Origin of the sequence: Flavobacterium litorale, from assembly GCF_019613795.1 — a bacterium.
In the GTDB taxonomy this organism is placed as follows: Bacteria; Bacteroidota; Bacteroidia; order Flavobacteriales; family Flavobacteriaceae; genus Flavobacterium; species Flavobacterium litorale.
The window spans coordinates 1488602-1545279 of sequence record NZ_CP080429.1 but is presented as its reverse complement, the minus strand read 5'-3'; the positions used below and the strand labels follow the sequence as shown (position 1 = coordinate 1545279).

Genomic DNA, 56678 nt, shown 5'->3' with positions numbered 1-56678 from the left:
TTTAAATTTCTTTTCCACTACATCTTTATTTAACTAAGCCAACTAATTTAGAAAATATTGATAAATATATAAATTTTTAACACAAACAGGTTAAGTATTAAAAGAAAGATATTATGGCTTCCTTTATACGTGCCCTGTCCTCATCTGTTAAATTTGAACCTGATGGTAAGCATAAACCATCTTCAAATAACTTTTCGGATATGTTATTTCCGTAAAACGGATATTTTTCAAAAACAGGTTGCATATGCATTGGTTTCCAAAGAGGTCTTGACTCTATGTTTTTTGCATCTAAAGCTAAACGTAAATCTTCTCTTGTACGACCGTTTGTCTTATCAGAATCTATCAGTATACTAGTTAGCCAGTGATTAGAAAAATAATCATCCGCTGGTTCTTCAAATATAGTTACAGCATCATTATCTGCAAACAAATTAGCATAAAAAGCATGCATATCTCTTCTTTTTGCAATATGAGCATCTAATACTTCCATTTGCCCTCTGCCTATACCTGCACATATATTGCTCATTCTGTAATTATACCCTACTTCACTATGCTGGTAATGTGGTGCATTATCTCTTGCTTGTGTTGATAGAAAAACGGCTTTATCTCGCCATTCCTTTTTGGACGTTACAAGTGCTCCGCCACCAGAGGTAGTTATAATCTTGTTACCGTTAAATGAAAGCACTCCTATATCGCCAAAAGTACCGCACTTCTGTCCCTTATAAGTGCTACCTAACGCTTCTGCACTATCCTCTAAAACGGGGATTTCATATTTCTGAGAAATAGCTACAATCTCATCTGCCTTAAATGGCATACCATATAAATGTACAGCAACTATAGCTTTTGGTTTTTTTCCTTTGGCAATCCTATCTTTAATTGCATCTTCAAGTGCATTCGGACAAATATTCCAAGTATCAGCTTCGCTATCTACAAAAATAGGTGTAGCGCCTAGGTACAGAATTGGATTTGCCGATGCCGAAAAAGTCATACTCTGACAAAGTACCTCGTCGCCCGCCTGTACTCCCATTAAAATCAAGCCTATGTGCAAAGCAGCAGTACCAGAGCTTAAAGCTCCAACATAAACAGGTTCTTTAAGGTAGGTTTCAATATCTTTCTCAAAACCGTTAACATTTGGTCCTAGTGGTGCTACCCAGTTGGTATCAAACGCTTCTTTTACGTACTCTTGTTCTTTACCTCCCATGTGTGGAGATGAAAGCCATATTTTACTTAATTCCATTTTATAATGTAATTATTTTCTTTACAAATGTAGTCTAAACTTTAATGGTATTAACAAGTATCTATTTTAACAATTCGTCAATATATACCGTTAAACTATATTATTTTTTGCTATTAGTATAACAACTAAGCTTTTGGTATTGCTAACACCTTTTCTTTAAATCTATGAAAATAGGTAGTATCGTTATCAATATTGCGTTCTACAATCATGCCCGCAGCAATTTTATTTCTATCTCCTATTGTAATTTGTGGTATTGATGCCGAATTGATACCGAACAAATTTTCGTTACCAATAGTGGTAAAACCAGAAAAACAAACGTTGGGACTAATAAAATTAAAATCGCCTACTTTACTATCGTGCCCCATACTGGCACGCGAATTAATTAATGTAAAATTACCAATAACTACGTTAGGCCCTACATTTACATACGGTGCAATTACTACACCTTGCCCTATAGTTGCCGAAGGGGAAACATAGGCTAACGGGTGCACAAATGTTGCAAAAGCAGCTCCTTTAACAATAAAATCTTCTATTATAATTTTTCGAAATTTTAGGTTTGCAATACCCATTACGTAATGGCAATTACTATTTATTTCGTGGTTTTTTATAGCTCCTAAATAAGGTGCCGAAAATTTATAGGCATTGTAACTAGCAGCATTATCATCAATAAGACCAACCAGTTTATATTTAACTTTATTATTAAGTGTATTAGCGTGTGCCAAATATTCATCTATTTCGGCAGCATGCCCCCCAGCACCTATAATTATTATTTGTTCCATTATTATATTAATTGGCGTATGTTTTAATTTTATTTAGCGGTATACCCACCATCTATCTTTAAATCTACCCCTGTTATCCAACGCGAAGCATCAGATAGCAGAAATGTTGTGGCTTGCGCTATATCTTGTGGCATACCTAAACCTAATGGATGTAGTTTGGTAACAAAATCCAATTTTTCAGGATGTTTACTGTATTCTGAAGACATTGACATTGGCGTTATTACAACACCTGGAGAGATGGTATTAAAGCGTATATTTTTTGATGCGTACTCTATAGCCATCGATTTTGCTCCTGCTATAAGTGCACCTTTACTCATACCGTATAATGATTTGCCTACTTCGCCTACGCTACCCATTACAGACGCTATAAAAACAACGCTTCCACCTTGGCCAACCATATTGGCAGGTTTGCAAACGAGTTTTGTAAGATTCATGGCTGCAATTACATTGGTAGCAAAAACCTCTTCCATTTTGGCGTTAGATGTGGTGCGAAAAGGCATGGTTGGAGAAACGCCTGCACAGTTAACTAAACCGTGTAGTTTTCCGTTTTTTGCTACTGCATCTTTAATTATACTACTGGCAGCATCATAATTATTAATATCAATTTCGTACGTTAGATGATTATTAGGCTCGTGCAGCATAGAGCGTGTTTCGTTTAAACGCTCGGTATTACGCCCAAGCAATACTAGTGACGCCCCCAGCCTACTACATAAAATGGCTATTTGCCTACCTATGCCTGAGGTAGCACCTGTAACAACAAGATTTTTGTCTTGTAGTGCAAAAGCGTTTATTTCTGACTCAATCATACCTCTACCAAATCACTAACGTGACAATCTTGTGTTTTTAAAATAGCCGAAGCCCATGACATCCCTACACCAAACCCGCAAAGAAATAGCTCTTTGCTACCATTTAGTTTACCTTGTAGCTCTGAAACAATGGTTAATGGTATGGATACTGACGATGTGTTTCCGAATTTTGAAACGGAAGCCGGAACTTTTTCGTTTTCTAGCTTTAATTTTTTCTGCAAATAATCATTCATGTATTTATTTGCCTGATGGAACACAAAAAAGTCAGGATCTGCCGTAGTTTTTTCTGCAAACTTAAATGTTTTCTTAATGTCCTTTGGAATTTCTGCCAATACAAAATTAAAAACATCAGCACCATTCATGTAACCATGTTCGTCGGTACGAATATTTCCATAATCGTCTACAACTTTTTCTTTTAATGTTTCTGGAGTACTTGGGTTTCGATATCCTCCTGCATCCATTTTTATTAGGGATGACCTGGCACCATCTGAATTTAATGAGAACCAGCTTTGCCCGTAAGCCTCGTCTTTATCTATAATGGCAGCTACACCGCCATCACCAAACAAAAATGCTGTTTTTCTGTCTTTCGGACTGTATACTCTGGAACGTGTTTCGCCATCCAATAGTAATGCTTTTCGTAAACCTGCCTGCTGCATAAAGTTGTATACTATAGAGAGTCCGTACACAAAACCAGAGCAGCCTAAGTTTACATCAAATGCAATTGTATTTTTGTTAAGCCCTAATCTGTCTTGTAAAATTATAGCGGTTGCGGGCATACGATAATCTCCTGTTTGCGATACAAATACCAAAACATCTATTTCGGATTTATCTATCTCTAAATCAGAAATTAGTTTTTCGGCAGCATGATAGCACAAATCAGAGGCACAGGTAGCATCATCAGCAAACCTACGCTCGTATATACCTACTTTATCTACAATATCTTTTACATCTTCTGCTGGAAAATGTTCGGTATATTCGTAGTTATTAATAACTGTTTTAGGCACTGCTCCAGCAATACCTCTTATACCTATATTTTTAAACTCCAGTAAGGCCATAATGTTTTATTTGTTTGCAACTACAGCTTCATACAAATCTTTAACTGTAATTAGTTTCTCAAATTTTTCGTCTTCAATCTGCACGTCAAATTCTTCATCTAAAACTGCAATGAGTGAAAGACGGCTAAGTGAATCCCAAGTATCGTAATCTCTGAAGTTATCCTCAAAGTTAATTTCCTGATTTTCCATCTCTAGTGCTTCTTGTAGTGCTTCAATAAATTTATTTTCCATTGTATGATTCTTTTTGAGGTTTGTTATGATTCTTCTGTTCCTGTAAACGGTATTGTAGTGGCAACACCATCTGTATTTATATCACTTCGTTTAATTACTTTAAGTACGGTTAAATATATAATTTTAATATCTAAACCCAAAGAAAGATTGTCTACGTAATATACATCGAGTTCAAATTTTTGTTCCCACGATATAGCATTTCTCCCATTTACTTGCGCCCACCCTGTAATTCCAGGCCGTACCTCATGCCGCCTAGCTTGTTTGGTATTGTATAGTGGTAGGTATTTTACCAACAACGGTCTTGGTCCTACCAAACTCATATCTCCTTTTACAACATTAATAAGTTGCGGGAGTTCGTCTAACGATGTTGTACGTACAAACTTACCAACTTTAGTGAGACGAACGGCATCGGGCAGTAACTTTCCGTCGGCATCTTTTCTATCGTTCATTGTCTTAAACTTGATAACCTTAAATATTTTACCGTTTTTACCTGGTCGTTCTTGAAAAAAGAAAACACTCCCTTTATTAAAAATCCCTAATAACACTATAAGCAATAGTAGTATGGGTGATAATAAAAGTAGTACAACAAAAGCTATCAGGAAATCTGACAACGGTTTTAAAAATCCTGAATATACCATTATAGAAACTTTTTATAAATTGAACTCATAACAGCAAGAGAATTCGTTATCTCAAAATTTTCGGCTATTGCTATAGATTCTTTACCAAAATCTTTTCTAAGCTTCTCGTTATTATAAAGTTCTTTTAAATACTTAATAAACTCTGATTCGTTTTGCTGTGCAAATAAATATCCGTTCACATCGTGTCTTATAATTTCCTTGTGCCCCCTATCAACAGTGGCTAAGATAGGTAATTCGCACATCATTTCTTCTACAAGATTAAGTCCTAACCCTTCTTGTCTGCTCGAAGAAATCCCTATATCAGCCATTTTAAATATTTCGTCAATATCATTCCTGAATCCCATAAATAAAACAACAGACTCTAAATTCTTTTCGCGCACCAATGCTTCCATCTTATCTTTTAAAACCCCTCTTCCGCAAAAAAGCAGTTTCAAATTTGGAAATTCTTCTTTGTGTTTTGAAATAGCTTCAATTAAAAACTGGTGGTTTTTTCTATGTATAAACTCAGCAGCATAAACTGCTATAATATCTTCGGGTTTGAACCCTTTGCTTTCTCTTAATTTTATTTTCTCATCATGGCTAACAGGAAAAAACTTACTCTTAGCAACACCAATTCCTGGAATAAGGAAATATTCTGTTTTCTTACTTCCTTTTTCTTTTATTCTATTATAATCCTCGCTATTAATCGTTACAACAGCATCAGCTTGTGCACTTGCAAGAACTTCTACAGGATAGTATGTAAGCCAGTTTATCAAAGAAGCACCATTATAAAAATGGAAACCATGTGCGGTATATAAAACCTTTGTTCCTTTTTTTCTGGCATCTTTTACTGCTAATCGGGTAACAATACTTGCCATGGGTGTATGGCAGTGAACCATGACGTATTGTTCACTATCAATTATTCCTTTTAATACTTTATATGCCTTTATATGCCCTGCTGAAAAAGGGCTTCTGATAAAAGGAACATTCCATTGTTTATCAACATACGGTATATTTTCATCACCTTCGCAAGCTACATGAGTTTCATATCCTTGATTTTGAAACCACTGCAAATAAGGTAAATGAAATCTGAGCAAGTGTTTTGCTATAGATGCCGTAAAAAGCACTTTCTTTTTCATCAAATTATATTAGTTTAGAGTCGTTTTTAAACTCTTTGTAAAAAGATTTCCTTCTTTTATCAATTATTTCAAACTGGTATTCTTTTGCTTTCTCAAAGTTCTCTTTTGCAACTTTTCGTTGTAAATCCTTATTTGATATCCTTTTAATTACTTCGGCTATCTCAGTAGTTGACTCTGAGTTAAAAAGTAGCTCTTGTTGAATTAATTCTGGAATACCTCCAACTCTTGACCCTATTGAAGGACATCCTCTACTTAGAGCTTCTATTACCGCTCTTGGTAATCCTTCGGTTTTACTTGGCTGTACATAAACATCTACTCCATCAATAAATTCAAACACCTTATCATGTTTTACAGGACCAACAATATCTACCAAATCTTCAACTCCACACGTTTGTATGATATTATTTAATCTTTCTGGATTTCCTTGACCAACTATTTTATATTTAACAAATATGTTTTGTTTCTTCAATATCGAAACTGCCTTTATTACTTCGGCTTGGCCCTTATATTTTACATCAATTGCAGCAACGGTACAAAGAGTCATTATTTCATCTGACGGCTTATTATCAATTTTAGCTAATCTTTTTTCTAAAACCGAGTCCTCTGTATAATTAACAACTACATTAGAGCAGTTAACCGATTTACTGGGAGATGGGTACTTTTGTTGTAAATATTTATCAGTTACATATATTACGTGGTTAGCTTTTTGTAATGTTTTTTTGTATTGTAACATTTTCAATTTAGCCATTAACTTACCTCTCCAGTCATAATAGTATAAAGAATCATGAACACAAGCCACTAATTCTACCAAAATTGGCTTATTAATTTTTTTTGCATAATTAAACGCTATATAGCCTGTTGCACTGGGTAGCCTTACTACAATTATATCATGATTATCTACTTCTCGTTTTATAATTTCGGCAGCCTTTTTTCTGTTTGAAAGTTTAGAAATTGAAAGAAAGTTAGGCACTTCAACGAATGAAAATTTTTCTTTTTTTATTAAACTGTATTTACTTCTTTCAGCATCAGAAATCATTTTCAATCTCATCATATAGGTTATACTATCCCCTAAGCTCAGATATCTTTGCCTTTGTGTGTCTCCAGCCTGTACTCCATAATAATTATCATCACTATCTCTTCTCAAGGGACCATCGTGAACAAACAATACTTTTTCCACTATTACCTATATTATATTTTTAATTAAATTCCTTTTAATTCTGAAATCTTTTAGAAATTGCAATTTCTTCATCAATATCAAATATGCGTTCAATACCTGATTTTATAAATTTTGCAGGCATTCCGCCAATAATACTAAATTTCTCAAGATTAGAAAAATTTGAATTACATATACTGTTAGAGGTAACAATTGTATTGTTACCTAAAACAGTTCCTTTTTGAACGGTACTTCTGTTTCCAACCCAAACAAAATCGCCAATTATAATATTACCTACTCTATCTTTTATTTCTCCATTTTCAACATTTCGCAAATAGTGAAAGTTGGTATCAATAACCTGCGATTCCCAAGCGATTCTTACTGTATTACCAATTTTAACATATTTAGAACAAATTATTTTAACAGAATGTCCAGTTGTTAGATTATCACCGATTTCTAAAACCCCGTTTTTATCAACTCTTATTATACTACCTACTCCTAAATTCGCTTTACCTTTAAAAATTATTTTCCCGTCGAGTTTGAAAAAAAACTTTTTACCTGGGTAAATTGTATCATCTCCACTAAAACCAATGGTTACTAAACCTGATTTAGGCGCAGTCTCTAAAACTATTTCTCCTTTTAAAGAGTGAAAAGATACGTGCCTACTAACAATTATAGGAAATAAAATTGCTTGTTTAAATGGCAGCATTTTAAAGTTTAGAAATATGGTTTTTAAGAACCCTATCCTTAACAATCTCCTTAAATTCAACTGCTTAAACTTACTACTAATCATATAATATTATGCTATTAAGTATCTACTGTTCTTTACTCTTAAATAATAAATCTTTAAATAATTTAAACTGCTTTACGGAGTCAAAATTTTCTATCGCATGTTGTTGAAATACATATTTACCAAGTTCCGTTTTAGCATTAATCAGCTTTATAACGGTACTTTCAACATCATATGGGTCTATTAAGCTAAATGATACTTCCTGCGGCATACATTCTCTAATTGGCGGAATATCTGATGCTATAACAGGGAGTCCCGAAATCATAGCCTCTATAAGTGCATTGGGTTGACCTTCTGTAACAGAAGGAAAGAAATACATATCAAAAGCCTTTAAATATTCTGGTATATTACTCTTATAGCCTAATATTAAAACATTGTTTACTATACCTAATTGTTCTACGAGGAGCATCAGTTTATCAGTATCATTACCAATAAGTACAAAAAGTACAGAATCATCCTGCGATATAATTCCCTTTGCCACATTGAGTAAAAAATGATGATTTTTAGCCTCGGCATAGCGTCCTGTATGTCCAATAATAAATTTATCTGATGGAAGCCCAAGCTTTTTTCTTAACCCATTTTTATCAACATTCTCTGATGATACAAAATCATTAATATCAACACCGTTTTTAATTACTTTGAAACGCTTATCCTGTGGATATTCATTTTGAAAAAAGAATTTTAATCCTGCTTCAGAATTAGCATAGATTGCCGTACTGTGTTTATATACAAGCCTGTTAACAAAGTTAGTATATGCTACTCTAAATTTAGTTTTACTGAAATGATGACTACTTTGCCTATAGAAAGTTATTCGGTTTCTTATGCCTGTTAATTTACTTAAGAATATAGGAATACCCGCAAAATTTGCATTAAAATCGCATATAACATTAAATTTTCCTTTCTTGAAAAAACGATAGTACCAAAACATGTTAGGCAGATTGAAATATCCTAAAGGCCTAAAAACTATTTTAGCACCTGTAGCTTTATACGCCTCATACAGTTCTCCTTTACTATTGCTTCTAACTAATACCGTAACATTCGCATCTCCGTCAAGATACTTCAAAAACCTTAATAAATAGGTCTCTATTCCTCCAGATTTTACCGAAGGTATAAGGAAGCATGTTTTTTTCTTACTGTCCATCAACATATAAATAATCGGCTAACTGATCTGAAGTCATAAAAACCACATCAGGCCATTTTTTAAGAATTTGTGCTAATAACTCATCCAACATAACAAGATTACGGTTTCTATTTTCAGGCGATATAACCCCTATAAAATTGAGACGGTGACTAGTTATTATTGCAGGCTTTTTAAATAAAAAAGCATTTTCTATATCTTTTATACAATTTTTCACATTATTGAATGACGCAGGCATTTGTGAAGGTTCAAAAATACAATTCCGAACCATATATACTTGCTTCAGTTCATTTTTTCTTCCTGTGTATGCAGGGTAAAGATCTACAGTAGTTCCATTTTGGGTAGGTATTTTTTGGTATTTCATCCCCTGAAAACCTATTACACCATTTTCTTTAAGCGTTTGATGAAGCTTAGGAGACCATGTATAGTTATTAGCTATAAATGTTTTGGATTTGAACTTAAATATACTCTCAAACAAATTAAGCCCCTCTTTAATAGCGTTTTTATAATAGGCAATATCCTGTTCTTCTGCCGAACCGTATGCTGCCTGCACATTAAAGATGTTTTCATCATATAAATTTTTGGGTAGTCCCCAAAAACCCATTTCAAAAGCATCAATAAAAACTTTGTTATTACTGCGCAATATTTCGAGCCACAAAGGTACATTTAAATGCTCCCTACCATGATATTGGGGTATAAATACTTTTTTCGCCATCCCTTCTTCCCACATAGCATATACATCATCTCCAGGATAATATTCTTTTAACGTAGTGGTAAAAGGTTTATAACTGTACTCCGTAAATCCCGATGCTTTTATTGCTTCAAAATCGGGGTTGCCAACTACTGTATTTGCTGTTATAGAAGGATGACTACCTTCTTTATCTTTATATTTAAGTAACACTGCAAAAAGCCTTTTTAAGTCTTCAGAGTCTGCGAGAGTATCGTACTTACAATAAGGGTTACTCATGATGTTGTACCCTTTTTCCTGAAAAGCATCTCTTGTAGCCTTATCAGGCATCCTTATCCCTCCCCAGTCATCACTTTCTATAACTACAATACGCTTATTAGTTCGCCATCCCTTAGCATTGGTAAGCGTCCTACTGAGTGTACTCTTAAGATTGCTGAACATTTGTTTAGTTGTGTTTTGTAATTATATCTCCAAGCTCTGACGAAGTCATAAACTCCGCATCTGGCCATCTTTTCATTATTGTAGTAAGCAGTTCTTTAAGCTGTTTTAAATTGTTATCGCGGTTAGCACTATCCAAACTGCCTATATAATTAACTCTATGAGAACTTATAACTGCTGGTTTCTTCCATTTAAAAGCCAACTCTATCTCTGCAAGACATCTGTTAACTTCATTTCTTGATGAACCCGAAGGTTCAAAAAAGGCATTACGGGTTATATAAGTTTGCTTATGCTTATTTTGTTTTCCTACGTGTCTGAAATGCTTTTTAGTATTCCCTTCTCCAAGCGGCTCATTCTGTATTTTAGGAGATGACATATATACTATACCTCCATCGGCTGCCACCTTTTCAAGCTGATTGTTTAAAGGACCGTTAGGCGGAACAAAAAACTTGGCTTTACGACCATGTAGTTCTTCAAAGAGCCTTAACCCGTCTTTAACAATTTCTTTTTGTTCCTCCAAATCTTTAGCATACTCTAAATCAAAAGCCGCCTGAAAGCCAATCCCTGATTTTCTGTTGTAGCCCCATATACCGTGTTCAAAGGCTAGTAAAGCTTCTTTATCTCCAGCTTGCAACGCCCTTAGCCATGCTTGTATATTTAAATGCTCACGCCCGTGAAATTCTGGCACAAAAATATTAGAGTTATAGCCTTCACTCCAAAGCGGGAATGTATTTTCTCTGTTATATTTTTCTAAAGTTTTGGTAAATGGTTCATAGTAATAATTCTCGAAACCACTCTCTTTTATTTTATCAAAATCAGGATTTGCCGATAGGCTAACCGCAGTTATTTTTGCTGCATTATTATTTTTATCTTTAACATTCTTCAATGTTTCAAATAAAAAAGATAAGTCTTCTCGAGAAGCAAGCGTATCATATTGATTGTATCTTGCTCCTGCTCCTTTACCAAGTGTAACACCTGCACTAACCAAATCTTGGTAAGATTTTGAAGACGACATTCTGATACTTCCCCAGTCATCACTCTCTATTACAACAATTTTCCTGTTACTGCGCCAACCTGGCAAGTTCGAAAGGTTTTTTACTAATTTTGCTAACATCTAATTTATATTTTTAAAATATTTCACCCAAAAATTCACGTATCGATATATTAAGATCTTCACTTACCCATCCTACAAAAGGCATCCCTAATATAAATACGCTTGTAAATACTAAAAAATCTGCAATAAAAAACACCATTTTAGGTAAAAAAATGAGTACGCATATCCATTGAAAAAATTTTGTTAGTTGTGGGCTTAGCATTGTATTTTGCTGAAATGCCCCTCTTGCCGTCATTAAGGCAACAGTAGCAAGTATATAGATAACCGCATTTGCCATAGTACGACTATAAAAGGCATACGAAAACGTACCGAAATTGGCTAAAGTGGCTGTTAATAAACCTGCTGTTAGCAAGCCTGCTTCAACGGGTGTCATCCGCTTTCGGTAAAATCCTCCTAGTATCAAAAAAAGGGCAAAGGCATGACCTCCATAGTATACAGCATCTGTTTTACCATAACGGGCATACCATACTGCATTGGATTTTTCTCGCCTTTCCAAAATAGGATCTATAGATTCGCCGTACTCATTCTGCCTGTAATATGCTCCTACTTTCTCTTCCGCCAGAGAATTGTCTTTAGATACATCTAAAATTCCACCTGGATTTAAAGTTGTGAAAAACGAGAGTATATATAGTCCTATTACTGCAAAACTGGGTATTTTTTTATAGTATAATGATGCAAATATTGGCAGAGAAATTACTAAATAGGCAAAGTGTACTAAAGGTGCAGCAAGCATTAAAAACAGATATTTTTTGTTTTTTGTTTGATGGTAGCCTAAAACCCCATTAAATAATATCCACATTCCAGTCCACGTCCTAACGGTTTGAAAGCTAGTAACACTACGGTGTATGATAAATAAAAAAGCAACTGATAATAATAATAATGTAACCTTTCGGGTACTGTCCCATTTTAAAATTTTGGACATTGCCATTACATAAAAGTAACCATAAATTCCAGCTACTATAGGGAAAAATATAGCCTTAGTTCCAACTATACCCGCAGAGAAAAAAGCTAAACAGTGTACGTAAACATCATTGGGTGAATTTGGCAAAGGGTCGAGCATTAAGATATGCTTTAACCAGATGAAAAACTCCGAAAAGGACATATTGGAATAATTGTCCAATAATGCCATGTATACTGCAGCATCAGATTCTGCTCCGTATTTTAGTAATGATCCGTATAATATAAAAAACAGAATTATGATTAATTTTCTGTTTTGCCATGATAAATATTTAACACCACAAAACAATCCCATTAACGGGGAAATGAACAATAATAATATCGATAATCCTTTGGTCTGGCTCTGCTTCATTATTATAAGGTGCCTGCTTGAGTTTTATTTACCCAACAAATACTTAACAAGATATTGTAAATTATTAATAATCAGTTTAAATCTGTTTACTTTCTTTTTGGTAACGTACGCGTAAGCAACATTGTATTTGGGCAATATACCCTCTGTACCAAAATTTTCTTTAAAAATTGTTAGTGTTGTAGCTCTTGCTTGCTCGTATTTATCTTTATTATCAATAAGTTCCTTAACGTTTGATAAATTCTCTTTTAATGATTTATCGCTTGCTATATTACGCTCTGAAAAGTTATTTTTAAAGAAATCTTTAAAATTGTCTTCGTTTATTAGTATTGGCTGGTCTGCATTAGATGCTGGTGCTAATGATGGTACTCCTAACGAAGTTGCTTCCATAAAACTTCTACCTGTACCTACTACAAAATCGGCTAAATATAAAAAGTCCGAACCTTTAGCAGCTCTCTCATCTGTAATAAACTTTACTGGTAGTTTACGTGTTTCGGCTTCTTCTTTAAGTTTCGCAAACCTATTTTTATCTTGTATCCTGCCTACTACTATAAGCTCTACAGGATAGTGTTTACCTAACTCTTCTACCAAGTTATAGGCTGATTTTAAAGTGTGCTCGTAAGCACCTCCTAAACGACTTACCCTTACAAGCGTAATTTTGTCTTTAGCTTTAGTTTCTTTTCTTTGAGATTCTTCTAATAGTTCAAGCTTTCTTACTCGGTTAGCTATCAAAAATATATCATCATTATTATAGTTAGCACTGTTAAAAAACCATTCTTGGTTCTCGGTACTAAATACAACAATAGCATCTGCGTGCTGATAGTTTGCTTTTAGCGGATTTCTACCGCCACATTTATTTAATACTATTGGCACTTTGTATAGTGCCGATAATGTAATTACCCTGTTTAGTGAGTTTGTATCAAAACAATGTATAACGTCTGGCATGAATGTTTTTTTCATTGCCTTAAGTTCTGCATTAAAACCTGAAAGACCTTTTAGCCCTTTGCTGATTTTTATATGTTTTTCGAAATAGGGGTTGCTTGCAATAACGGGGCTAGTGGCAGAACCTAATGTAAGTATTTTAACATTATGTTCTCTTGCCATTTCGCGGCTAACTTGATTTAAAGAGTTATAGTGTCCTCCAACTCCATTTCCACCATCATTAGATATTAGGAAGAGTATATTCATAGCTATTTAAATAATTCGTTGTTCAATTTCAAGATCCACACCATATCGTTCTTTAACCTTTGCTTGTACATGTTTTACTATATTAATAATATCCATACCTGTGGCATTATCAATATTTACAATAAAGCCTCCGTGCTTTTTAGAGACTTCTGCTCCACCTATTCTGTAGCCTTTTAGTTGCAATTCGTCAATCATTGGTCCTACATAATGCCCTGGTGGTCTTTTAAACACACTACCTGCATTTGGGTATTCTTTTGGTTGCTTTGCCCATCTTGCTTCTTTAATGGTTTCCATTTTACTTCGTATATCCGCAGCATTACCAGGCTCCAATCGTAACCAGGCTTTTAAAACAATTTTATTTGTTTCGCGCTGAAATAAACTATTTCGGTACTGATAACCAATATCTTCTTTATATATTTCCTTAACCGTCATATCCTCTAAGTCAAGGTATCTAACTTTTACTAAAATATCTTTTATTTCTTCGCCACTTGCTCCAGCATTCATAACTACAGCACCTCCTAAGGAGCTAGGAATGTCGTAAAATATTTCAACACCTGATAAAGAGTTCGCTAATGCAAACTCACTAAGATCTTTAGTATTTGCGCCTGATTCGCAAACAATTATATTATCTTCTTCTAGCTTTATACCTGAATAGCTTTCACCTACAATAACAAAATCTAAATCGTAGTTTTCTTTAGCAAAAATGATGTTGTATCCGCCTCCAATAATTATTTTAGATTCGGGTGTATCACTAAAAACTTCTATAAAATCCTTTTCATCACTAGGAAAAAAAGCACGTTTACAAATTGCTTTAATACGGTAGCTATTATAATTTGTCAGGTCAAAGTTATGCTCTACTTTCAATGTATTAATTTTTAGGTTAGGTTAATATGCTATTGATTTGCCGTTTTTGATTTAAAATCTTCCTTTACTTTTTCAAAGAAAATAATATCTTCCTTTAATTCTTCTTCTAACATTTTTCTAGTATCATCTTTCATCTTAGGAGGACGAACCTGCTCTCTAAACAGGTTAACAATCCTTCTACCAACAGGTACTAAACCTATTTTTTGCAGAAAAGCAGAAAACAGTACTACGGTATGGTTTGTTGGTATTTTTGCTGGATTTCTAGGTAATTCGGAAAAGTTTAATTCCTCTACGTTATTTATTTTATTTAAGCCTAAAAACTCTAACACAACATTTACGGTTGGTTTGGTATTTTTTACTAACGATTCAAAATCCAGAATTAAAAGATTTTCAGCAGGAACTAACTCTGTTATTTCTTTAAATTGTGCATTATACCTGCTACGCTCCATGTAAGAGTAGTGTTTTAAGTGGTGGTATGACTTTTTAATAAGTTCTGGCTCTTTGGCAATTGCTTGCTCAAATTTTCTAAATTCTCGTCCCATACCATATTGGTGCCAGTATAATGAGTACGCTCTGTCTATGGGGTGACGTAATATGAATATTAATTTTGTATCTGGGTTGTGCTCCATTATCCTCTTTACACTACCTGGATTAAAATTACAATCGGCAGAGGTTTGACCAATTAGCTTACCTGCCTTTTTATCTGCCATTGCACCATCAAAAAGACTAAGGTACCACTCTTTGCCACGTTCAAAAATTCTATCGTCATCAAAATAGGCATGATCCATATTTCGATCGATGATTTTTACTTGTGGATGATTTTGGAGTAAATTATGTAAAAATGTTGTGCCACTTTTCATAACTCCGCCTAATATAAAATCTGGAACCATATATTATTTTGTTTTTGCTGGAATACCTATTGCTGTTGCGTTATCTGGAACATCTTTGAGTACTAATGAGAATGCGCCTACTTTTGCGTTCTCTCCTATAGTTACACCTCCTATGATTTGTGCCGAACTGAAAATTTTTACGTTTGACTTTACATTTGGATATGACATTGTTGCCTCTCCTTTACTACCAAAGGTTACATGCTGCCATATCTTAACATTATCTCCTATAACAGTTCCTACTCCTATAACAATACCTATAGGGTGCGGAAAACTAATATTTTTGCCTATTATTGCCTGGTATGATATATCACACCCGTATTTTACTAACTGTCTTTTTTTAAGGTACAGTAATATAATATTTACAATAAAGTTTCTTCTTTTAGCCAAATAATAGCCTAACCTGTAATTTAATGTAAGCCTAAAAGATACATTGAAAAGGAATGTTAATGCCTTACGGTGGATACTTCTTGATCCACAATGATGTAAGTCGCTATTTATCTGCTTTAAGAGTCCCAAGATGCTGTTATTTTAAATTTTTTAATTTTTCTTCCAGGTTTTCGTAACCTCTGTATATTTGCCAGTCATCCTCAATAATAACCTCTTCATCAGTAGTCATACCAGCTAATAATAGTGCTATACCTGCGCGCAAATCGAGCGCACGAACTGTACCGCCATGTAATGGGTTACCTCCATTTATTACAAGCATATCTCCCACTACTTTTGAGTCTACACCTAGTTTTGCTAACTCTTCAGCATATGCATATCTGCCTGGGAAACGTAAATCTACAATCTTAGTTTCTCCTTTTGACATTGCCCCGTACACTGCAAACAAAGGTTGCATATCTGAGTTTATACCAGGGTAAGGTCCTGTACTAATTTCTACTGGATAGGCTGTTCCGCCTTTAACAATAAGGCTGGTTTCACCACGGTAAAACTTCATACCGCTTTCTCTTAAATATACCAATGGTACTTCTAGGTGCTCGTAAGGGAAATTTTCTATCTCTACCTCGCCATTGGTAATAACAGAACCTATTGCCCATGTTAATGCCTCCATATTATCTGGGATAACAGCATGCTTGGTTCCTGATAGATAATCTACACCCTCAATTTCTATTGAACGTTGACCGAATACGGTTATTTTAGCTCCCATTTTATTCAACATCTCAATCAAATCCATAATTTCAGGTCTGATATGCGGGTTGTATAAAACTGTTTTACCTTTTGCTAGGGACGATGCTATAATGGTATTTTCTGTTGCACCTGTAGAGCGCATTGGTAAATGTATCTCATTACCTATTAACCTGCCTCCTTTTGCTTTAGCACAAAGGTAGTCGCCCTCTTCCCATACTTCTGCTCCAAGCTTTTCAAGTAACATAACATGTAGGTCGTACTTTCTTTCGCCAAGTTTACAACCTCCTGGCAATGGTACTTTACCTTCGCCGTAACGTGCTGTAAGAGCTCCTAATATTAAAAGTGTATTTCGTATAGAACGCTCATCCCAAATAAGCTGTGTTTTTATATTTTCTTGCCCTTTGGCTATAGATACGGTATCGTTAGCCGATACTACTACCTTGCCCAATGCCTCTAGCATTTTTAGGTGTACTTGCACATCCAAAAGTCCGTTAGGAAAATTAGTCAAGTAAAGGGTATCCTCTGTTAACAGGGATGCTGCTAATAAACGAAGTGAACTATTTTTTGCGCCACTAACCTTAACAAGGCCATTTAACTTAGTTCTTGATATAGATAATGCCATAATTTATTATCGTTTAAATTTTGATATTTTTTGGGTTACTGATTTTAAAGTACTCTGAATAACAGAATAGCTTTCATGTTTTATTAATTTTAAGAAAAGTACGTCACATAATAAAAATAGTGTTGCATATATCCATACATTAACATACTCTCCGAATAAATGAAAAATAAGAATAAATACGCCAAAAATTAAATTCGGTATAAGTATACTTTTCATTTGCTTTGCAAAATTCAAATCTAATCTTTTGTGTACCACAAATGAGTATACAAAAAATACTGCTGTTGATGCGCCTACAACGGCTATAGCAAACTCCACTACACCAAACCATATACCAAATACTATTGGTGTAAGTTTTAGGAAACGCTGTATGAGTCCTATTTGAAATTTTAGTTTGGAATGGCCTTTTGCTAAAACAGCTTGCGCCATCATACCAACATGAGGGCTTGTAAGGGCAGCGAAAAGTAATATTTGAAAAAATATAATACTTGGTCGCCATTTATCTCCTAAAAGTCCTATTATAATTTGTTCTGACAGGAAGTATATAGGTCCTACTAAAAGTACTATAACGCCTGTTACAATATTGAATGCTTTGTAATATGCTCTTTTAAATCCCTCTGGGTCATCTTGCAACGCACTTAAAGCAGGAAACATTACTTTACGTAAACTATTAGAGGTATATGTATCTATTTGTGCTTTTAACGATTCTGCCCTAGTGTAAAAACCTAACGTAGCAGCTGAGAAATACTTACCTATAAAGATAGTATCAATTTTATTGAATACTTTTCGGAGTGCTTGGTCAAAAAACACAAAGCTGGAATAGCCTAGTAACGATTTTACTTCTGTACCAGAAAACTCAAGTTTGGGTCGCCAACCTGTTGCAAACCATAACAAAACAGTAGATGTAAGAACAGTAAATATTTGGAGCAGTACTAAACTATAAACTCCCATACCTGTTAAGGCTCCTATTATTCCTGCTATACCACCAACTATAGTTGAAACAACACCCCTAATTGATAGACTTTTAAAGTCCATCTTTTTAGTTAGTATGGCAGATTGTACTCTGCCAAACGCTGCTATAATTGGTATTAATGCAAGATATTCTAATATTAGAGCAACTTTGGGTTCTTCATAAAAATCGCCTATATATGGTGCTGCTAATACCATTAATAAGGCTAGTACGACACTTATACCTAGGTTTACATAAAAAATGGACGAATAAACGATATCTTTTACTTCTTTCCGTTGTATTAGTGCACTGGTAAAGCCTACATCTATAAATACCTCTGTGATACTCACAAAAACGAGTGACATACCGACTATACCAAATTCTTCTGGTGAAAGAAGCCTTGCTAATATTATTGAAACAAAAAAGGCTGCGAACTGCCTGAAAAAACTTCCAGCCAAATCCCAAAAAAGTCCTTTCTTCGTTTTATTTTCGACTCCTTTACTCATAACTACCCGACAATCATGCCGGCTGCTACTGTTTCGTTAGTACCCTCGTCAATAAGGATAATACTACCTGTATTACGGTTATCACGATAAGGGTCTACCATAATACTTTGCGCAGAGCGTATTTTAATTCTGCCAATATCATTCATTGCAAGGTCTTTGTTCTCCGTATCTCTTTCGTAAGTATTAATATCTATTTTATAAACAACTTCTTTTATTATAGCACGTTGTTCATTGGATGTGTGCATTAGGGTGTACTTAGCACCTGGACGCGCAGGATTATTGTGTAACCAACATAGCATTACATCAAATTCTTGAATCATTTCTGGCTGATTGTTTTTCTTAACAATCATATTACCTCTACTAGCATCAATATCATCTTCTAAGGTTATTGCTACCGACATTGGGGCATATGCCTCATCAATATCGTCCTCTCCTGCATTTATTGATTTAATTCTTGAGGTAAATCCTGATGGAAGTACTACTATCTCGTCTCCTACTCTGTATATCCCACTACTAATTCTACCAGCATAACCTCTATAGTCAATAAATCCTTCACGTTGTGGCCGTATCACTGTTTGTATTGCAAAACGAGCATCTATTTTATTAATATCACTACTAATATGCAACGTTTCTAGAGCGTGTAGTAGTGGCGAACCATTAAACCAGTCCATTAATTCTGAGCGATTAACAACGTTATCGCCGTTTAATGCACTAATAGGAATAAAGCGAACATCTTTTACGTTAAGTTTAGATGAAAACTCTTCGAATTGTGTTACAATTTTATTATATATTTTCTCATCGTAATCTACAAGATCCATTTTGTTTACACACACTATAATATGTGGTATTTGTAACAACGAAGCGATAAAAGCATGGCGCTTTGTTTGCTCTATTACACCATGCCTAGCATCAATTAATATAATTGCTGCATTGGCTGTAGATGCACCAGTAACCATATTTCGGGTGTACTGAATGTGTCCTGGAGTATCTGCAATAATAAATTTTCGCTTGGGTGTTGTAAAGTAACGGTAGGCTACATCAATAGTAATTCCTTGCTCACGCTCATCTCTAAGTCCATCAGTAAAAAGAGCCAAGTCTACCTTACCTAAACCTTTTCGCTTACTTGTTGCTTCAATAGCTTCTAGTTGGTCTTCAAATATAGATTTAGAATCATACAGTAAACGTCCTATAAGTGTACTTTTACCATCATCAACACTTCCTGCTGTAGTAAATCGTAATAATTGATTGTTATTGATTTGCATTCGTATATTCGTTTAATTCGTTAGTAGTTATAAATTTGATACTAAATAGGTATAAGGGTAATTTGATTAAAAATAACCTTCTCTTTTTCTGTCTTCCATTGCAGATTCTGAGCGTTTATCATCAGAGCGGTTGCCTCTTTCTGTGTGGCGCATTGTAGCTACTTCGTCTACAATTTTTGCCAAGGTGTCCGCATCCGATTCAATACCTCCTGTTATGGTAATATCTCCTAAAGTTCTAAAACGAATCTTTTTGGTAACAATCTCCTCGCTACCATCGAGTTTTAAAAACTCTGATTTTGGTATCCAAGAATCATTACGCCATACTACTTCGCGCTCGTGTGCAAAGTATAATGATGGTATGGCAATATTTTCTCTTTTTATATAATTCCAAACGTCCATTTCAGTCCAGTTACTTATTGGAAAAGCTCTGAAATGTTCTCCTTGAAAATGTTTTCCGTTTAATAAATTCCATAATTCTGGACGTTGGTTTTTAGGATCCCATTGTCCAAATTCATCTCTATGTGAAAAGAAACGTTCTTTTGCTCGTGCTTTTTCTTCATCACGACGCCCTCCTCCAATAGCACAATCTACTTTGTTGTTTTCTATTGCATCTAGCAGCGTTGTAATTTGTAGTGTGTTACGAGTTGCATTTTTACCTTTTTCCTCTGCTACCCTACCCGTATCAATAGCTTCCTGTACAGAACCTACAAGAAGCTGAACTCCCATATCTCTTACTAGGTCATCACGAAACTTTATGGTTTCAGGAAAATTATGTCCTGTATCAACGTGCATTAGTGCAAAAGGAATTTTTGCAGGATGAAAAGCCTTTTTAGCTAAGTGTGTAACCACAATTGAATCTTTACCTCCAGAAAATAGTATTACTGGATTTTGGAATTGCGCCCATACTTCTCTTAATATAAAGATTGCTTCAGACTCTAATTCATCTAAATAATTTAGATAATACTTACTCATAACTTTAAAGTTCTAATTTATGCTTTACAAATGTAACTACTTTTTTTACTGCCGCCGCTACACTTTCTTTTTCTGTTTCTATTAAAACATTGGGTTGTGTCGGTGCTTCGTAAGGTGCATCAATGCCTGTGAAATTTTTTATCTCGCCAGCACGTGCTTTTTTGTATAACCCTTTAACATCTCTTTTTTCACATTCCTCAAGGCTTGTATCTACAAAAACTTCTACAAAATTGTTTGCCCCAATAATGCTTTTAACCAATTCTCTATCTTTTTGCAAAGGCGACACAAATGCGGCTACTGTAACTACGCCTGCATCTACAAAAAGTTTCCCAACTTCTGCAATTCGTCTCAAATTTTCATGACGGTCATCTTCACTAAAACCTAAGCCTTTGTTTATACCCATACGGATATTATCTCCATCTAAGGTATAGGTTTTTATACCTATTTCAAACAAAGCTTCTTCAACTTTATTGGCTATGGTTGATTTTCCTGAGCCTGAAAGTCCTGTAAACCAAATTACAAATGAGTTATGGTTGTTTTTTTGGTTGCGTTTCTCTCGAGAAACGATATAATCGTGTGCTATTATGTTATTACTCATTTCTTTTGTCGTTCAGATAAACCAAAATTTGTTCTATACCAAATACGTTCGTGTATATAATACAATCCCATTTTTGTAATTACTTCCGCAAAACCAATTTTCATACCTGTTAATGGGTTTCCAGATATAATCCATGCCAATAGCATTGTATCCATTGTGCCAAAAAAACGCCATGTTACAGCTTTGGCAATATGTCGTTTACGACTTTCTAAAACCCGACCTCCTTTTGAGAGGTTTACTTTAAACCACACACGCTCATGTATGTAGTATAAAATCATCTTTGTAACTACCTCGGCAAAACCAACCTGTAAACCAATCATTGGGTCTCCAGAAATAAGCCATGCCAACAACATGGTATCTATAGTGCCTATTATACGCCATGTAATAGTTTTGGCAATATGTCGTTTGCGCGAGTTGTCTCTCATAAAGAAACCAAAAAGTAAGGGTTTAACAAGTTTTCTTTGTTATATACCATTTCTTGTTTAGTAGTATTATCTATTACAGATAAGCCTACTGCTTTGCAAATTGCCTGACCCGCCGCTGTATCCCATTCCATTGTTGGTGCAAACCTAGGGTAAACATCTGCTTTCCCTTCTGCTACAAGGCAAAATTTAAGCGAACTTCCTTTTGATACTATCTCTATACTTTTATCTGTTTTAGTTTTAAGGCTATCAACAAAGTCTTGTGTATCTTGACTCATGTGTGAGCGACTTCCTACTACTCTTAATATATCTTCATCTGGAGTAGGCTTAATTTCTTTGGCATAGGCTATAATAGTTTCAACACTATCATCTACATTATTAAGTACCGCTCTGTATGATTTTCCTGTAGCAATATCGCCATAGTACAGCGTTTTTACAGCAGGTACATATATAACACCAAACTGTGGTGCACCATTGGTAACCAATGCAATATTTACAGTAAATTCTCCGTTTTTCTTTATGAACTCTTTGGTACCATCTAGCGGGTCTACAATCCAACAAGAAGTCCAATCTTTACGTTCGTTGTAAGGTAGTTGCTTATTTTCTTCGCTTATTACAGGAACATCTGTAGAAGATAAATAACGCATTATTACGGTGTTAGCCGCACTATCTGCCGCTGTAAGTGGCGAAGCGTCTTCCTTATAGGCAACTTCAAAATCTTTTTCATAGATTTTCATTATTGCTTCTCCTGCTTCAATACTTGCTTGTATTGCTGTATTGTATATCTGCTTCATATAAGGACTGCTTTTTGTATGTTATTTAATTATGAACGAATTTTGGATGCTCATTTATGCCGTACTTCGCAAAAAATTAAGCTGCAAATATAAAACATCCAACAGAATAGTTTTGTACTATTTATCTAAAACAAGTTTAACAAAACATTAATAAGTACTTTTTATACTAGTTTTGTATGTTGTAATAGGTTTTATACCAATCTACAAATCTTTTAACTCCTACGTCTATTCCCGTAGAGGGCTTATAATTGAACGATTTTTCAAGTCCACTAGTATCTGCCCATGTTTTCTCTACATCTCCTGGTTGCATTGGCAAATAATTTTTAGCTACTGTTTTATTGGTAACTTTTTCTATCTCCGAGATAAAATCCATTAGTTTAACTGGCTGGCTATTGCCTATATTGTATAGTTCGTATAATGGTGCATTAGCATCTCCCTCTTCAAGCAGTGTTGCTACAACCCCTTGTACAATATCATCTATATAGGTAAAATCACGCGATAGGTTGCCTTCGTTAAACACCTTTATTGGTTTGTTGTTAAATACTGCATCTGTAAATAAAAACATTGCCATATCTGGTCTTCCCCACGGGCCGTATACTGTAAAGAAACGAAGTCCTATGGTTTTTATACCAAACAGGTGGCTATAGGTATGTGCCATTAACTCGTTGCTTTTTTTGGTAGCAGCATAAAGGCTTACTGGATTATCTACGTTATCATCTGTAGAGAAAGGTATTTTATCGTTTAAGCCATATACACTAGAGCTACTTGCATATACTAGTTTTTTAACGTTAAAGTTGCGGCAAGCTTCTAGTATGTTTATAAAACCAACAATATTGCTATCAATATACGCATGCGGATTTTCGATACTATAGCGTACTCCTGCCTGAGCTGCTAGGTTACAAATACTATCAAACTGCTCTGTTTGGAACAAATTATTAATAGCTTCTTTATCTTCCAGATTTAGTTTTATGAATTTGAACTGGTTACTATGTTTACTACCCGAAAGTAATTTGCCGTCCTCTACGTTTTCTATACCAAGCTGGCTTAACCTGGCAAGTTTCAAGTTAACATCGTAATAGTCGTTAATACTATCTAAACCAACTATTGTATGACCTAGTGATAGCAGTTTTTCGGATAAATGATATCCTATGAAACCTGCTGCACCAGTTACTAATATTTTCATATTTATATAATTAATCGTATTAAATAAAAGTACTATATTATTATAGAGGCTGCGATGTTAAACGCGACTTATTTTAATTTAAAAAGGCGTTACTTACCAATGGCAGTAAACACAAAGCCTTTACTACGCATTTCTTCTGCATCAAGAACATTTCTACCATCAAAAACAAATGCTGGTTTTTTCATGTTCGCATATATTTTATCCCAGTCGTAATTCTTAAATTCATCCCATTCTGTTAGTATTGCAATGGCATGTGCATCTTTACAAGCCTCGTAAGGATTGTTAACTACAGTAACACTTTCTCTATTCTCATCTGGTGTTCTTGTTGCTAAATAATCAAGGTCTCTAAAAATTGTTTGCTCTTCTACCTTAGGGTCGTACACTGCAATATTTGCTTGCTCAAACAATAAATCATCAGCTACGTATATTGCTGCTGATTCACGGGTATCATTAGTATCTTTTTTAAATGCCCAACCTAAAAACGCTATTTTCTTTCCTGAAACGGTATTGTAAAGTGTTTTTACAATGTTAGCCGCAAAACGTCTTTTTTGGTGGTCGTTCATTATAATTACTTGCTCCCAATAATCTGCCACTTCGTTTAATCCGTATGACTTAGCAATGTAAACAAGGTTTAAAATATCTTTTTGGAAACATGAGCCTCCAAATCCAACTGATGATTTTAGGAATTTAGGACCAATACGGCTATCCATACCTATGGCACGTGCTACTTCGTTAACATCTGCACCTGTTTTTTCACATAGTTCAGACATTGCGTTTATTGAAGATACACGCTGCGCCAAGAATGCATTAGCAGTAAGTTTTGATAACTCTGACGACCATACGTTGGTAGTAAGTATTTTATCTTTAGCTATCCAATTAGCGTACACATCTACAAGTGCTTCTATAGCCTCTTGTCCTTTTGCATCAGTATCACCGCCTATAAGAACTCTATCTGGAGCCAATAAATCGTCAATAGCAGTACCCTCAGCCAAAAACTCTGGGTTAGAGAGTATTTGGAACTCTACACCGTTACCCGTATTGTCTAGTATGTTTTTAATTGCCTCAGCAGTTCTAACTGGTAATGTAGATTTTTCTACTACAATTTTATCGTTTTTTGCTACAGCAGCAATTTGTCTTGCACAAAGCTCTATATATTTAAGGTCGGCAGCCATACCCTTACCCAAACCATAGGTTTTTGTTGGGGTATTTACAGATATAAATATCATTTCTGCCTCATCGATAGCTTTTTCTACATCGGTAGAGAAAAACAAGTTTTTACCTCTTGCCGACTTTACAATTTCATCAAGTCCTGGCTCATACACAGGTAAATTATCTGTATTCTCATCGTTCCAATCCGCTATACGTTGCGCATTAAGATCTACAATTGTAACTTTAATATCAGGACACTTGTGAGCAATAACAGCCATTGTAGGTCCTCCTACATATCCGGCGCCGATACAACAAATATTTTTTATCTTCATTTTATTTTCTTATCCTAATATGATTAATGCATTATAGTCTGCCGTCTGCCGCAGTACCTAAAATACCTTTAACATCATATACTACACTATTTTCTTTTCGTACGGCACCAAAATCCATGTCTGCAAATTCTTTATGAGATACACCCAATACTATTGCATCAAATTTGTCGTTCGGCATCGTGTTCACTGTTGTTAATCCATATTCATGCTCAACTTCAGAGCTGTTTGCCCATGGGTCAAATATAGTTACAGCTATACCGTACTCTTTTAGTGCTTTAATAACATCTACTATCTTAGTGTTACGTACATCAGGACAATTTTCTTTAAATGTTATACCCAACATTAAAAGATTGGAGCCATTTACTATAACACCTTTTTTAATCATAAGTTTCACTACCTGAGAGGCAACGTATTCGCCCATACTGTCGTTAAGCCTTCTTCCTGCAAGAATTATTTCTGGATGGTAGCCTACTTCTTGTGCTTTTTGTGCAAGATAGTATGGATCTACACCTATACAGTGCCCTCCTACTAATCCTGGTTTGAAAGGAAGGAAGTTCCATTTTGTACCAGCAGCCTCAAGCACGGCATGCGTATCAATATCCATACAGTTGAATATTTTTGCCAATTCGTTTACAAAAGCAATATTAATATCGCGTTGCGAATTCTCTATAACTTTTGCCGCTTCGGCTACTTTAATAGTTGGCGCAAGGTGCGTACCCGCTGTAATTACCGATTTGTAAAGGTTATTTACCTTCTCTCCTACATCTGGTGTAGAACCAGCGGTAACTTTTAATATTTTTTCTACAGTATGTTCTTTATCACCTGGATTTATTCTCTCTGGAGAATATCCTGCAAAGAAATCTTCGTTGAATTTAAGTCCGCTAACACGTTCTAATACAGGAACACATTCTTCTTCAGTAACCCCTGGATATACGGTAGATTCGTAAATAACAATATCTCCTTTTTTAAGTACTTTGCCAATGGCTTCGCTTGATTTGTATAGTGGTGTTAAATCTGGTCTGTTGTTTTTATCTACTGGAGTAGGAACAGTAACTACGTAATAGTCGCAGTCTTTAATATCGTCTAAATTTGTACTACAATATAGACCTATTTTTTGTGCAGGGGTAGCAACTAATACTGATTTTAAAAGATCGTTCTCTACTTCCAGTGTACTATCTACACCTGAATTTAATTCATCAACTCTTGGCTGATTGATATCAAATCCTACTACAGGGTATTTTGTTGCGAACAATCTTGCCAATGGCAACCCTACATACCCTAATCCTATTACTGCTATTTTCATTAATTATCTACAATTTAAACGATTACTTAAAAAATTATTTCAGATTTTCCCAATACCATTGTACAGCCTGTTCAAGACCTTGTTTTATAGAAAATTGAGGATTGTAATCCAGTAAAGTCTTAGCTTTATCAATACTAGCTAGTGAGTGTGGTATATCTCCAGCACGGTTAGGGCCGTGTACTACATCTACCTCTGCAATTTTAGCATCATATTTTGATAGGAACTCTTTTAAATAACCAATTAGGTCGTTTAACGTAGTTCTATCACCATAAGCAGTATTGTATACTGTATTTACAGCTTCTGGGTTATCGGTAGTCATTGCCAATTCATTCATGTGAATAACATTGTCAATATAAGTAAAATCTCTCGAATAATTTCCGTCACCATTTATCACAGGACTTTCGTGCTTCATAAACTGCATTACAAATTTTGGTATTACAGCAGCATATGCACCATTAGGGTCTTGGCGTCTGCCAAATACATTAAAGTACCTAAGCCCTATTGTTTGCATGTTGTATGTTTTACCAAATACATCGGCATAAAGCTCGTTAACGTATTTAGTAACAGCATAGGGAGATAGTGGTTTCCCTATTTTATCTTCAACTTTTGGTAACGATTCAGAATCGCCATAGGTAGATGAACTTGCAGCGTAAACAAAGCGCTTTACCCCAGCATCTCTGGCTGCTATAAGCATATTCATAAAACCTCCAACATTTACATCATTACTTGTTGCTGGGTCTTTTATAGAACGTGGTACAGAACCAAGTGCGGCTTGATGAAGTACGTAATCTACACCTTCAGTAGCTTTTTGGCAATCAGCCAAATTACGAATATCACCTTCAATCAGTTTGAAGTTTGGGTTAGACAAATAATTCTCAATATTTTTTCTGTGTCCTGTAGCAAAATTATCTAAACAAACTACTTTATAATTTTTACCCAGAAAGTAATCACACAAATTAGAACCTATAAATCCAGCTCCTCCTGTTATAAGGATTTTCTTATCAATCATATTATCCATTACTGATATTAAAATTTACATTTGCCTCAAATTCAAGCCACAAATATATGTACTTATATTTTAACATAATATTATTTATCCTAATAATGTTATATTTTTTGAGGGATTATTGTTTACATTAAATTAACATTAATCTAACTAAAAAGCATAAGATATACTAACTACTTTTTAGTGAATTTTCGAAAGGAACACGCTGTATTATACTCCTACCTAAAGTTACCTCATCAGCAAACTCCAACTCATCACCCACGGCAATACCTCGTGCTATGGTAGACGTTATTATGTTACAATCTTTTATCTGTTTATAGATGTAGAAATTGGTTGTATCGCCCTCCATTGTAGAGCTAAGCGCAAAAATGAGTTCTTTAATAGCTCCCTGCTTCACTTTTTCTACCAATGCATTTATGGTTAGTTGGCTTGGTCCTATGCCATCTATAGGCGATATTTTACCTCCTAAAACATGGTAAAGCCCCCTAAAAAGCCCTGTATTCTCTATCGCCATTACATCTCTTACGTCCTCAACAACGCAAATAAGTGTTTTATCTCGTAGTGGATTAGCACACAATTCACAAACATCCGTATCCGATATATTATGGCATTGTTTACAAAACTTAATTTCTTCACGCATTTTTTTTAATGCCTCTGCAAGATGTTGTGTGTGTTCGGTAGGTTGTTTAAGTAGGTGCAATGCAAGCCGCAATGCGGTACGCTTGCCAATACCTGGCAATTGCGATATCTCGGCTACTGCGTTTTCGAGTAATTTTGACGACATTTCCATAACAGTGCAAAGGTAGTAAAGTAGTGCAATAGGGAAATAGGTAATTGTACCTAAAAAAGAACTTTTATAGTTTTTTGATAAAATTTTCAGTTGTTTTGTATTTTAACTTAACTATGTATGGAGCCAATAACTATTCTTGCTATTATCATTGTTTATTTTGGAGTATTGATTGTAATATCAAGGCTGGTTAGTAGTAAAGATGGTAGTAACGATGCTTTTTTTAAAGCAAACAAAAACTCAAAATGGTACTTGGTGGCTTTTGGGATGATAGGCACAGCACTATCAGGCGTTACTTTTATATCGGTACCTGGCGAGGTAGGTTCGCCCAACGGTGAGCAGTTTAAGTACTTTCAGTTTGTTTTGGGTAATGCCATTGGGTTCATCATCATAGCCAAAGTACTTTTACCATTGTACTACAGGCTTAACTTAACCTCTATATATAGCTATATTGAAGAGCGACTTGGCTACTACAGCTACAAAACAGCGGCCATGATATTCCTGATAAGCCGTACTATTGGCTCGGCATTCAGGCTTTATTTGGTGGTTATTGTATTGCAGCGTTATGTTTTTGATGATTTTAATGTCCCATTTTGGGTAACGGTATTACTATCGTTATTACTTATTTTTTCGTACACGTATAAAGGAGGGCTAAAAACTATAATTATTACCGATACATTACAAACCTTCTTTTTGGTAGGCGCGGTACTCTTTACCATTTACTTTATTTGCAATAGTCTTGACTTGAATTTTGTAGAAGCGTTTGACACTGTTAAAGAAAGTAGCTACTCTAAAATATTCTTTTTTGATGATTTTATGGGCAGTCGCTACCATTTTGTGAAGCAAATACTCGGCGGAATTTTTGTTACGATAGCCATGGTAGGGCTAGATCAGGATTTGATGCAGAAGAACCTGAGTTGTAAAAACATTGGCGAAGCCCAAAAAAACATGTTCTCCTTTACAGGAATATTTGTAATTATAAACCTGTTTTTTCTGGGTGTGGGAGCACTCCTTTATATTTATGCTGAACAAAATGGTATTGCAATACCTGTAGATGAGTTGGGCAACGCACGTACCGATTTGCTTTTCCCAGAAATTGCCTTTAAGCATTTTGCAATTATTCCATCGGTAATATTTTTATTGGGTTTAACCGCCGCTACGTTTGCTACTACCGACTCGGCACTTACGGCACTTACAACTTCTTTTTGTGTTGATTTTTTAAATATGAATAAAAAAACCAACGCATCCACCCCTACTGTAATACGCACACGGTATTGGGTACATATTACCTTCTCGTTACTATTATTTTTAGTAATACTAGTTTTTAATGCATTAAATGATGCATCGGTAGTGAGTATGATATTCAGGATAGCGTCCTATACCTATGGTCCGTTACTTGGGCTTTATGCTTTTGGTTTATTGCTAAAACAAAAAACAGTACACGATAAGTTTGTACCGTTTATATGCATAGCATCGCCATTGCTAACGTTAGCATTAAGTTTAAACTCAGCAACTTTATTTGGTAATTATGTTTTTGATAACGAACTTATTATTGTTAACGGACTTATTACCTTTATACTGTTGCTCTGCGTAAGTAAAAAAAGAGTGCTTAATACTGGTTTGTTGTAAGCATTACAAGGGTACAACCTACATCTACCATTATATTATTTTCTTGGAGTAATTTATAAAACTCTGGGTTCTCGGTACCTGGATTAAAAACAACGCGCTTGGGTTGCAAACTTATAATATAGTTATAGTATGGTTTTTGGCGTACAGGGTTTAAATACAAGGTAACAGTATCTACACCTTCAAACGGTACTTGTTCCTTCTCAATAGTAATACCATCAACATTACCCTCTTTTTTACCAATAGCTACTACGGGCTGGTTATATTGTTGTAACATTTTTATAGCCTTATTCGCGTAACGGTCTGGGGCTGTAGAAGCACCCATTACCAGCGTTTTTTTTGTTGTACTCATAATTTAATATTTGTACATCAAAGTTAGTAAAAGCAACTGGTTTGTATTTTTACTTTAAGGTAATAATAACGTTTATTACAATACTATTGGTAATCGGCAGGTAACATATCTCCTACCTTTAAGGCTGCCATATCTCCTGTAAAACGCACTGCAGCTATAGGGAAATGCTGCCCATTTGCGCTAATATAAAAAGTACTAGAGTTACATTTAAAAAATGATCGTTCTTTACCATCATATATAACCTCAAAGTTTATTATACCATTTTCCTTACGGTATTTTTCCTGCTTCTTTTTTAAACCCTCTACGCTTTCTCCAGATAAGTTTATATTTAAAGGTTTTGCTGTACGCCTGCCTTGCTGTACGGTTACTTTTTTTACGCCAAGTGTATCTGTAACGTTAAAGTATTTATTAGGGTCTGCTCTCATACTATTTACATAAAGACGAAAATGCTCTTGCTCCCATTTGCCTGAAGCAATTGTTTTCATTAAATGTAACGTAGAGCCTTTATAGGTTTTTAGCCTGCGGGTATAGGCAGAATTTCGTTTGGAAATATCGCTATAAAAAGTTGAACCCGAAAAATAAAGTGTAGATTGGTAGTTTGCATCCAACGTTCTTATTTTGTATTGAGCAACAAATTCAGTAAGATCAAAACTTATATTATACTCCAAGTAGTTATTCCTAATTTGTAATGGTTTTATAGCTTTGGCATGAAGAGAGTTTGTACTGGCATCATAATAAATATCCAAATCGTCTTCATTAATAATACTACAAGATCGTGCTGCTCTAGTAGTTGTTCCTATAAAATTGGTACGAAATGCTTTAAGCATTTCTTCTCTAGTAAAAGGACTCTTTTTCTTATTAAGTACAACAGCATCCAACTTTGTAGCTGTTTCGCGCATTAGTACTTTTACAGGATTTTGGTATTGGTACGGGTTACTAATTTTAAAATCGCTATAGCCTATATATTTTATAATCAAATCGGCATTGAATTTCTGTTTGAAAACAATTTTGAAGAAACCCAAAGAGTCGGTACTTGCCGATAGTGTTGTACCATCTATATATACAAAAGCACCCTCAAGCGGAATATCTTCAGCCTCGTCATGTACATACCCCGAGAGTGTTTGCGAATGCAATCCAGAGCTATAAAAAAGAATAAGTAGTAATAATGTAGTGGATTTCATGGCACTAATATAAATAACTTTGAGCAAAATTATAAAATAGTTAAGCCCTAAAAAAGGCAACCAAATGGTTGCCTTTTTTACTATAAAACAAATATGCTTTTAGTTATTATTCTCTACATTTATGCTGATAGATTGTACATTAGGTAAATAACCTTGTTCAAACCTATTCTCTAGTTCTATGGTGTATTTACCCGCTGGCATTGGTATCGCTTCTCTGATACTCATCTGGAGTTCACAAGAATCACCTGAGCAGTCTGATATTGAATTACCTGAACTATCTTTTAGCTGAAGATTTAAATACATATTATCTTTGTTGGCATCTGGATATACCAAAGTTAGGTGCAACGGCACAAGTGTATATTGCGGATCGACAGTATGTAAAAACGTAAGTGTTATACTAGCCGATTCCACATCTTTTTCGATTTCGAAATCAAAAACTTTAATATCTGTTTTTTGCCAACGGTTATCGGCAAAATCATCAAAGGTTTTGGTAAACATTACGGTTTTATTGCAAGAAAACAATAGTAGTAGGGGCAGCAGGAACACAAATTTCTTCATAAGATATTAGATTAAAAGATTATTTAAATTAATATATGCATTTTTAAGCGATTTTTGATTTACATCAATCACACCTATAAAGCATTCTTTAACAAATTTAATCATTTTTTTAACAAAATATTTATTTATACGGTATATTTACACGTATAATTTCAATTTTATGATAACACAACCAAACCTCAATCCATATTCATACAATATGGCACAAAATAGGTACACAATAAGTTTTAATTTTATGATTTTTGTGCCGCGTAATAAATATATTTGCACAATTAAACAAACGTAATAATGGAGTTATTTATTTACATTTTTGCAGCCCTTTTTTCGGTTATTAATCCGCTTGGTGCTGTACCTATTTTTGTGGGGCTTACTTTAGATGACTCTACTGCCGAACGCTCCAGAATTTCGTTGTGGGCGGCAATAAACGTTTTTATAATACTTGTAATTTCATTTTTTGTAGGGCAGTATGTACTTGCATTTTTTGGCATTAGTATTGATGCGCTGCGTATAGCAGGTGGCTTTATTATTGTTAACTCGGGCTTTTCGTTACTTACTGGAAGGTTTAACAAAACACGTGGTATAAATAAAGAGGTAGAAAGTGATGCACAGCAAAGAAACGACATAGCCCTTAGCCCATTGGCTATACCTATGTTGGCAGGACCAGGCTCTATGTCGTTACTTATAGCATTGCACCAAGAATATACAGGGATAACCGAACAGGTAATAACCTGCTTGGCAATAGCGGCTGTAGCAATAGTTATTTTTCTTACCATGCGCAGTGCCCACTACTTATCACGCATTTTAGGAGCATCGGGTATTGTGGCAATATCGCGCATTATTGGCTTTATTGTTATTGCAATTGGTATACAATACATTAGTAGCGCTATTGTAAACATCCTACAAACCATCGATTTTAATTAGTATTAGCGTTTAATATGGTAAACCACCTTTACCTCTACCACGTATTGTAAGCCTACTTGGGGTACTGCTGGGTTAATCACTTTATCAAAACTAGCGGCATCTAAGCCTTGATAGTAAAAAGTGTGGTTTTTACGTTTTTCTTTCTGCACATAGTTTTTTCTATTTTTATAATTGTAAACATTTATATCAGAAGACTCGAAAGCCTTGTATTCTTTATACTGGTTTTTAGGCATCATACTATAAAAGTTATAGTCTACCGTTAAAGGGTGTTTATCAACAATGGCGTTAAAAGCTTTAACGTGCCTTTTTCTTTTGTTTTTAACTATTTTTAGTGCCTCTTCAAACAACATATCGTTTATTGCTTCCGTATCCTCTTTAATATACTCTGCCTTTACAATATCGTATATTTCGTAACCCGATGCCAAAGTGGTAAGCGTATCAAATGCTGTTATATCCTTTAGTTTTATAATAATGTTTTTCTTTATCTCAAAACCGTTCTCAAACTGTGTAATTTTGGTGTCGGCTACATCATAATCGTAAACTCTAGTCTGCGATATAAAATCAACATAACTATCATCCTTTTTTATACCTAGTTTTCTGGTTTTCTGTAAAAACCCTTCTATCCTATTATTGATAAGCCTGTTGCACTCTTCAACTGTTTTGGCTTCTTGGTTTAAGCCAAAAGTAACCACAAGCGCATCGGGTGCAACATTAATCATTACCGCTGCCGATAACGCTAACTCCGAAACATTAGCCGTTACGGCTATTTTAGTATTTTGGGTATAGCTATTGTTTTGGCGATTATTGTTGTTATTATAAATTTGATTGCCACTTATTTGTGCAAATGTTACAAAGGGTAGTACAATAATTAATAATTGTGCTAGTGTACGAAGTTTCAGTTTTGTTTTCATTTTCTATTATTTAAAAGTTTACTGCGAATGTATTGTGTACAGAAAGTGACATACAGTAAACCAGCAGTATAAGGGCTGTAAAGTATTTTTCAGTAGTTTTACAGTGGTTTTACAGTAACACACTTGGCTGTAAAACATAACTTTACTTAAAATATGAATCAGATTACACTCCTTTATAGCCTAAAGCAAAAAATACTCGAAAAGTATCGGAAACATTACCCGTACTACACAGGTACTATTCAAGATTTTGGGAATAAGGAAATTGCACAGTTACTTGATTTAGTAGAGCAAGAATGCCAAGAGCGTGTTAGTGAAAAGTGGGTATATATGCATTTGAAGCCTGAAAGTAACGAGAAGCTACCACGTAAGGATATGCTTAATATTTTTTGCCAATGGCTAGGCTATAGCGGATGGGACGAGTTTGCTTATAAAAACAAAGAAGCAAAAAGTAAGGATAGTGTTGTAAAATCAGTAACCGTTTCTAAAAAAACAAATACCCGTAAAAAAGTGTACTTACTTATAGGCTTGCTTGTTGTATTAGTAGTTATAAGCATACAGTTTGGTATGGCATCTAAAAACGAGGTTACATTATGCTTTAAAGACAAGTACACCCAAAAAACAATTGCGCCAAGTAGGATAACAGTTTATAGCATTAGTAAGCAGGCAAAAAATAAACTAAAAAGTATTGATAGTTGTTACACTATAAAAACAGATAAAACACAAGTACACATTGTAATAGAAAGCCCTTATTATAAAACCGATACTATTACCATACCAAGTAATAATACCACTTATGAATACGATGTACAACCTGATGATTATGCAATGATGCTAAGGGCATACATGAATGCGAACGTGAGCGACTGGAAACGGCGCAAACAACAACTGGAAGCTATACTGCACGACGATGCGGTAATACAAGAGGTTATGTTTGATGATATTGGCGTAGAGTTTTTAAACAAGGTAGATTTCATTAATAAAATAACAACGCCATCCAAACTGGTAAAGGATATGGAAGTACTGGAAATTGAATATAATGGTAATAAAATTATTGCACTTAAATACATAAAAAAGTAATGACGAAAATAAAAATATATACAACCCTATTATTGGTGCTTATTAGTTTTAATAGCAACGCTCAGCAAGTGCAACAGCAACCCGATAACATGGCTGTAAAAGTAAAAGAGGCATACAACAAAAAAGCTGCCGATAAAATAGCCGAGTTTTATAATTATATTGAGTTAATTACAGACCCTGCGTTAACAACAGAGATGAAGAACCATACTGCTACTGAGGCTTTAAAACTTTTTGAAAATAAAAATATAAAGGTTTACGATATTTTTAGTGACGATAAGGGGCTAACCACAGTAGAGAATTTGATAAAACAAAGTTTAAGGCAGAAGAACAAATGCGTATTGGTAACCGATGTAAAAATGGCTATACCTGCAAACCAGATAGGGCAAGTATTGTACAGCCTTACGGTAAATAATAAGAGTACTATAAACTTACAACAGACTTTTATAGTAGTAACTGAAAATAAAAAATTTGGAACTACTACAAGAAAAGTGCGTACTACCTACTTAGGTGATAGTTTAATTTTGCCGTAAAAAAAAAGCTGCCCTTTCGGGCAACCGGAAACAACATCTTTTTATAGTGGAGTGAGGCTTGATGGCTCACTATTTATAATCTTAACTGGTTTAAAATTTAGCTTATTTGATGTAAGCGTTATGCTTATTTTTTTCAAATATACTAATAGTCTATAGAAATACTAGACTATTAACAAAAAAAATTATAACAAAGTTAAATCATATAGTGATTTATCTTGTAATAAACTGAGCGTATTGTCCCGAACCTCTAGCATAAAGTGGTGTAAAGTACACCTTTCTTCATCGGGGCAATCGTCGCAAGTTTCATAATAATTAAGGCTTACGCAAGGTAACATGGCTATTGGTCCGTCCAAAATCCGTATTAATGTTGCCATAGTAACCGTTTTAGGGTCCTTCATAAGGTAATACCCTCCCCCTTTTCCTTTTTTAGAACCTAATACGCCAAATTTTTTCAAATCTAGTAATATCGTTTCTAAAAATTTTTTGGGAATATTCTCTTTTTCCGAAATTTCCGAAATAAGAACAGGACCCATCCCATTTTGCTTTGCAATATGGATGAGTGCCTTTAGTCCGTATTTGGTTTTTTTCGAAAGCATTACTTCTTATTTCTTTGGTAAAAATACTTCTGCCATCATACAACGTGCACTACCACCTCCGCAAGCCTCTATAATATCTAAACTTGCCGATAGTATGGTGGTATGCTCTTCTATTTTGGCTATTTGTGCTGGCGTAAGGCTTTGGTGTGCCGAGTTGCTCATTACCAAGTAACTTTTATCATCTGCCCCAGTTACTTGCAACATATTTCCTGCAAAGTGGTTAAGCTGTTGTTCTGTTAATAGTATAACCTCTTTACCATCGTCTTTTAAACTTGACAATACTGCTTTGCGCTCTTTTTTATCGTCAATACAATCGGCACAAATAACAGCAAAGGTGTTACCCACGCACATCATTACGTTAGTATGGTATATATGTTTGCGCTCCGCTCCTACAGTCTGAAAAGCTTCGAATACAACAGGTGTGTACTCAAAATCTTCGCAAAACTCTATAAACAGTTCTTCATCAGCGCGTGGCGATAATGCGCAATAGGCTTTTTGGTTGGCTCTATCCAGTACTATACTACCTGTACCCTCTAAAAATATACCATCTTCCTCTGCCGAAGTATAATCTACAATATTTTCGATAGCGAAGCCTTTCTCCTCAATAATGTCTAGTACGTCTTCTCTACGTTCGTGCCTCCTGTTTTCGGCAAACATAGGATATAATGCTACATCGCTATTTTCGTGAAAAGATACCCAGTTGTTTGGAAATATCGAATCGGGGGTATCAGGGGTTACAGTATCGTCTACAACAATAACATTTATGCCTACAGCTCTTAATTTTGCTACAAAAGCATCAAATTCTTGTTGCGCCTTAGCATTTACAGTTTCGGGCAAAAGGTTGTCTAAAACTTTTTGATAGTAATTATTTATCGCCGTTTGCTCATTCATTCTAAAAGCTACTGGGCGTATCATTAATATTGTATTGGTAGTTTGTTTCATTATCTTATTGGTAGTATTGTGTAATTATTCCCTAATTAGTGGTAGTGTAGAGCAACGTAGTAAACCTTCTTGTTTTGCTATTTCGGCATACGGTACGGTTTCAACTGTAAAGTTGTGTTCTAAAAGCCAATTTTTAAGTCTTGTAAAGTTTTCTTCTATTACTACTACATCTGGAGCTATTGAGAAGAAGTTTGAATTCATGTTATACATTTCCTCACGATCAATATGGAAAAGATTTTCTTTACCAAATAAATCTACAAGGTACATATAGTCTGCTTCTTCTCTAAAACCACTTTTGTAAATCACTCCTTTATCTTTGCCTACAGGCTGAAAACAACAGTCTAAATGCAATGCATTATCACGTGCTTCAATACGTGATTTTACCAAATCGAATTCTTTAACTGTTTTATGCGGGAAAAGTTCTTTAATAAAGTTTACTCCCGCCATATTGGTGCGTGCCGTTACGTAATTATCGTAATCGCTCCCCTTGTAAGTACCAATAAAAATATAGTCGTCCCACAACATAACATCTCCACCCTCAATACTTACATCAGCGGGTGGGCGCAATACTTTGCTGGGGTTCATCTTATCAATTACATACTGTATTGCATCAAGTTCACGATCTCTATCTGATAATATATTGGCTTTTATAAAAATATCGTCGATAACAAAGCCTATATCACGGCTAAATATTTGGTTATAATCTGCTATAATTTCAGGGCGGTATACCTCTACATCGTATTTTTTAAACACCTCGTTTAGTGCCTCCATCTCTTTTACCATATCAGCTTCTACAGGATAAGTTCCTGCTTTGATATGTTCTAACGACTTAGGATCGTAGGCTTCGTGAGCTTCGGGTGTAGGTCCATTACTCTTGGCTGTACCCAATATAACCGTCTTTAAACGAGACGTTTCGTTCTTTACATTTAGTTGTAACATACGTTTAGCTTTTGGCAAATATAGAAAATGCCATTAAATTAAATACAATTCAATACTTATAAGTTTATACTGTGCTACTAGCTATAAAATTAAGCATTGTTTATAAAAAATCCCGATTGCTTACGCAATCGGGATAGTATAATTTTGTGTTACCAAACTATCGTTCGTTAACTGCTTTAAATGCTCTTACTGTTTCACCAACATACACCTGTCTTGGTCTTCCAATAGGCTCTTTGTTAACACGCATTTCTTTCCATTGTGCAATCCAACCTGGAAGGCGACCAATAGCAAAAAGTACGGTAAACATTTCTGTTGGTATACCCATAGCTCTGTAAATAATACCTGAATAAAAATCTACATTAGGGTAAAGATTTCTTGATTTGAAGTACTCGTCTTCAAGTGCAGAAGCCTCTAGTTTTTTAGCAATGTCAAGTATCGGATCATCTACGCCTAATGATGATAATACATCGTCGGCTGCTTTTTTAATGATTTTCGCTCTTGGATCGAAGTTTTTATATACTCTGTGTCCGAAGCCCATTAAACGGAACGGATCGTTTTTATCTTTTGCTTTTGCAAGGTATTTATCTGCATCACCACCATTTGCCTGAATTTCTTCTAGCATTTCCAATACGGCTTGGTTAGCACCACCATGTAGTGGACCCCAAAGTGCCGAAACACCTGCAGATATTGATGCAAATAGGCCTGCATGTGACGAACCTACTATGCGTACTGTAGATGTAGAGCAGTTTTGCTCGTGGTCGGCATGTAATATAAATAATTTATCCAATGCATCAACTACAACAGGGTCTGGTTTATAAGGTCCTGTTGGTAGGCTAAACATTAGTTGCATAAAGTTTTCTACGTAACCTTGTGTATTATCGTAATAATTAAGTGGGAAACCTTTTGCTTTTCTGTACGTCCAAGTAGCTATTACCAAAAACTTAGCCATTGTTTTACATACAGCATCATACATCTCTTTTTCGTTACTTACATTTACCGATTTAGGGTTGAATGCTGTAAGTGCACTTGTTAACGATGCAAGCACGCCCATAGGGTGCGCTGTTTTAGGAAAACCATCTATAATGTTTTTCATTTCCTCGTTTACAAGCGTATGCTTACGTATTGTGGTTTCAAACTTGTCAAGTTCAGCAGCAGTAGGTAATTCGCCAAATATCAGCAGGTAAGATACTTCTAGAAAGTTAGACTTTCCAGCAAGGTCTTCAATAGAGTATCCTCTATATCTCAGAATTCCTTTTTCGCCATCAAGAAAAGTAATCTCACTTTTACAAGAACCTGAATTTTTATAACCAGGGTCTAGGGTTATTGCGCCTGTTTCTGCACGCAGTTTTTCAATATCAATGGCAACCTCATTCTCAGCTCCTACAACTAACGGGAACTCGTATTTTTTGCCATCAATCTCCAATGTTGCTGTATTTGACATGGTATTAGTGATGTTATAATGGTTTTAAAATAATAGTTCTGCGAATTTAATAAATTAGAATTTATTAATGAAGTAAATCATGCATGTAAATCGTTAATATATTCATAAAAGCAAAAAGCCAATACACTACTGTATTGACTTTTCACAAATCTTTAATTTTTTACGGTTACTATGTAAAAAATAGGGTTTTTACTGTTTTGTAATTTTTACTGATTGTACTCCGTTTTGCGTAACAATTTTTACAAAATATAAACCTGTAGGTTGGTTTGCAATGTTTAGTGTTGCTGTTACATCATTAGCTGAATTTGATTGTAGTAATCTGCCGTTTACATCGTATAATTGTACTGATGTAATATTACTTTTGGCATTTATAGTTACTACATCTGTAGCTGGGTTTGGATATACGTTTACTGTGGTACTTGCAAAATCTTGTAACGATGCTGCAGCTTCAAAAGTTGTAACAGCTTCGTTTGTTTCTATAGCCTCGTTAAAGTCGAAAACAATACTTGCATCATTCATTACAAAATCGCCTACTGCTATGCTTTCTAACGATTTAATTTTAAAGGTTACATTACCCTGCCCTTCTGGTGCTAGGTTAATATCATCAAATTTGAATGTGATTGTATTCCCCTCTAAAGTTGCCTCTACAGCATGCGAGCTATGTAGTACTTGTAATGAACTAACATCGTATTGAGCTACGTCAATTTCGTCAGTAACTACTACAAATGTTGCTGCACCCGTACCAATATTTTCGAAATTAATAGTGTAGTGTAAAAAGTTTCCTATTTCGTCTGGAGTTAGCGAGTTTCCCTGTAAACATATAATGTTATTAGGATCGAATGAACCAGCAGCAGTTATAGAGAAGTTAACCTCATTATCATCAGGTGTTACTTCTGTTTGGTTTGTTGTACCTGTAAAAGTAAAGTCGAATACATCGCCTATGTTTACCGCAGGAGTTTCTGTTGGGCTGTTTGAGTTTAGTGTTACTAAAATCTGACGTGTTTCAAATGGTTGTAAACCCGTAAAGCTCCATGCTAATATTCCTGTAGCAGAATTATCATAAGCTGGTGTAGCTGCCACATAGTCAAGTAATGCATCGTCGTAACCAAATGCCATTATACCATCTAATACTTGGTTTCCTTTGTTACGGTATACCAAAACAAAATCAGTATCAAACCCTGGATTAATACCCCATACTGAAGCTACGGTTACTTCAAGGTCTGGGTGTACACCATCAGGAGTAATACAAAAATCGTGTGTTATAACAGTACCGTCTAATGCAGCAAAATTAATAACTGGCGATGCTGCTGCTGTAAAGTACGGTATATCTGTTAAATCTAATGCTACATCATAATCGCCTGTTTCGGCAGCAAAACTGTAATAACCATTGTTGTTTGTAAATATTGTGGTTGCAGCACTATTGTGTGTTGATGTAACTTTTACGAAACTATGTGTAGTATCGGATGCATTACAACCATCAGCATCAATATCAAATGTTACTGTACCTGTTATAGCATTACCTTCTTCACCTGTTGTAGAGCACGTTGTTGTAAACGTAACATCTTCAATAGATATTTGATCATCCCATTGCGTCATGGCTAAAACACTATTGTAAGCAGCATCGTATTCTGATTCATCAACACATACATAGTTTAAATTAGGGCACTCTCCAAACTCCTCACCGTTAAAAGATTGGTCTGAACCGTTTTTAACGTAAACTGTAGTAAGATTAGCACACCCGTAAAAACTAAATTCTAGTAAATTGCTTTGCATAGAGAGATCTACAACTGTAAAAAGGTTATAGCTTGCGTAGAAATATGATAGGTTAACTGATGAAAGATCTAAATTAGTTAACTGATTGTTGGAACACGATAAAAAATTTAAATTTGATACTCCTGTAATATTTAAATTTGTTATTTGGTTCACGTCACATCTAAGGTCACTTAAACTAGAACACCCAGAAGCATCTACTGATGCTAGTGCGTTGTATTGTACTTTTACGTTTTGTAGATTAGTCATTCCAGAAATATCTAGCATTGTAAGTGTAGTATTGTAGCTACAGTTTAAATGTGTTAGATTAGTAAACGACTGAATTCCAGTAAGGTCGGCAATGTTCGATGCATCTAAGTATAACCTGTACACTGCTTGCGCTTCGCTTTCTTGTATTTCGCCATCGTTGTTTACATCAACAACCATATAGTCCCCATTTATGTCTTTTGCAGTATAGGCGTTAGGAGTACCTACATCTGCTGCTACTAATTTACTTTTAAAGTTTGCATCGGGGATGTTTACATTTTGGGCATTTGCCATTATGGCAACGAATAATAAAAATAAGAGAGATTTCTGTTTCATAATTGGTATTTGTTTAAGATTTTAACATTAAACATCCTATAACTTAAATACCCTACTCATTATTTTTATATTTTTTAACAATAAAAAAACTGCCCGCTTGTGGCGGGCAGCTATTTTATTGTGCTAAAAGCTAGTAATTACTGTACTTTAAAAGCATTTTTTCCAGGAAAATAAGCAACATCTGCAAGTTCTTCTTCTATGCGTAATAATTGATTGTATTTTGACATACGATCGCTACGTGAAGCCGAACCTGTTTTAATTTGACCACAATTTAACGCCACTGCAAGGTCGGCAATTGTATTATCTTCTGTCTCTCCAGAGCGGTGCGACATTACCGAAGTGTACCCTGAATTGTGTGCCATATTTACGGCAGCAATAGTCTCGGTAAGTGTACCTATTTGGTTTACTTTTATTAGTATTGAGTTTGCAATGCCTTTTGAAATACCTTTACCTAAACGCTCTACGTTGGTTACAAAAAGGTCATCGCCAACAAGTTGCACGTTATTGCCAACTTGCTCTGTAAGGTATTTCCAACCATCCCAATCGTTCTCGTCCATACCATCTTCTATGGATATAATAGGATATTTTTTTGTTAATTCAGCTAAGTAATCCGCCTGCTCTTTTGATGTTCTTACTACACCTGTATCGCCTTCAAACTTCGTATAATCGTACTTACCATTTACATAAAATTCTGCAGCAGCACAGTCCAGCGCAATCATAACTTCGTCGCCAAATGTATAGCCTGCGTTTTCAACAGCTTTCTTTATTGTATCTAGTGCATCCTCAGTACCATCTAATGTAGGAGCAAAACCGCCTTCGTCGCCCACAGCGGTACTTAAGCCTCTGTTATGCAATACTTTTTTCAGGTTATGAAATATCTCTGTACCTATTTGCATGGCATGCGTAAAGTTTTGCGCTTTTACGGGCATAATCATAAATTCCTGAAATGCAATAGGTGCATCGGAGTGCGAACCTCCGTTAATAATATTCATCATGGGTACAGGCAACGTATTAGCCGAAACTCCACCTACATAGCGGTATAGTGGCATACCCAGCTCGTTTGCTGCAGCTTTTGCAACGGCAAGCGATACGCCTAAAATAGCGTTTGCACCAAGATTTGATTTATTTGTACTACCATCAAGCTCAATCATTGTTTTATCAATAGCATTTTGCTCAAATACCGACATGCCTACGATTTCTCTGGCAATTGCAACATTTACGTTTTCTATTGCTTTAGTTACTCCTTTGCCCATGTAAGCGTTGCCACCATCGCGTAGCTCTACTGCCTCGTGTTCTCCCGTAGAAGCTCCAGAAGGTACTGCTGCTCTGCCCAGCACACCATTTTCTGTAATTACATCTACTTCAACAGTAGGGTTTCCGCGTGAATCTAATATTTGCCTTGCATGTACTTTAATAATGATACTCATGGTTTTAATTTTATTAATTTTGGGTTGATTTATTACGTAAATAACAAATTTATATATTTTAAAATATCAAATTCCTTAATTTTCAAAAACTTATAAACGCAAACGTTTTAGCAGCATACTCTTTTTACGCTTCTTGTTTAGCTTTCTCAATATTAGCAATAAAAGTGTCAAATAAATAAGTGGCATCGTTTGGTCCTGGTCCAGCTTCTGGGTGGTATTGTACCGAAAAACAATTCTTATTTCTCATGCGCATACCTGCTACAGTACCATCATTTACATGCTCGTGCGTAATTTCAAAATCGGGGTTATTTTCCAGCTCCTCACGTACTACAGCAAAGCCATGATTTTGCGATGTAATCTCGCCTTCGCCTGTAAGCATGTTACGCACAGGGTGATTAATACCTCTATGACCATTAAACATTTTATAGGTGCTTATGCCATTAGCCAACGCTAATACTTGATGCCCTAAACAAATACCAAAAACAGGTTCGTTATTTTCAAGAATTTGTTTTGCTGTTTCTTGCGCCACAGTAAGCGGAGCAGGGTCACCAGGACCATTGGACAGGAAGTAACCATCTGGATTAAAAGCACGCATATCCTCATAACTTGCATTGTAAGGATACACTTTTATGTAGCAATCCCTCTTGGCTAAGTTGCGGAGTATATTCTTTTTAATCCCCAGGTCTAGTGCGGCTATTTTATATTTAGCATCTGGATTACCTACAAAATAGGGGGTTGTAGTAGATACCTTAGAGGAAAGCTCTAGTCCTTTCATATCAGGAACTTCGGCTAACTGCTTGTGTAATTCTTCAATAGGTGTACCGTCGGTAGATATTATAGCGTTCATAGCACCGTTATCACGGATATAACTTACCAATGCACGTGTATCTACATCAGATATGGCTACTAAATTCTGATTTTCAAAATATTCCTTAAGTCCGTCAGTAGCTCTTGTTCTGGAATGATTGAAGCTAAAGTTTTTACAAACTAATCCTGATATCATCATTTTATCCGATTCGCCCTCTTCTTCATTTGTACCGTAGTTCCCTATGTGTGGGTTTGAGGTAACCATTATTTGACCAAAGTAGGAAGGATCGGTAAAAATTTCCTGATACCCCGTCATCCCTGTATTAAAACATACTTCGCCAAAAGCAGTACCTGCTATACCTATAGATTTACCATAAAATATTGTGCCATCGGCTAAAAGGAGTATTGCTTTGTCTCTGTTAGAATATTTCATTTATGTAGTTATGTTGTTGTGTTGCGTGCAAATTTACTTTAAAAAATTGTTTAGTAAAAACGTTTGGCACAATTTGCGCAAAGCGCATAAAAGCCAAACCAAATTTTACTCAAAAAAAAAGGACAAACTAAATAGTTTATCCTTTTTAAATGGTATTGAAAAATCAATTGTTGCATGATTATTCAGTAGTTTCTTTATTCTCGTCAGTACTAACTTCTGGTGCTGTTGTTTCAGCAGCAGTTTCAGTAGTTGCCTTTCTAGATCGGCTACGACGTGTTGTTTTCTTGGCTTCTTTCTTAGTAGCGTTATAAAGTTCATTATAATCTACTAATTCGATCATTGCCATATCAGCATTATCACCAAGACGGTTACCAAGTTTAATAATACGTGTATAACCTCCTGGACGATCGGCTACTTTTGCAGATACTTCTCTAAAAAGTTCGGTAACAGCATACTTGTTTCTTAAGTAAGTAAAAACAATACGTCTGTTATGTGTTGTATCCTCTTTAGATTTTGTGATCAAAGGCTCAACAAATTGCTTAAGTGCTTTTGCTTTAGCAACGGTAGTGTTGATGCGCTTGTGCTCTATAAGGGAACAGGCCATATTAGCAAGCATAGCTTTTCTATGCCCTCTTTGCCTGCCTAAATGATTAAATTTCTTTCCGTGTCTCATTGCTATCTGTAATGTGAATCGTTATGATTCAGATTATTCTTTATCTAATTTATATTTCGTTAAATCCATCCCGAAGTGTAAATTTTTGGCAGCAACAAGCTCATCAAGCTCAGTTAGTGACTTTTTACCAAAGTTACGGAACTTCATTAAATCATTTTTATTAAACGATACTAAGTCGCCTAGTGTATCAACTTCAGCCGCTTTTAAACAATTTAATGCTCTAACAGAAAGATCCATATCTACAAGCTTCGTTTTAAGAAGTTGTCGCATATGTAACGACTCTTCGTCGTATGATTCTGTTTGTGCTATTTCATCGGCCTCAAGTGTTATCCTTTCGTCAGAAAACAGCATAAAGTGGTGAATAAGTGTTTTTGCTGCTTCAGTAAGCGCATCTTTAGGATGAATAGAACCATCTGTGATTATTTCAAAAACTAACTTTTCGTAATCAGTTTTTTGCTCTACACGGAAGTTTTCTATGGTGTATTTTACATTCTTTACGGGTGTGTAAATAGAGTCTGTAAAAATAGTTCCTATTGCTGCGTTTTGCTTTTTATTCTCCTCTGCTGGCACGTAACCTCTACCTTTCTCGATAGTAAGTTCCATGTTTAGGTTAATACCGCTGTCCATGTTACAGATAACAAGATCAGGATTAAGTACCTGAAAACCTGAAATAAATTTCTGGAAATCACCTGCTGTAAGCTGATCTTTTCCTGTATGAGAAATTGTAACCGATTCGTTATCAACATCCTCTATCTGACGTTTGAAACGAACTTGCTTTAAATTCAGGATTATCTCTGTAACATCTTCAACTACCCCTGGTATTGTAGAGAATTCATGTTCTACTCCTTCAATACGTACCGAAGTAATTGCATAACCTTCTAATGAAGAAAGCAAAACTCTTCTAAGTGCGTTACCAACCGTTAATCCATATCCTGGTTCCAGTGGGCGAAACTCGAATTTCCCCACGAAATCAGTAGAATCAATCATGATAACTTTATCGGGCTTTTGAAAATTAAATATTGCCATATTTCGACTAATGTCTATTATTTGTTATACAACTCAACGATTAGTTGTTCTTTAATATTTTCAGGAATTTGAATTCTAGCAGGTACTGAAACAAAAGTACCTTCTTTAAGATCGTTATTCCAAGTAATCCACTCATATACTTGAGATGAGTTAGATAAAGAACGCTCGATAGCTTCAAGTGATTTTGATTTTTCGCGAACAGCTATCTTATCACCTGGTTTTAGGTGGTACGATGGTATGTTTACCAACTCACCATTTACTGTGATGTGTCTGTGCGATACAATTTGTCTTGCAGCCCTTCTAGAAGGTGCAATTCCCATTCTGAAAACTACATTATCAAGTCTTGACTCACAAAGTTGTAGTAAAACTTCACCTGTAACACCTTTTGTTGCAGATGCTTTTTCAAATAGGTTTCTGAATTGCTTTTCAAGGATACCGTAAGAGTATTTTGCCTTTTGCTTTTCCATAAGCTGGATAGCATATTCAGATTTCTTACCTCTACGCTTAGCGTTACCATGTTGTCCTGGTGGGTAATTTCTTTTTTCGAACGACTTATCGTCTCCGAAAATTGCTTCGCCAAATTTACGAGCAATTTTAGTTTTTGGACCAGTATATCTTGCCATTTCTAAAAATTAATAAACAGGGGATTATGAATTCAGGTCAAATCCTCCGATAACCCATATTCCTGTTCGTGTTATACTATAAAAAATTAAACTCTTCTTCTCTTTGGAGGACGACATCCATTGTGTGGTAATGGAGTTACATCAATAATTTCTGTAACTTCAATCCCTCCGTTATGTAGAGACCTGATAGCAGATTCTCTTCCGTTACCTGGTCCTTTAACGTAAACTTTTACCTTTTTAAGTCCAGCTTCAATAGCAACTTTACTACAATCTTCGGCAGCCATTTGGGCAGCATAAGGAGTGTTCTTTTTAGAACCTCTAAAGCCCATTTTACCGGCAGAAGACCAAGAGATAACTTCACCTTTCTTGTTTGTTAAAGAAATAATGATGTTGTTAAAAGTTGCAGATATGTGCGCTTCGCCTGTTGACTCTACAACAACTTTACGTTTTTTTGTATTCGCTTTAGCCATACTACTACTTATTATTTAGTTGCTTTTTTCTTGTTAGCAACAGTTTTTCTTTTACCTTTTCTAGTTCTAGAGTTGTTCTTAGTGCGCTGTCCTCTTAAAGGAAGTCCTGCTCTGTGACGAATACCTCTGTAACATCCAATATCCATTAAACGTTTGATGTTTAAAGATATCTCTGAACGTAGTTCTCCTTCTATTTTGAAGTAAGATACTGCATCACGAATGGCACTGATTTCATCATCATTCCATTCTTGAACTTTTTTATCTTCGCTTACTTGAGCTTTCTCTAGAATCTCTGTAGCTCTGCTTCTACCAATACCAAAAATATAGGTTAAGGCAATAACTCCTCTTTTGTTTTTAGGTATATCTACCCCTGCTATTCTTGCCATAATTATCCTTGTCTTTGTTTAAATCTAGGATTTTTTTTATTAATAACGTATAATCTGCCTTTTCTACGTACAATAACGCAGTCGGCACTTCTCTTCTTTACTGATGCTCTTACTTTCATTTTAATATAGCTCTTTAGTATCTATAAGTAATTCTTGCTTTGGTCAAATCGTAAGGGCTCATTTCTAGTTTTACCTTATCTCCAGGTAACAATTTAATGTAATGCATACGCATTTTTCCTGAAATATGAGCTATTACTACGTGACCGTTCTCTAATTCTACACGGAACATGGCATTAGATAATGCTTCTATTATTGATCCGTCTTGTTCTATTGCTGCTTGTTTTGCCATAAAAATTATTACGCTACTGCCTTTCTATTTTTACCACTTTTCATTAAACCGTCATAATGCCTGTTTAGCAAGTATGAGTTTATTTGCTGAATGGTATCGATTGCAACCCCAACCATAATCAACAACGATGTTCCGCCATAAAATAACCCCCACTGGGCTTGTACTCCAAAACTTACTGCCACAGCTGGTAATATAGCTATTATAGCAAGGAATAAAGATCCTGGGAATGTGATTAATGACATGATTTTATCTAAGTAATCTCCTGTCTCAACGCCTGGTCGTATACCTGGTATAAAACCGCCGCTTCGTTTAAGATCATCAGCCATCTTGTTGGTAGGTACTGTAATTGCGGTGTAAAAGTACGTAAAAATTATAATTAACAAGGCAAAAACAACATTGTAGGCCAAACCAAACACGTTTTGAAATTGTGCGGTAATAGTTTGTGCCGTGTCAGTATCAGATAACCCTGCTAATGCAGCAGGAATAAACATGATAGCCTGAGCAAATATAATTGGCATAACTCCCGAAGCATTAAGCTTTAAGGGTATCCATTGCCTGTTGCCTCCCATAAGGTCTTGCTCATAATCTCCGCTTGTTGTACGCCTAGCATACTGTACGGGAATTCTGCGCACCGCCATAATAAGCAATATACAAACAACTATTACCAATAGCCATGCAACAACTTCTAGCACTAGTATTAGTGGACCTCCGTTATTATTGGTTACTACTGTAGTAAATTCTTGTATAAAAGCCTGAGGCATTCTTGCAATAATACCTACCAAAATTAATAGCGATATACCGTTACCAATACCTTTATCTGTAATTTTTTCACCCAACCACATAGCAAATATTGTACCTGTGGTAAGTATTACTACTGATGAGAATAGGAATGGAAATGAATCAGACGGTAATAGGAATGCTTCACGAGGAAGTGTACTATATAGGTTGTAAATATAACCTGGTCCTTGTACTAAAGTTATTAGTATGGTTAACCAACGTGTAATTTGGTTGATTTTTTTGGTACCACTTTCTCCTTCTTTTTGTAATTTTTGCAAATAAGGTATTGCTATACCCATAAGCTGTACTACAATAGATGCAGAGATGTATGGCATAATACCTAATGCAAATACAGATGCCTGCGAGAACGCACCACCTGTAAACACATCAATAAGCCAACCTATACCCTGATCTGTCTGATCTGTTAAGTTATCTAATTTTGTAGCATCAATACCTGGTAGTGTTACATGTGCACCAAAACGGTACACTAATAACAACCCAAGAGTAACTAAAATTCTGTTTTTTAGCTCTTCTATTTTCCAGACATTGACAAACGCTTCGAAAAATTTCTTCATTGTAATAAAGATTATAATGTTACGGCTTCGCCACCTGCAGCTTCAATAGCTGCTTTAGCAGTTGCTGTAAATTTGTGAGCAGTTACTTTTAGTTTTGCCTTAAGCTCTCCTCTTCCTAAAATCTTTACCATTTCATTTTTAGTAGCAAGGCGATTTTCTACCATTACCGTAAAGTCTACAGTATCGGTAATAACACCATTGTCTACAAGAGCTTGAAGTGTATCAAGGTTAACGCCAGCATATTCCTTACGGTTTATGTTTGTAAAACCGAACTTAGGTACACGCCTTTGTAACGGCATTTGTCCACCTTCGAAACCAATTTTCTTAGAGTAACCAGAACGTGATTTAGCACCTTTGTGTCCGCGTGCAGCCGTACCACCCTTTCCAGAGCCTTGCCCTCTACCTAATCTTTTGTTTTTATTTTGAACTGAACCTTCTGCCGGTTGTAAGTTACTTAAATCCATCTCTGTATTTGTTATTTAGTTTCTTCTACAGAAACTAAGTGTTTAACTTTGTTTACCATTCCAAGGATAGAAGGAGTTGCATCGTGCTCAACAACCTGCCCTAGCTTACGAAGTCCTAATGACTCTAATGTAAGTTTTTGGGTTTGCGGACAGTTGATTTTACTCTTAACTTGTTTTACTTTTATTTTTCCCATTATTTCCTTGAATTAACCTTTAAATACTTTCTCTAAAGAAATACCTCTTTGTTTTGCAACATCTACGGCACTTCTCATTTGAAGTAAAGCATCAAAAGTAGCTTTAACAACATTGTGTGGGTTTGATGAACCCTGTGATTTTGATAATACATCGTGAACACCTACTGACTCGAGTACTGAACGAACAGCACCACCAGCAATAACTCCTGTACCGTGCGATGCAGGCATTAGTAGTACTCTTGCACCACCAAATTTACCTTTTTGCTCGTGAGGTACTGATTGCCCAGAAAGTGGTATTCTTACCAAGTTCTTTTTAGCATCTTCTACTGCTTTTGCAATAGCTTCAGATACATCTTTAGATTTACCAAGACCATGACCAACAACGCCATTCTCGTCTCCTACTACTACGATAGCAGAGAAACCGAAGGCTCTACCACCCTTGGTAACCTTAGTAACACGATTTACACTTACCAAACGATCCTTCAATTCAAGTCCGCTTGGTTTTACAAGTTCTACGTTTTTATAATTATGATACATAATTTCTTAGAATTTAAGTCCAGCTGCTCTTGCGCCTTCAGCTAATGATTTAACACGTCCGTGGTAAAGATAACCACCTCTATCAAAAGAAACAGTATCTATACCTGCTTCAAGAGCTTTTTCAGCAACAAGTTTACCTACAGCTGCAGCAGTCTCTACATTAGTTCCCTTTGTAATACTTTTATCTCTAGAAGAGGCAGCAAGCAAAGTTACACCATTTACATCATCTATGAGTTGAGCATAGATTTCTTTATTACTTCTGAAAACAGAAAGTCTTGGTCTAGCAGCAGTTCCGCTTACAATCTTTCTGATTCTGAACTTAATTCTTTGTCTTCTTTCAGATTTGTTTAATGACATAGTCTTAATTTTTAAGCTGATTTACCTGCTTTTCTTCTTAATACCTCACCCACAAACTTAACTCCTTTTCCTTTGTAAGGCTCTGGCTTACGGAACGAACGGATTTTTGCCGCTACTTGTCCAACAAGCTGTTTGTCGTGAGAAGTTAGTTTTACTATAGGGTTTTTACCTTTCTCTGATACTGTTTCTATAGAAACTTCAGGAACAACTTCTAGAACTATGTTGTGAGAGAATCCTAATGCTAAATCAAGTTTCTGCCCTTGGTTTGAGGCTCTATAACCTACTCCTACCAACTCTAGTTCTTTAGTGAATCCTTCAGATACACCAATAATCATATTATTGATTAAAGATCTGTATAATCCGTGCTTAGCGCGGTGATCTTTACTGTCAGATGCTCTTTCTACGATAACGCTCCCATCCTCAACCTTTACAGTAACATCTGCAAAGTGTTGGCTTAGCTCGCCTCTCTTACCTTTTACTGTAACAACATCTTCGTTAACCGTTACGGTTACGCCGTCTTTTATTGCTACTGGATTTTTACCTATTCTTGACATCGTATAAAGTCTTTTATATTAGTATACGTAACAGATAACTTCACCACCAACATTATGCTGTTTTGCCTGTTTTCCTGTCATCAAACCTTTTGATGTAGATACTATGGCTATACCTAATCCGTTAAGGATTCTTGGTAGGTTGGATGAACCTGCATATTTACGTAAACCTGGTTTACTAATTCTTTGGATATCTTTAATTACGGGCTCTTTAGTTTCTTTATTGTACTTAAGAGCTATTTTGATTGTACCCTGTACAGAGTTGTCATCAAATTTGTAACTTAAAATATATCCCTGATCAAATAAAATCTTTGTGATTTCTTTCTTCATGTTAGATGCAGGAACTTCTACCACTTTGTGGTTGGCTCTTACCGCGTTTCTAACTCTTGTCAAGAAATCTGCTATAGGATCTGTGTACATTTTTTTTCCTTTTAATCTTAATTACCAACTTGACTTTTTAACTCCTGGTATCAATCCGTTATTAGCCATTTCACGGAATGTTACACGTGAAACGCCGAATTGACGCATATACCCTCTTGGCCTTCCTGTTAGCTTACAACGATTGTGTAAACGAACTGGCGATGCATTTTTAGGTAGTTTTTGTAAACCTTCGTAATCTCCAGCTTCTAATAAAGCTTTCCTTTTCTCAGCGTACTTAGCTACTAATGCTTCTCTTTTAGCCTCACGGGCTTTCATTGATTCTTTAGCCATATCTTAATTCTTTTTAAAAGGTAATCCTAGTTCTCCTAATAACGATTTCGCTTCTTTATCTGTCTCGGCAGTGGTTACAAATGTAATATCTAAACCTGAAATTTTGTTCACTTTGTCAATATCAATTTCTGGGAAAATGATTTGCTCTGTAACACCTAGGTTATAGTTTCCTCTACCGTCAAAACCTGTAGCTTTAATACCACCAAAGTCTCTTACACGTGGTAGTGCAGATGTTATAAGTCTATCTAAAAACTCATACATTCTTTCTCCACGAAGTGTAACTTTAGCTCCAATTGGCATACCTTTTCTAAGCTTGAAAGACGCAACGTCTTTTTTAGAAATGGTAGATACAGCTTTTTGTCCTGTTATCTTCGTAAGCTCATCAACTGCATAATCAATCAATTTCTTGTCTGATACGGCAGCTCCAACACCACGGCTCAAAACTATTTTTTCAAGTTTAGGAACCATCATTACGTTTTTATAACTGAACTCTTCTCTAAGAGCAGGTATTACCCTCTCTTTATATTCACTCTTCAATCTTGGTATATAAGCCATCACTATAATACTTGATTAGATTTTTTTGAAAATCTCACTTTCTTATCTCCTTCTACTCTAACTCCTGTTTTTGTAGGCTCCTGCGTTTTAGGATCTATTAATGCTAGGTTAGATATGTGTATAGGAGCCTCTTTCTTAACGATACCTCCTTGAGGGTTTTTAGCGCTTGGCTTAGTATGCTTGGATACCATGTTTACGCCCTCAACTACGGCTTTGTTTTTTTCACGAAGTACACGTAGCACTTTGCCTTGGGAGTTTTTATTCTCTCCAGCAATTACCTTAACGGTGTCTCCTGATTTTATCTTTAGCTTTGTCATCTCTAAATCAATTAAAGCACTTCTGGTGCTAATGATACAATTTTCATGAATTGTTTTTCACGAAGTTCTCTCGCTACAGGACCAAAAACACGAGTTCCTCTCATTTCACCAGTAGCATTTAATAATACGCAAGCGTTATCATCAAATCTAATGTATGAACCGTCGGCTCTTCTCACTTCTTTTTTGGTACGTACAACAACTGCAGTAGAAACAGTACCTTTTTTAACGTTTCCGTTAGGTGCTGCATCTTTTATTGAAACTACAATTTTATCTCCAACAGAGGCATAACGACGTTTCGTTCCTCCTAGCACACGTATAGTTAAAACTTCTTTAGCTCCCGTGTTATCTGCTACTTTTAGTCTAGATTCCTGTTGTACCATAATTACTTAGCTCTTTCAATGATTTCTACTAATCTCCAACATTTGTTTTTACTTAAAGGTCGTGTTTCCATGATCTTTACAGTATCTCCAATGTTACAGTCGTTTGTTTCGTCGTGTGCAACATATTTTTTAGTTTTCAACACGAACTTACCGTATAATGGGTGTTTTACTTTTCTTGTTTCAGAAACAACTATGGATTTTACCATTTTGTTGCTAGTAACAACACCTACTCGCTCTTTTCTTAAATTTCTTTTTTCCATCTTTCAGCTAGACTACAATTATTGTAATTCTCGTTTGCTTAACTCGGTAGCTACTCTCGCAATAGATCTTCTTACAGTTCTTATTTGTAATGGATTATCAATAGGAGATATAGCGTGAGCTGATTTTAAATCGGCATATGTCTTTCTTAATTCACCAAGCTTACCTTGTAACTCAGCTGCAGATAGATCTTTAATTTCTGATTGTTTCATAATAAATGTTTAATTATGCTTCAAAATCTCTGGCAACAATAAACTTAGTTCTTACAGGAAGTTTTTGTGCAGCAAGGCGTAATGCCTCTTTTGCTACTGCCATTGGTACTCCTCCTACTTCAAACATAATTCTTCCAGGCTTAACTACAGCAGCCCAATACTCTACTGCACCTTTACCTTTACCCATACGTACCTCTAGAGGTTTTTTGGTAATAGGTTTATCTGGAAAAATTTTAATCCACAATTGACCTTCTCTTTTCATGAAACGTGTTGCCGCAATACGGGCAGCTTCGATTTGACGAGAAGTAATAAAAGATGCATCTAAAGATTTTATACCAAACATTCCATTAGAAAGTTCGTGACCTCTTTGAGACAGTCCCTTCATTCTACCCTTCTGTACCTTGCGGTATTTTGTTCTTTTAGGCTGTAACATTTTTCTTTAGTTTAAATAATTACTTTCTTTTGCGTTGGTCTGGTCTTCCGCCTGGTCTGCCTGAATTAGACCTACCTTGAGATCCTGAAGATTTGGATTGTTTTTTATCCATACCTACTAACGGAGAAAGATCTCTCTTACCGTAAACCTCACCTTTCATGATCCACACTTTGATTCCCATTCTACCATAAGTAGTATGTGCCTCTGTAAGTGCATAATCAATATCAGCTCTGAAAGTTGATAGAGGAACTCTACCTTCTTTGAACATTTCTGAACGTGCCATTTCAGCACCATTCAAACGACCCGATATTAATATCTTGATACCTTCTGCATTCATACGCATAGCGGCAGCAATAGCCATTTTGATAGCTCTTCTGTAAGAGATTCTGCTTTCAATTTGGCGCGCAATGCTAGCACCTACTAGGTGAGCATCTAATTCTGGTCGTTTAATCTCAAAGATGTTGATTTGAACCTCTTTGTCAGTAATTTTCTTAAGTTCTTCTTTTAACTTGTCTACCTCTTGACCACCTTTACCGATAATGATACCGGGACGGGCAGTAGTGATAGTAACGGTTACAAGTTTAAGCGTTCTCTCGATTATTACTTTTGATACACTAGCTTTCGCTAAACGAGCATAGATATACTTTCTGATTTTATGGTCTTCGGCAAGTTTATCACCGTAGTCATTTCCACCATACCAGTTTGAGTCCCATCCTCTGATGATTCCAAGGCGATTTCCTATTGGATTTGTCTTTTGTCCCATACTGTTTATTGATTACTTTGTGTATTATTATTAATAGCTCCAAGCACGATTGTTACGTGGTTAGAACGTTTTCTTATTCTATGAGCACGACCTTGTGGTGCTGGTCTGAGTCTTTTTAGCATTGTTCCGCCATCTACTCTTATCTCTTTTACAAAAAGACCTGCTTCTTCAAGATTTTCCTCGCTATTTTTTTGTTGCCAGTTGTTTATTGCTGATAACAAAAGTTTTTCTAATTTACGAGAAGCTTCTTTACTATTGAATTTTAATATATTAAGAGCCAATTCTACCTTTTTACCTCTTACCAAATCTGCAACTATGCGCATTTTTCGGGGCGAAGTTGGGCAGTTATTAAGCTTGGCAAATGCTATATGCCTGTTAGCTTCTTTTATCTGCTCTGCTCTTTCTCTTTTACGAACTCCCATAGCTTCTTATTATTTTTTACCTTTATTTTTAGCACCAGCATGACCTCTAAACGAGCGTGTTGGTGAAAATTCTCCTAGTTTATGACCTACCATATTCTCTGTAACGTAAACAGGAACGAACTGGCGTCCGTTGTGCACTGCAATAGTTTGCCCAACAAAATCAGGAGTAATCATAGAAGCTCTCGACCATGTTTTAACAACTGCTTTATTACCCTTCTCTACGTTTTCTTGAACTTTTTTCTCTAATTTATAGTGAACGTAAGGTCCTTTTTTTAATGAACGTGCCATATCTTACTTATTATTTTTTTCTACGTTCTATAATATACTTATTACTCGGGTTAACTTTAGAACGAGTTCTGTAACCTTTTGCCGGAAGTCCTTTTCTTGAGCGTGGGTGACCTCCTGAAGAACGTCCTTCACCACCACCCATTGGGTGATCTACCGGGTTCATTGCTACTGGTCTTGTTCTTGGTCTTCTACCTAACCATCTTGATCTACCTGCTTTACCAGATACAATCAACTGGTGGTCTGAGTTGGAAACTGTACCAATAGTAGCCATACACGTTAAAAGGATTAACCTTGTCTCGCCCGATGGCATTTTTATTGTTGCATATTTTCCATCTCTTGCCATTAACTGAGCAAAAGTACCAGCACTACGCGCTATAACAGCACCTTGACCTGGACGTAACTCAATACAAGATATTACAGTTCCCAGAGGAATTTTACTTAAAGGCAATGCATTTCCAATTTCTGGCGATGCATCTTCTCCTGAAACTACAGTTTGACCTACTTGAAGCCCATTTTGAGCAATCATGTAAGCCTTCTGTCCGTCAGCATACTCCAATAATGAAATGAATGCTGAACGGTTCGGATCGTATTCAATTGTTTTAACTGTAGCTGTAACACCTGGTTTAGCTCTTTTAAAATCAATTATACGATATCTTTGCTTGTGACCACCGCCTTTATAACGCATGGTCATTTTTCCTTGACTATTTCTACCTCCTGAGTTTTTTTTCGGCGCGATTAATGAACGCTCCGGCTTATCAGTTGTAATAGTGTCAAAGCTATTAACAACTCTAAAACGCTGACCCGGGGTAATAGGTTTTAAT

70 protein-coding genes (2 of these 70 running past the window's edge) are annotated in these 56678 nt (G+C 35.5%); 4 read left to right on the top strand and 66 right to left on the bottom strand.

The genetic code is table 11. The features are described 5' to 3' along the window. The 30 genes from K1I41_RS06955 to recR form a co-directional block, all read right to left on the bottom strand. Positions 1–18: the start of a polysaccharide biosynthesis protein gene (locus K1I41_RS06955; protein ID WP_374106907.1), read on the bottom strand. It extends 1959 nt beyond the left edge of the window; 18 of the gene's 1977 nt are visible here — the first part of the coding sequence; the start codon lies at positions 16–18; the stop codon falls past the left edge of the window. Between the two features lie 79 nt (positions 19–97). Next, on the bottom strand, positions 98–1234 hold the full coding sequence (locus K1I41_RS06950) for a DegT/DnrJ/EryC1/StrS family aminotransferase (RefSeq protein ID WP_220639656.1): 1137 nt from the start codon (positions 1232–1234) through the stop codon (positions 98–100). A gap of 125 nt (positions 1235–1359) precedes the next feature. Further along, complete coding sequence (locus tag K1I41_RS06945) at positions 1360–2013, bottom strand: acetyltransferase (protein WP_220639655.1); 654 nt, start codon at positions 2011–2013, stop codon at positions 1360–1362. Between the two features lie 29 nt (positions 2014–2042). Further along, on the bottom strand, positions 2043–2819 hold the full coding sequence (locus K1I41_RS06940; RefSeq protein ID WP_220639654.1) for an SDR family NAD(P)-dependent oxidoreductase: 777 nt from the start codon (positions 2817–2819) through the stop codon (positions 2043–2045). Beyond that, positions 2816–3874, bottom strand: coding sequence for a 3-oxoacyl-ACP synthase III family protein (locus K1I41_RS06935; RefSeq protein WP_220639653.1), 1059 nt, complete (start codon positions 3872–3874; stop codon positions 2816–2818). The genes K1I41_RS06940 and K1I41_RS06935 overlap by 4 nt, the downstream gene beginning before the upstream one ends. A gap of 6 nt (positions 3875–3880) precedes the next feature. Then, positions 3881–4105, bottom strand: coding sequence for an acyl carrier protein (locus K1I41_RS06930; RefSeq protein WP_220639652.1), 225 nt, complete (start codon positions 4103–4105; stop codon positions 3881–3883). Positions 4106–4128: 23 nt separating this feature from the next. After that, positions 4129–4743: a sugar transferase gene (locus K1I41_RS06925; protein WP_220639651.1), complete on the bottom strand. Its 615-nt coding sequence runs from the start codon at positions 4741–4743 to the stop codon at positions 4129–4131. Next, the gene (locus tag K1I41_RS06920; RefSeq protein WP_220639650.1) at positions 4743–5861 is read right to left on the bottom strand and encodes a glycosyltransferase family 4 protein; all 1119 of its coding nucleotides are present in this window, start codon (positions 5859–5861) and stop codon (positions 4743–4745) included. Before K1I41_RS06920 ends, K1I41_RS06925 begins: the two co-directional genes overlap by 1 nt. Before the next feature lie 4 nt (positions 5862–5865). Continuing rightward, positions 5866–7038 (bottom strand): glycosyltransferase family 4 protein, encoded by a 1173-nt coding sequence (locus K1I41_RS06915; RefSeq protein ID WP_220639649.1) that lies wholly within the window; start codon positions 7036–7038, stop codon positions 5866–5868. Positions 7039–7072: 34 nt separating this feature from the next. Continuing rightward, positions 7073–7723 carry an acyltransferase gene (locus K1I41_RS06910; protein ID WP_220639648.1) on the bottom strand — a complete coding sequence of 217 codons (651 nt, stop codon included), beginning with the start codon at positions 7721–7723 and terminating at the stop codon, positions 7073–7075. Positions 7724–7829: 106 nt separating this feature from the next. Next, positions 7830–8945 (bottom strand): glycosyltransferase, encoded by a 1116-nt coding sequence (locus tag K1I41_RS06905; protein WP_220639647.1) that lies wholly within the window; start codon positions 8943–8945, stop codon positions 7830–7832. After that, positions 8935–10071: a polysaccharide (de)acetylase gene (locus tag K1I41_RS06900; RefSeq protein ID WP_220639646.1), complete on the bottom strand. Its 1137-nt coding sequence runs from the start codon at positions 10069–10071 to the stop codon at positions 8935–8937. Before K1I41_RS06900 ends, K1I41_RS06905 begins: the two co-directional genes overlap by 11 nt. A gap of 4 nt (positions 10072–10075) precedes the next feature. Further along, positions 10076–11182, bottom strand: a complete 1107-nt coding sequence (locus K1I41_RS06895) for a polysaccharide deacetylase family protein (RefSeq protein ID WP_220639645.1) — start codon at positions 11180–11182, stop codon at positions 10076–10078. Between the two features lie 13 nt (positions 11183–11195). Next, the gene (locus tag K1I41_RS06890; protein WP_220639644.1) at positions 11196–12491 is read right to left on the bottom strand and encodes an EpsG family protein; all 1296 of its coding nucleotides are present in this window, start codon (positions 12489–12491) and stop codon (positions 11196–11198) included. A 24-nt stretch (positions 12492–12515) separates the two neighbouring features. Then, on the bottom strand, positions 12516–13676 hold the full coding sequence (locus K1I41_RS06885; protein WP_220639643.1) for a glycosyltransferase family protein: 1161 nt from the start codon (positions 13674–13676) through the stop codon (positions 12516–12518). 6 nt (positions 13677–13682) lie between these two features. Continuing rightward, positions 13683–14549 carry a UDP-N-acetylmuramate dehydrogenase gene (murB, locus tag K1I41_RS06880; protein ID WP_309508968.1) on the bottom strand — a complete coding sequence of 289 codons (867 nt, stop codon included), beginning with the start codon at positions 14547–14549 and terminating at the stop codon, positions 13683–13685. A gap of 20 nt (positions 14550–14569) precedes the next feature. After that, positions 14570–15430, bottom strand: a complete 861-nt coding sequence (locus tag K1I41_RS06875; RefSeq protein ID WP_220639641.1) for a sulfotransferase family protein — start codon at positions 15428–15430, stop codon at positions 14570–14572. Positions 15431–15433: 3 nt separating this feature from the next. Further along, on the bottom strand, positions 15434–15946 hold the full coding sequence (locus K1I41_RS06870; protein ID WP_220639640.1) for a serine O-acetyltransferase: 513 nt from the start codon (positions 15944–15946) through the stop codon (positions 15434–15436). A 7-nt stretch (positions 15947–15953) separates the two neighbouring features. Next, entirely contained in the window at positions 15954–17183 is a 1230-nt protein-coding gene (locus K1I41_RS06865; RefSeq protein WP_255566896.1) for a UDP-N-acetylglucosamine 1-carboxyvinyltransferase, read from the bottom strand. Between the two features lie 6 nt (positions 17184–17189). Then, positions 17190–18635: a lipopolysaccharide biosynthesis protein gene (locus K1I41_RS06860; RefSeq protein ID WP_220639639.1), complete on the bottom strand. Its 1446-nt coding sequence runs from the start codon at positions 18633–18635 to the stop codon at positions 17190–17192. Between the two features lie 2 nt (positions 18636–18637). Then, a complete protein-coding gene (locus K1I41_RS06855; protein WP_220639638.1) occupies positions 18638–19897 on the bottom strand; it encodes a sulfate adenylyltransferase subunit 1 in 1260 nt (419 codons plus the stop codon). 66 nt (positions 19898–19963) lie between these two features. Continuing rightward, positions 19964–20869 (bottom strand): sulfate adenylyltransferase subunit CysD, encoded by a 906-nt coding sequence (gene cysD / locus K1I41_RS06850; protein ID WP_220639637.1) that lies wholly within the window; start codon positions 20867–20869, stop codon positions 19964–19966. Between the two features lie 4 nt (positions 20870–20873). Then, entirely contained in the window at positions 20874–21467 is a 594-nt protein-coding gene (gene cysC, locus K1I41_RS06845) for an adenylyl-sulfate kinase (protein ID WP_220639636.1), read from the bottom strand. Further along, complete coding sequence (locus tag K1I41_RS06840; protein ID WP_220639635.1) at positions 21464–21892, bottom strand: DUF2061 domain-containing protein; 429 nt, start codon at positions 21890–21892, stop codon at positions 21464–21466. The genes cysC and K1I41_RS06840 overlap by 4 nt, the downstream gene beginning before the upstream one ends. Beyond that, entirely contained in the window at positions 21889–22683 is a 795-nt protein-coding gene (gene cysQ / locus K1I41_RS06835; RefSeq protein WP_220639634.1) for a 3'(2'),5'-bisphosphate nucleotidase CysQ, read from the bottom strand. Before cysQ ends, K1I41_RS06840 begins: the two co-directional genes overlap by 4 nt. A gap of 166 nt (positions 22684–22849) precedes the next feature. Then, positions 22850–23866 carry an NAD-dependent epimerase gene (locus K1I41_RS06830; protein ID WP_220639633.1) on the bottom strand — a complete coding sequence of 339 codons (1017 nt, stop codon included), beginning with the start codon at positions 23864–23866 and terminating at the stop codon, positions 22850–22852. An 89-nt stretch (positions 23867–23955) separates the two neighbouring features. After that, a complete protein-coding gene (locus K1I41_RS06825) occupies positions 23956–25347 on the bottom strand; it encodes a UDP-glucose 6-dehydrogenase (RefSeq protein WP_220639632.1) in 1392 nt (463 codons plus the stop codon). 31 nt (positions 25348–25378) lie between these two features. Then, complete coding sequence (locus K1I41_RS06820; protein WP_220639631.1) at positions 25379–26650, bottom strand: nucleotide sugar dehydrogenase; 1272 nt, start codon at positions 26648–26650, stop codon at positions 25379–25381. 34 nt (positions 26651–26684) lie between these two features. Next, positions 26685–27668, bottom strand: a complete 984-nt coding sequence (locus K1I41_RS06815; RefSeq protein ID WP_220639630.1) for an SDR family oxidoreductase — start codon at positions 27666–27668, stop codon at positions 26685–26687. Positions 27669–27825: 157 nt separating this feature from the next. Continuing rightward, positions 27826–28446, bottom strand: coding sequence for a recombination mediator RecR (gene recR / locus K1I41_RS06810; protein WP_220639629.1), 621 nt, complete (start codon positions 28444–28446; stop codon positions 27826–27828). Positions 28447–28563: 117 nt separating this feature from the next. On the opposite strand from recR, the gene K1I41_RS06805 reads away from it, so the two are divergent. Then, the gene (locus K1I41_RS06805) at positions 28564–30072 is read left to right on the top strand and encodes a sodium:solute symporter (RefSeq protein WP_220639628.1); all 1509 of its coding nucleotides are present in this window, start codon (positions 28564–28566) and stop codon (positions 30070–30072) included. On the opposite strand, the gene K1I41_RS06800 is transcribed toward K1I41_RS06805, so the two are convergent. The 3 genes from K1I41_RS06800 to K1I41_RS06790 form a co-directional block, all read right to left on the bottom strand. Continuing rightward, on the bottom strand, positions 30053–30421 hold the full coding sequence (locus K1I41_RS06800) for a CoA-binding protein (RefSeq protein ID WP_220639627.1): 369 nt from the start codon (positions 30419–30421) through the stop codon (positions 30053–30055). The two genes, K1I41_RS06805 and K1I41_RS06800, sit on opposite strands and share 20 nt — an antisense overlap. An 83-nt stretch (positions 30422–30504) precedes the next feature. Then, entirely contained in the window at positions 30505–31602 is a 1098-nt protein-coding gene (locus K1I41_RS06795; protein ID WP_220639626.1) for a carboxypeptidase-like regulatory domain-containing protein, read from the bottom strand. A 99-nt stretch (positions 31603–31701) separates the two neighbouring features. Further along, complete coding sequence (locus K1I41_RS06790) at positions 31702–32160, bottom strand: gliding motility lipoprotein GldH family protein (RefSeq protein WP_220639625.1); 459 nt, start codon at positions 32158–32160, stop codon at positions 31702–31704. A gap of 288 nt (positions 32161–32448) precedes the next feature. On the opposite strand from K1I41_RS06790, the gene K1I41_RS06785 reads away from it, so the two are divergent. Continuing rightward, positions 32449–33081 carry a MarC family NAAT transporter gene (locus K1I41_RS06785; protein WP_220639624.1) on the top strand — a complete coding sequence of 211 codons (633 nt, stop codon included), beginning with the start codon at positions 32449–32451 and terminating at the stop codon, positions 33079–33081. Positions 33082–33083: 2 nt separating this feature from the next. Here K1I41_RS06785 and K1I41_RS06780 read toward each other — a convergent pair whose 3' ends face one another. Continuing rightward, entirely contained in the window at positions 33084–33992 is a 909-nt protein-coding gene (locus K1I41_RS06780) for an SIMPL domain-containing protein (protein WP_220639623.1), read from the bottom strand. A 153-nt stretch (positions 33993–34145) separates the two neighbouring features. Here K1I41_RS06780 and K1I41_RS06775 point away from each other — a divergent pair, with 153 nt between their 5' ends. Together K1I41_RS06775 and K1I41_RS06770 are read left to right on the top strand one after the other, a co-directional pair. After that, positions 34146–35069: a hypothetical protein gene (locus tag K1I41_RS06775; RefSeq protein WP_220639622.1), complete on the top strand. Its 924-nt coding sequence runs from the start codon at positions 34146–34148 to the stop codon at positions 35067–35069. Then, a complete protein-coding gene (locus tag K1I41_RS06770) occupies positions 35069–35599 on the top strand; it encodes a hypothetical protein (protein WP_220639621.1) in 531 nt (176 codons plus the stop codon). Before K1I41_RS06775 ends, K1I41_RS06770 begins: the two co-directional genes overlap by 1 nt. 182 nt (positions 35600–35781) lie before the next feature. On the opposite strand, the gene K1I41_RS06765 is transcribed toward K1I41_RS06770, so the two are convergent. From K1I41_RS06765 to rplB, 32 genes are all read right to left on the bottom strand, one after another. Then, positions 35782–36195 (bottom strand): RrF2 family transcriptional regulator, encoded by a 414-nt coding sequence (locus K1I41_RS06765; protein ID WP_220639620.1) that lies wholly within the window; start codon positions 36193–36195, stop codon positions 35782–35784. Positions 36196–36201: 6 nt separating this feature from the next. Beyond that, positions 36202–37137: a citrulline utilization hydrolase CtlX gene (gene ctlX / locus K1I41_RS06760; RefSeq protein ID WP_220639619.1), complete on the bottom strand. Its 936-nt coding sequence runs from the start codon at positions 37135–37137 to the stop codon at positions 36202–36204. 24 nt (positions 37138–37161) lie between these two features. Further along, entirely contained in the window at positions 37162–38076 is a 915-nt protein-coding gene (locus K1I41_RS06755) for a dimethylarginine dimethylaminohydrolase family protein (protein WP_220639618.1), read from the bottom strand. 157 nt (positions 38077–38233) lie between these two features. Then, positions 38234–39517 (bottom strand): citrate synthase, encoded by a 1284-nt coding sequence (locus K1I41_RS06750; RefSeq protein WP_220639617.1) that lies wholly within the window; start codon positions 39515–39517, stop codon positions 38234–38236. A gap of 189 nt (positions 39518–39706) precedes the next feature. Continuing rightward, entirely contained in the window at positions 39707–41869 is a 2163-nt protein-coding gene (locus K1I41_RS06745; protein ID WP_220639616.1) for a DUF7619 domain-containing protein, read from the bottom strand. Between the two features lie 137 nt (positions 41870–42006). Further along, positions 42007–43296 (bottom strand): phosphopyruvate hydratase, encoded by a 1290-nt coding sequence (gene eno, locus K1I41_RS06740; RefSeq protein WP_220639615.1) that lies wholly within the window; start codon positions 43294–43296, stop codon positions 42007–42009. A gap of 124 nt (positions 43297–43420) precedes the next feature. Next, positions 43421–44536, bottom strand: a complete 1116-nt coding sequence (gene carA / locus K1I41_RS06735; protein WP_220639614.1) for a glutamine-hydrolyzing carbamoyl-phosphate synthase small subunit — start codon at positions 44534–44536, stop codon at positions 43421–43423. A gap of 178 nt (positions 44537–44714) precedes the next feature. Further along, on the bottom strand, positions 44715–45209 hold the full coding sequence (rplQ, locus tag K1I41_RS06730) for a 50S ribosomal protein L17 (RefSeq protein WP_220639613.1): 495 nt from the start codon (positions 45207–45209) through the stop codon (positions 44715–44717). Positions 45210–45242: 33 nt separating this feature from the next. After that, the gene (locus K1I41_RS06725) at positions 45243–46235 is read right to left on the bottom strand and encodes a DNA-directed RNA polymerase subunit alpha (RefSeq protein WP_220639612.1); all 993 of its coding nucleotides are present in this window, start codon (positions 46233–46235) and stop codon (positions 45243–45245) included. 17 nt (positions 46236–46252) lie between these two features. After that, the gene (gene rpsD / locus K1I41_RS06720) at positions 46253–46858 is read right to left on the bottom strand and encodes a 30S ribosomal protein S4 (RefSeq protein WP_220639611.1); all 606 of its coding nucleotides are present in this window, start codon (positions 46856–46858) and stop codon (positions 46253–46255) included. Positions 46859–46944: 86 nt separating this feature from the next. Beyond that, positions 46945–47328 carry a 30S ribosomal protein S11 gene (gene rpsK / locus K1I41_RS06715; protein WP_220639610.1) on the bottom strand — a complete coding sequence of 128 codons (384 nt, stop codon included), beginning with the start codon at positions 47326–47328 and terminating at the stop codon, positions 46945–46947. A gap of 11 nt (positions 47329–47339) precedes the next feature. After that, positions 47340–47714, bottom strand: a complete 375-nt coding sequence (gene rpsM, locus K1I41_RS06710) for a 30S ribosomal protein S13 (RefSeq protein WP_220639609.1) — start codon at positions 47712–47714, stop codon at positions 47340–47342. A gap of 2 nt (positions 47715–47716) precedes the next feature. Further along, the gene (gene ykgO / locus K1I41_RS06705) at positions 47717–47833 is read right to left on the bottom strand and encodes a type B 50S ribosomal protein L36 (RefSeq protein WP_114676954.1); all 117 of its coding nucleotides are present in this window, start codon (positions 47831–47833) and stop codon (positions 47717–47719) included. 14 nt (positions 47834–47847) lie between these two features. Then, the gene (gene infA, locus K1I41_RS06700) at positions 47848–48063 is read right to left on the bottom strand and encodes a translation initiation factor IF-1 (protein ID WP_220639608.1); all 216 of its coding nucleotides are present in this window, start codon (positions 48061–48063) and stop codon (positions 47848–47850) included. A gap of 8 nt (positions 48064–48071) precedes the next feature. Continuing rightward, positions 48072–49415: a preprotein translocase subunit SecY gene (gene secY, locus K1I41_RS06695; RefSeq protein WP_220639607.1), complete on the bottom strand. Its 1344-nt coding sequence runs from the start codon at positions 49413–49415 to the stop codon at positions 48072–48074. A gap of 11 nt (positions 49416–49426) precedes the next feature. Continuing rightward, entirely contained in the window at positions 49427–49879 is a 453-nt protein-coding gene (gene rplO, locus K1I41_RS06690; protein ID WP_220639606.1) for a 50S ribosomal protein L15, read from the bottom strand. 11 nt (positions 49880–49890) lie between these two features. Beyond that, positions 49891–50073 (bottom strand): 50S ribosomal protein L30, encoded by a 183-nt coding sequence (rpmD, locus tag K1I41_RS06685; RefSeq protein WP_220639605.1) that lies wholly within the window; start codon positions 50071–50073, stop codon positions 49891–49893. Positions 50074–50085: 12 nt separating this feature from the next. Beyond that, entirely contained in the window at positions 50086–50610 is a 525-nt protein-coding gene (gene rpsE, locus K1I41_RS06680) for a 30S ribosomal protein S5 (RefSeq protein WP_220639604.1), read from the bottom strand. A 6-nt stretch (positions 50611–50616) separates the two neighbouring features. Next, the gene (gene rplR, locus K1I41_RS06675) at positions 50617–50967 is read right to left on the bottom strand and encodes a 50S ribosomal protein L18 (RefSeq protein ID WP_220639603.1); all 351 of its coding nucleotides are present in this window, start codon (positions 50965–50967) and stop codon (positions 50617–50619) included. A gap of 11 nt (positions 50968–50978) precedes the next feature. Next, on the bottom strand, positions 50979–51521 hold the full coding sequence (gene rplF, locus K1I41_RS06670; protein ID WP_220639602.1) for a 50S ribosomal protein L6: 543 nt from the start codon (positions 51519–51521) through the stop codon (positions 50979–50981). 18 nt (positions 51522–51539) lie between these two features. After that, the gene (rpsH, locus tag K1I41_RS06665) at positions 51540–51938 is read right to left on the bottom strand and encodes a 30S ribosomal protein S8 (protein ID WP_220639601.1); all 399 of its coding nucleotides are present in this window, start codon (positions 51936–51938) and stop codon (positions 51540–51542) included. 21 nt (positions 51939–51959) lie between these two features. Then, positions 51960–52229: a 30S ribosomal protein S14 gene (gene rpsN / locus K1I41_RS06660; protein WP_220639600.1), complete on the bottom strand. Its 270-nt coding sequence runs from the start codon at positions 52227–52229 to the stop codon at positions 51960–51962. 3 nt (positions 52230–52232) lie between these two features. After that, on the bottom strand, positions 52233–52784 hold the full coding sequence (gene rplE, locus K1I41_RS06655; RefSeq protein WP_220639599.1) for a 50S ribosomal protein L5: 552 nt from the start codon (positions 52782–52784) through the stop codon (positions 52233–52235). A 2-nt stretch (positions 52785–52786) separates the two neighbouring features. Beyond that, positions 52787–53101 carry a 50S ribosomal protein L24 gene (gene rplX / locus K1I41_RS06650; protein ID WP_220639598.1) on the bottom strand — a complete coding sequence of 105 codons (315 nt, stop codon included), beginning with the start codon at positions 53099–53101 and terminating at the stop codon, positions 52787–52789. A gap of 11 nt (positions 53102–53112) precedes the next feature. Next, entirely contained in the window at positions 53113–53481 is a 369-nt protein-coding gene (gene rplN, locus K1I41_RS06645) for a 50S ribosomal protein L14 (RefSeq protein ID WP_220639597.1), read from the bottom strand. Between the two features lie 2 nt (positions 53482–53483). Further along, positions 53484–53741, bottom strand: coding sequence for a 30S ribosomal protein S17 (gene rpsQ, locus K1I41_RS06640; protein WP_220639596.1), 258 nt, complete (start codon positions 53739–53741; stop codon positions 53484–53486). A gap of 18 nt (positions 53742–53759) precedes the next feature. Continuing rightward, complete coding sequence (rpmC, locus tag K1I41_RS06635) at positions 53760–53951, bottom strand: 50S ribosomal protein L29 (RefSeq protein ID WP_220639595.1); 192 nt, start codon at positions 53949–53951, stop codon at positions 53760–53762. 13 nt (positions 53952–53964) lie between these two features. Continuing rightward, positions 53965–54384 carry a 50S ribosomal protein L16 gene (rplP, locus tag K1I41_RS06630; RefSeq protein WP_220639594.1) on the bottom strand — a complete coding sequence of 140 codons (420 nt, stop codon included), beginning with the start codon at positions 54382–54384 and terminating at the stop codon, positions 53965–53967. Between the two features lie 19 nt (positions 54385–54403). Then, positions 54404–55147: a 30S ribosomal protein S3 gene (gene rpsC, locus K1I41_RS06625; protein ID WP_220639593.1), complete on the bottom strand. Its 744-nt coding sequence runs from the start codon at positions 55145–55147 to the stop codon at positions 54404–54406. A 5-nt stretch (positions 55148–55152) separates the two neighbouring features. Continuing rightward, positions 55153–55569, bottom strand: a complete 417-nt coding sequence (gene rplV / locus K1I41_RS06620) for a 50S ribosomal protein L22 (RefSeq protein ID WP_220639592.1) — start codon at positions 55567–55569, stop codon at positions 55153–55155. Between the two features lie 9 nt (positions 55570–55578). Beyond that, positions 55579–55857 (bottom strand): 30S ribosomal protein S19, encoded by a 279-nt coding sequence (gene rpsS / locus K1I41_RS06615; protein WP_220639591.1) that lies wholly within the window; start codon positions 55855–55857, stop codon positions 55579–55581. A gap of 10 nt (positions 55858–55867) precedes the next feature. Then, a protein-coding gene (rplB, locus tag K1I41_RS06610; RefSeq protein ID WP_220639590.1) for a 50S ribosomal protein L2 crosses the window boundary here: on the bottom strand, positions 55868–56678 show its 3' portion. The gene runs 14 nt beyond the window's last position; the window shows 811 of its 825 coding nt (coding positions 15–825); its start codon lies off the right edge, out of view — the gene reads right to left on this strand; its stop codon occupies positions 55868–55870.

Excerpts from the sequence above, each read along its gene's own strand:
- K1I41_RS06920 (WP_220639650.1), bottom strand. The coding sequence starts at position 5,861 with ATGAAAAAGAAAGTGCTTTTTACGGCATCTATAGCAAAACACTTGCTC.
- K1I41_RS06785 (WP_220639624.1), top strand. The coding sequence starts at position 32,449 with ATGGAGTTATTTATTTACATTTTTGCAGCCCTTTTTTCGGTTATTAAT.
- K1I41_RS06840 (WP_220639635.1), bottom strand. The coding sequence starts at position 21,892 with ATGAGAGACAACTCGCGCAAACGACATATTGCCAAAACTATTACATGG.
- rpmD (WP_220639605.1), bottom strand. The coding sequence starts at position 50,073 with ATGGGAAAAATAAAAGTAAAACAAGTTAAGAGTAAAATCAACTGTCCG.
- K1I41_RS06910 (WP_220639648.1), bottom strand. The coding sequence starts at position 7,723 with ATGCTGCCATTTAAACAAGCAATTTTATTTCCTATAATTGTTAGTAGG.
- K1I41_RS06855 (WP_220639638.1), bottom strand. The coding sequence starts at position 19,897 with ATGCAAATCAATAACAATCAATTATTACGATTTACTACAGCAGGAAGT.
- rplN (WP_220639597.1), bottom strand. The coding sequence starts at position 53,481 with ATGGTACAACAGGAATCTAGACTAAAAGTAGCAGATAACACGGGAGCT.
- K1I41_RS06930 (WP_220639652.1), bottom strand. The coding sequence starts at position 4,105 with ATGGAAAATAAATTTATTGAAGCACTACAAGAAGCACTAGAGATGGAA.
- K1I41_RS06725 (WP_220639612.1), bottom strand. The coding sequence starts at position 46,235 with ATGGCAATATTTAATTTTCAAAAGCCCGATAAAGTTATCATGATTGAT.
- rplQ (WP_220639613.1), bottom strand. The coding sequence starts at position 45,209 with ATGAGACACGGAAAGAAATTTAATCATTTAGGCAGGCAAAGAGGGCAT.
- K1I41_RS06950 (WP_220639656.1), bottom strand. The coding sequence starts at position 1,234 with ATGGAATTAAGTAAAATATGGCTTTCATCTCCACACATGGGAGGTAAA.
- rpsC (WP_220639593.1), bottom strand. The coding sequence starts at position 55,147 with ATGGGACAAAAGACAAATCCAATAGGAAATCGCCTTGGAATCATCAGA.
- K1I41_RS06865 (WP_255566896.1), bottom strand. The coding sequence starts at position 17,183 with ATGGCATTATCTATATCAAGAACTAAGTTAAATGGCCTTGTTAAGGTT.
- ctlX (WP_220639619.1), bottom strand. The coding sequence starts at position 37,137 with ATGAAACAAACTACCAATACAATATTAATGATACGCCCAGTAGCTTTT.
- ykgO (WP_114676954.1), bottom strand. The coding sequence starts at position 47,833 with ATGAAAGTAAGAGCATCAGTAAAGAAGAGAAGTGCCGACTGCGTTATT.
- K1I41_RS06770 (WP_220639621.1), top strand. The coding sequence starts at position 35,069 with ATGACGAAAATAAAAATATATACAACCCTATTATTGGTGCTTATTAGT.
- K1I41_RS06925 (WP_220639651.1), bottom strand. The coding sequence starts at position 4,743 with ATGGTATATTCAGGATTTTTAAAACCGTTGTCAGATTTCCTGATAGCT.
- secY (WP_220639607.1), bottom strand. The coding sequence starts at position 49,415 with ATGAAGAAATTTTTCGAAGCGTTTGTCAATGTCTGGAAAATAGAAGAG.
- K1I41_RS06895 (WP_220639645.1), bottom strand. The coding sequence starts at position 11,182 with ATGTTAGCAAAATTAGTAAAAAACCTTTCGAACTTGCCAGGTTGGCGC.
- K1I41_RS06815 (WP_220639630.1), bottom strand. The coding sequence starts at position 27,668 with ATGGATAATATGATTGATAAGAAAATCCTTATAACAGGAGGAGCTGGA.
- rpsD (WP_220639611.1), bottom strand. The coding sequence starts at position 46,858 with ATGGCAAGATATACTGGTCCAAAAACTAAAATTGCTCGTAAATTTGGC.
- rplF (WP_220639602.1), bottom strand. The coding sequence starts at position 51,521 with ATGTCAAGAATAGGTAAAAATCCAGTAGCAATAAAAGACGGCGTAACC.
- carA (WP_220639614.1), bottom strand. The coding sequence starts at position 44,536 with ATGAAATATTCTAACAGAGACAAAGCAATACTCCTTTTAGCCGATGGC.
- K1I41_RS06805 (WP_220639628.1), top strand. The coding sequence starts at position 28,564 with ATGGAGCCAATAACTATTCTTGCTATTATCATTGTTTATTTTGGAGTA.
- K1I41_RS06780 (WP_220639623.1), bottom strand. The coding sequence starts at position 33,992 with ATGAAAACAAAACTGAAACTTCGTACACTAGCACAATTATTAATTATT.
- rplP (WP_220639594.1), bottom strand. The coding sequence starts at position 54,384 with ATGTTACAGCCTAAAAGAACAAAATACCGCAAGGTACAGAAGGGTAGA.
- rpsE (WP_220639604.1), bottom strand. The coding sequence starts at position 50,610 with ATGTATCATAATTATAAAAACGTAGAACTTGTAAAACCAAGCGGACTT.
- K1I41_RS06860 (WP_220639639.1), bottom strand. The coding sequence starts at position 18,635 with ATGAGTAAAGGAGTCGAAAATAAAACGAAGAAAGGACTTTTTTGGGAT.
- K1I41_RS06775 (WP_220639622.1), top strand. The coding sequence starts at position 34,146 with ATGAATCAGATTACACTCCTTTATAGCCTAAAGCAAAAAATACTCGAA.
- K1I41_RS06750 (WP_220639617.1), bottom strand. The coding sequence starts at position 39,517 with ATGTCAAATACAGCAACATTGGAGATTGATGGCAAAAAATACGAGTTC.
- K1I41_RS06905 (WP_220639647.1), bottom strand. The coding sequence starts at position 8,945 with ATGGACAGTAAGAAAAAAACATGCTTCCTTATACCTTCGGTAAAATCT.
- rplV (WP_220639592.1), bottom strand. The coding sequence starts at position 55,569 with ATGGGAGTTCGTAAAAGAGAAAGAGCAGAGCAGATAAAAGAAGCTAAC.
- K1I41_RS06765 (WP_220639620.1), bottom strand. The coding sequence starts at position 36,195 with ATGCTTTCGAAAAAAACCAAATACGGACTAAAGGCACTCATCCATATT.
- rpsK (WP_220639610.1), bottom strand. The coding sequence starts at position 47,328 with ATGGCTAAAGCGAATACAAAAAAACGTAAAGTTGTTGTAGAGTCAACA.
- rpsM (WP_220639609.1), bottom strand. The coding sequence starts at position 47,714 with ATGGCAAGAATAGCAGGGGTAGATATACCTAAAAACAAAAGAGGAGTT.
- K1I41_RS06790 (WP_220639625.1), bottom strand. The coding sequence starts at position 32,160 with ATGAAGAAATTTGTGTTCCTGCTGCCCCTACTACTATTGTTTTCTTGC.
- rpsH (WP_220639601.1), bottom strand. The coding sequence starts at position 51,938 with ATGTACACAGATCCTATAGCAGATTTCTTGACAAGAGTTAGAAACGCG.
- cysC (WP_220639636.1), bottom strand. The coding sequence starts at position 21,467 with ATGAGTAATAACATAATAGCACACGATTATATCGTTTCTCGAGAGAAA.
- eno (WP_220639615.1), bottom strand. The coding sequence starts at position 43,296 with ATGAGTATCATTATTAAAGTACATGCAAGGCAAATATTAGATTCACGC.
- K1I41_RS06820 (WP_220639631.1), bottom strand. The coding sequence starts at position 26,650 with ATGAAAATAGCAGTAATAGGATTAGGGTATGTAGGGTTGCCATTGGCA.
- recR (WP_220639629.1), bottom strand. The coding sequence starts at position 28,446 with ATGGAAATGTCGTCAAAATTACTCGAAAACGCAGTAGCCGAGATATCG.
- cysD (WP_220639637.1), bottom strand. The coding sequence starts at position 20,869 with ATGAGTAAGTATTATCTAAATTATTTAGATGAATTAGAGTCTGAAGCA.
- rpmC (WP_220639595.1), bottom strand. The coding sequence starts at position 53,951 with ATGAAACAATCAGAAATTAAAGATCTATCTGCAGCTGAGTTACAAGGT.
- rpsS (WP_220639591.1), bottom strand. The coding sequence starts at position 55,857 with ATGGCACGTTCATTAAAAAAAGGACCTTACGTTCACTATAAATTAGAG.
- rplE (WP_220639599.1), bottom strand. The coding sequence starts at position 52,784 with ATGGCTTATATACCAAGATTGAAGAGTGAATATAAAGAGAGGGTAATA.
- K1I41_RS06945 (WP_220639655.1), bottom strand. The coding sequence starts at position 2,013 with ATGGAACAAATAATAATTATAGGTGCTGGGGGGCATGCTGCCGAAATA.
- K1I41_RS06875 (WP_220639641.1), bottom strand. The coding sequence starts at position 15,430 with ATGGTTCCAGATTTTATATTAGGCGGAGTTATGAAAAGTGGCACAACA.
- K1I41_RS06795 (WP_220639626.1), bottom strand. The coding sequence starts at position 31,602 with ATGAAATCCACTACATTATTACTACTTATTCTTTTTTATAGCTCTGGA.
- K1I41_RS06940 (WP_220639654.1), bottom strand. The coding sequence starts at position 2,819 with ATGATTGAGTCAGAAATAAACGCTTTTGCACTACAAGACAAAAATCTT.
- K1I41_RS06755 (WP_220639618.1), bottom strand. The coding sequence starts at position 38,076 with ATGTTACAACTAAATGTAAAGAACGAAACGTCTCGTTTAAAGACGGTT.
- rpsQ (WP_220639596.1), bottom strand. The coding sequence starts at position 53,741 with ATGGAAAAAAGAAATTTAAGAAAAGAGCGAGTAGGTGTTGTTACTAGC.
- K1I41_RS06890 (WP_220639644.1), bottom strand. The coding sequence starts at position 12,491 with ATGAAGCAGAGCCAGACCAAAGGATTATCGATATTATTATTGTTCATT.
- infA (WP_220639608.1), bottom strand. The coding sequence starts at position 48,063 with ATGGCAAAACAAGCAGCAATAGAACAAGACGGATCAATAATAGAAGCA.
- K1I41_RS06800 (WP_220639627.1), bottom strand. The coding sequence starts at position 30,421 with ATGAGTACAACAAAAAAAACGCTGGTAATGGGTGCTTCTACAGCCCCA.
- K1I41_RS06900 (WP_220639646.1), bottom strand. The coding sequence starts at position 10,071 with ATGTTCAGCAATCTTAAGAGTACACTCAGTAGGACGCTTACCAATGCT.
- K1I41_RS06825 (WP_220639632.1), bottom strand. The coding sequence starts at position 25,347 with ATGAAGATAAAAAATATTTGTTGTATCGGCGCCGGATATGTAGGAGGA.
- K1I41_RS06935 (WP_220639653.1), bottom strand. The coding sequence starts at position 3,874 with ATGGCCTTACTGGAGTTTAAAAATATAGGTATAAGAGGTATTGCTGGA.
- cysQ (WP_220639634.1), bottom strand. The coding sequence starts at position 22,683 with ATGAAGCAGATATACAATACAGCAATACAAGCAAGTATTGAAGCAGGA.
- rplX (WP_220639598.1), bottom strand. The coding sequence starts at position 53,101 with ATGACAAAGCTAAAGATAAAATCAGGAGACACCGTTAAGGTAATTGCT.
- rplR (WP_220639603.1), bottom strand. The coding sequence starts at position 50,967 with ATGTCATTAAACAAATCTGAAAGAAGACAAAGAATTAAGTTCAGAATC.
- K1I41_RS06885 (WP_220639643.1), bottom strand. The coding sequence starts at position 13,676 with ATGAATATACTCTTCCTAATATCTAATGATGGTGGAAATGGAGTTGGA.
- K1I41_RS06745 (WP_220639616.1), bottom strand. The coding sequence starts at position 41,869 with ATGAAACAGAAATCTCTCTTATTTTTATTATTCGTTGCCATAATGGCA.
- rplO (WP_220639606.1), bottom strand. The coding sequence starts at position 49,879 with ATGGATTTAAGTAACTTACAACCGGCAGAAGGTTCAGTTCAAAATAAA.
- rpsN (WP_220639600.1), bottom strand. The coding sequence starts at position 52,229 with ATGGCTAAAGAATCAATGAAAGCCCGTGAGGCTAAAAGAGAAGCATTA.
- K1I41_RS06830 (WP_220639633.1), bottom strand. The coding sequence starts at position 23,866 with ATGAAAATATTAGTAACTGGTGCAGCAGGTTTCATAGGATATCATTTA.